Annotated in this window: 53 protein-coding genes (1 of these 53 cut by a window edge); 27 read left to right on the forward strand and 26 right to left on the reverse strand. The window is 62.3% G+C overall.

Going from position 1 to position 56035, the window contains the following annotated elements; genetic code table 11:
- Nucleotides 1-872: 872 nt before the first annotated feature.
- Nucleotides 873-1913, reverse strand: coding sequence for a dipeptidase (locus ACEXP3_RS18275; protein WP_377298528.1), 1041 nt, complete (start codon nt 1911-1913; stop codon nt 873-875).
- 323 nt (nt 1914-2236) lie between these two features.
- Here ACEXP3_RS18275 and ACEXP3_RS18280 point away from each other — a divergent pair, with 323 nt between their 5' ends.
- The 6 genes from ACEXP3_RS18280 (at nt 2237) to ACEXP3_RS18305 (ending at nt 11164) form a co-directional block, all read left to right on the forward strand.
- Nucleotides 2237-3067 carry an MBL fold metallo-hydrolase gene (locus ACEXP3_RS18280; protein WP_377298529.1) on the forward strand — a complete coding sequence of 277 codons (831 nt, stop codon included), beginning with the start codon at nt 2237-2239 and terminating at the stop codon, nt 3065-3067.
- Between the two features lie 156 nt (nt 3068-3223).
- Entirely contained in the window at nt 3224-4954 is a 1731-nt protein-coding gene (locus ACEXP3_RS18285) for an adenylate/guanylate cyclase domain-containing protein (RefSeq protein WP_377298530.1), read from the forward strand.
- A 49-nt stretch (nt 4955-5003) separates the two neighbouring features.
- Complete coding sequence (locus tag ACEXP3_RS18290) at nt 5004-6161, forward strand: DUF3095 domain-containing protein (protein ID WP_377298531.1); 1158 nt, start codon at nt 5004-5006, stop codon at nt 6159-6161.
- A gap of 271 nt (nt 6162-6432) precedes the next feature.
- Nucleotides 6433-7785, forward strand: a complete 1353-nt coding sequence (locus tag ACEXP3_RS18295) for an adenylate/guanylate cyclase domain-containing protein (protein WP_377298532.1) — start codon at nt 6433-6435, stop codon at nt 7783-7785.
- Nucleotides 7786-7952: 167 nt separating this feature from the next.
- On the forward strand, nt 7953-10664 hold the full coding sequence (locus ACEXP3_RS18300) for an ABC transporter transmembrane domain-containing protein (RefSeq protein WP_377298533.1): 2712 nt from the start codon (nt 7953-7955) through the stop codon (nt 10662-10664).
- A gap of 35 nt (nt 10665-10699) precedes the next feature.
- Nucleotides 10700-11164, forward strand: coding sequence for a Crp/Fnr family transcriptional regulator (locus tag ACEXP3_RS18305; RefSeq protein WP_210103892.1), 465 nt, complete (start codon nt 10700-10702; stop codon nt 11162-11164).
- Nucleotides 11165-11203: 39 nt separating this feature from the next.
- Here the strand turns inward: ACEXP3_RS18305 and ACEXP3_RS18310 are convergent, their stop codons facing one another.
- From ACEXP3_RS18310 to ACEXP3_RS18345, 8 genes are all read right to left on the reverse strand, one after another.
- Nucleotides 11204-11914 (reverse strand): phosphatase PAP2 family protein, encoded by a 711-nt coding sequence (locus ACEXP3_RS18310; RefSeq protein WP_377298534.1) that lies wholly within the window; start codon nt 11912-11914, stop codon nt 11204-11206.
- Nucleotides 11915-12011: 97 nt separating this feature from the next.
- Entirely contained in the window at nt 12012-12827 is an 816-nt protein-coding gene (locus ACEXP3_RS18315; protein WP_377298535.1) for a DUF1206 domain-containing protein, read from the reverse strand.
- Nucleotides 12828-13027: 200 nt separating this feature from the next.
- Nucleotides 13028-14038 carry a DUF3618 domain-containing protein gene (locus tag ACEXP3_RS18320; RefSeq protein WP_377298536.1) on the reverse strand — a complete coding sequence of 337 codons (1011 nt, stop codon included), beginning with the start codon at nt 14036-14038 and terminating at the stop codon, nt 13028-13030.
- Nucleotides 14038-14454, reverse strand: coding sequence for a phage holin family protein (locus ACEXP3_RS18325; protein WP_210103896.1), 417 nt, complete (start codon nt 14452-14454; stop codon nt 14038-14040). Before ACEXP3_RS18325 ends, ACEXP3_RS18320 begins: the two co-directional genes overlap by 1 nt.
- Entirely contained in the window at nt 14447-15139 is a 693-nt protein-coding gene (locus tag ACEXP3_RS18330) for a nutrient deprivation-induced protein (RefSeq protein ID WP_377298537.1), read from the reverse strand. The genes ACEXP3_RS18325 and ACEXP3_RS18330 overlap by 8 nt, the downstream gene beginning before the upstream one ends.
- Before the next feature lie 143 nt (nt 15140-15282).
- Nucleotides 15283-15687: a DUF2177 family protein gene (locus ACEXP3_RS18335; RefSeq protein ID WP_210103898.1), complete on the reverse strand. Its 405-nt coding sequence runs from the start codon at nt 15685-15687 to the stop codon at nt 15283-15285.
- 21 nt (nt 15688-15708) lie between these two features.
- Nucleotides 15709-16386, reverse strand: coding sequence for a ChrR family anti-sigma-E factor (locus ACEXP3_RS18340; RefSeq protein WP_377298538.1), 678 nt, complete (start codon nt 16384-16386; stop codon nt 15709-15711).
- Nucleotides 16383-17198 carry a sigma-70 family RNA polymerase sigma factor gene (locus tag ACEXP3_RS18345; protein WP_377298539.1) on the reverse strand — a complete coding sequence of 272 codons (816 nt, stop codon included), beginning with the start codon at nt 17196-17198 and terminating at the stop codon, nt 16383-16385. The genes ACEXP3_RS18340 and ACEXP3_RS18345 overlap by 4 nt, the downstream gene beginning before the upstream one ends.
- Here ACEXP3_RS18345 and ACEXP3_RS18350 point away from each other — a divergent pair.
- The 3 genes from ACEXP3_RS18350 to ACEXP3_RS18360 are packed head-to-tail and all read left to right on the forward strand — an operon-like array spanning nt 17175 to nt 20538.
- Nucleotides 17175-18521 carry an NAD(P)/FAD-dependent oxidoreductase gene (locus ACEXP3_RS18350; RefSeq protein ID WP_377298540.1) on the forward strand — a complete coding sequence of 449 codons (1347 nt, stop codon included), beginning with the start codon at nt 17175-17177 and terminating at the stop codon, nt 18519-18521. The genes ACEXP3_RS18345 and ACEXP3_RS18350 overlap by 24 nt on opposite strands.
- Nucleotides 18518-19318 carry a DUF1365 domain-containing protein gene (locus tag ACEXP3_RS18355; RefSeq protein WP_377298541.1) on the forward strand — a complete coding sequence of 267 codons (801 nt, stop codon included), beginning with the start codon at nt 18518-18520 and terminating at the stop codon, nt 19316-19318. The genes ACEXP3_RS18350 and ACEXP3_RS18355 overlap by 4 nt, the downstream gene beginning before the upstream one ends.
- The gene (locus ACEXP3_RS18360) at nt 19315-20538 is read left to right on the forward strand and encodes an SAM-dependent methyltransferase (RefSeq protein WP_210103902.1); all 1224 of its coding nucleotides are present in this window, start codon (nt 19315-19317) and stop codon (nt 20536-20538) included. Before ACEXP3_RS18355 ends, ACEXP3_RS18360 begins: the two co-directional genes overlap by 4 nt.
- Nucleotides 20539-20600: 62 nt before the next feature.
- Here ACEXP3_RS18360 and ACEXP3_RS18365 read toward each other — a convergent pair whose 3' ends face one another.
- Complete coding sequence (locus ACEXP3_RS18365) at nt 20601-21380, reverse strand: SDR family NAD(P)-dependent oxidoreductase (protein ID WP_377298542.1); 780 nt, start codon at nt 21378-21380, stop codon at nt 20601-20603.
- A gap of 145 nt (nt 21381-21525) precedes the next feature.
- Here ACEXP3_RS18365 and ACEXP3_RS18370 point away from each other — a divergent pair, with 145 nt between their 5' ends.
- The gene (locus tag ACEXP3_RS18370) at nt 21526-22473 is read left to right on the forward strand and encodes a nucleoside hydrolase (RefSeq protein ID WP_377298543.1); all 948 of its coding nucleotides are present in this window, start codon (nt 21526-21528) and stop codon (nt 22471-22473) included.
- An 18-nt stretch (nt 22474-22491) separates the two neighbouring features.
- Here the strand turns inward: ACEXP3_RS18370 and ACEXP3_RS18375 are convergent, their stop codons facing one another.
- The 4 genes from ACEXP3_RS18375 to ACEXP3_RS18390 all read right to left on the reverse strand — a co-directional run bounded on the left by ACEXP3_RS18375 (nt 22492) and on the right by ACEXP3_RS18390 (nt 25302).
- Entirely contained in the window at nt 22492-22869 is a 378-nt protein-coding gene (locus tag ACEXP3_RS18375) for a helix-turn-helix domain-containing protein (RefSeq protein WP_377298544.1), read from the reverse strand.
- Between the two features lie 14 nt (nt 22870-22883).
- A complete protein-coding gene (locus ACEXP3_RS18380; RefSeq protein WP_377298545.1) occupies nt 22884-23183 on the reverse strand; it encodes a type II toxin-antitoxin system HigB family toxin in 300 nt (99 codons plus the stop codon).
- Between the two features lie 69 nt (nt 23184-23252).
- On the reverse strand, nt 23253-24179 hold the full coding sequence (locus ACEXP3_RS18385) for a pseudouridine-5'-phosphate glycosidase (protein ID WP_377298546.1): 927 nt from the start codon (nt 24177-24179) through the stop codon (nt 23253-23255).
- A gap of 4 nt (nt 24180-24183) precedes the next feature.
- On the reverse strand, nt 24184-25302 hold the full coding sequence (locus tag ACEXP3_RS18390; RefSeq protein ID WP_377298547.1) for a carbohydrate kinase: 1119 nt from the start codon (nt 25300-25302) through the stop codon (nt 24184-24186).
- Nucleotides 25303-25510: 208 nt separating this feature from the next.
- Between ACEXP3_RS18390 and ACEXP3_RS18395 the strand changes: the two genes are divergently transcribed.
- Nucleotides 25511-25906 (forward strand): DUF1236 domain-containing protein, encoded by a 396-nt coding sequence (locus ACEXP3_RS18395; protein WP_210103909.1) that lies wholly within the window; start codon nt 25511-25513, stop codon nt 25904-25906.
- A 104-nt stretch (nt 25907-26010) separates the two neighbouring features.
- Here ACEXP3_RS18395 and pncB read toward each other — a convergent pair whose 3' ends face one another.
- The 8 genes from pncB to ACEXP3_RS18435 form a co-directional block, all read right to left on the reverse strand.
- Nucleotides 26011-27318, reverse strand: a complete 1308-nt coding sequence (pncB, locus tag ACEXP3_RS18400; RefSeq protein ID WP_377298548.1) for a nicotinate phosphoribosyltransferase — start codon at nt 27316-27318, stop codon at nt 26011-26013.
- Between the two features lie 250 nt (nt 27319-27568).
- Entirely contained in the window at nt 27569-27925 is a 357-nt protein-coding gene (locus ACEXP3_RS18405; RefSeq protein WP_377298549.1) for a hypothetical protein, read from the reverse strand.
- A 112-nt stretch (nt 27926-28037) separates the two neighbouring features.
- The gene (locus tag ACEXP3_RS18410) at nt 28038-29666 is read right to left on the reverse strand and encodes an ABC transporter ATP-binding protein (protein WP_377298550.1); all 1629 of its coding nucleotides are present in this window, start codon (nt 29664-29666) and stop codon (nt 28038-28040) included.
- Entirely contained in the window at nt 29663-30163 is a 501-nt protein-coding gene (locus tag ACEXP3_RS18415) for a type II toxin-antitoxin system VapC family toxin (RefSeq protein WP_377298551.1), read from the reverse strand. The genes ACEXP3_RS18410 and ACEXP3_RS18415 overlap by 4 nt, the downstream gene beginning before the upstream one ends.
- Entirely contained in the window at nt 30160-30471 is a 312-nt protein-coding gene (locus ACEXP3_RS18420) for a hypothetical protein (RefSeq protein ID WP_377298552.1), read from the reverse strand. The genes ACEXP3_RS18415 and ACEXP3_RS18420 overlap by 4 nt, the downstream gene beginning before the upstream one ends.
- 63 nt (nt 30472-30534) lie before the next feature.
- A complete protein-coding gene (locus ACEXP3_RS18425; RefSeq protein WP_377298553.1) occupies nt 30535-31689 on the reverse strand; it encodes an ABC transporter permease in 1155 nt (384 codons plus the stop codon).
- Nucleotides 31689-32768 (reverse strand): microcin C ABC transporter permease YejB, encoded by a 1080-nt coding sequence (locus ACEXP3_RS18430; RefSeq protein ID WP_377298554.1) that lies wholly within the window; start codon nt 32766-32768, stop codon nt 31689-31691. The genes ACEXP3_RS18425 and ACEXP3_RS18430 overlap by 1 nt, the downstream gene beginning before the upstream one ends.
- 141 nt (nt 32769-32909) lie before the next feature.
- A complete protein-coding gene (locus tag ACEXP3_RS18435) occupies nt 32910-34748 on the reverse strand; it encodes an extracellular solute-binding protein (protein WP_377298555.1) in 1839 nt (612 codons plus the stop codon).
- Nucleotides 34749-35021: 273 nt separating this feature from the next.
- On the opposite strand from ACEXP3_RS18435, the gene mepA reads away from it, so the two are divergent.
- The 10 genes from mepA to ACEXP3_RS18485 all read left to right on the forward strand — a co-directional run bounded on the left by mepA (nt 35022) and on the right by ACEXP3_RS18485 (nt 44205).
- Nucleotides 35022-35987, forward strand: coding sequence for a penicillin-insensitive murein endopeptidase (gene mepA / locus ACEXP3_RS18440; protein WP_377298670.1), 966 nt, complete (start codon nt 35022-35024; stop codon nt 35985-35987).
- Between the two features lie 111 nt (nt 35988-36098).
- Nucleotides 36099-36473 carry a methylglyoxal synthase gene (locus ACEXP3_RS18445; RefSeq protein ID WP_377298556.1) on the forward strand — a complete coding sequence of 125 codons (375 nt, stop codon included), beginning with the start codon at nt 36099-36101 and terminating at the stop codon, nt 36471-36473.
- Between the two features lie 31 nt (nt 36474-36504).
- Nucleotides 36505-37527, forward strand: coding sequence for a glucokinase (locus ACEXP3_RS18450; protein WP_377298557.1), 1023 nt, complete (start codon nt 36505-36507; stop codon nt 37525-37527).
- 213 nt (nt 37528-37740) lie between these two features.
- Complete coding sequence (locus ACEXP3_RS18455; RefSeq protein ID WP_210104162.1) at nt 37741-39525, forward strand: ABC transporter ATP-binding protein; 1785 nt, start codon at nt 37741-37743, stop codon at nt 39523-39525.
- 35 nt (nt 39526-39560) lie between these two features.
- Complete coding sequence (gene dapB, locus ACEXP3_RS18460) at nt 39561-40382, forward strand: 4-hydroxy-tetrahydrodipicolinate reductase (RefSeq protein WP_377298558.1); 822 nt, start codon at nt 39561-39563, stop codon at nt 40380-40382.
- A 23-nt stretch (nt 40383-40405) separates the two neighbouring features.
- Entirely contained in the window at nt 40406-41041 is a 636-nt protein-coding gene (locus tag ACEXP3_RS18465) for a 2,3-bisphosphoglycerate-dependent phosphoglycerate mutase (RefSeq protein WP_210103921.1), read from the forward strand.
- A gap of 348 nt (nt 41042-41389) precedes the next feature.
- Complete coding sequence (locus ACEXP3_RS18470; RefSeq protein WP_377298671.1) at nt 41390-42106, forward strand: DUF1045 domain-containing protein; 717 nt, start codon at nt 41390-41392, stop codon at nt 42104-42106.
- Nucleotides 42103-43242 (forward strand): alpha-D-ribose 1-methylphosphonate 5-triphosphate diphosphatase, encoded by a 1140-nt coding sequence (locus ACEXP3_RS18475; protein WP_377298559.1) that lies wholly within the window; start codon nt 42103-42105, stop codon nt 43240-43242. The genes ACEXP3_RS18470 and ACEXP3_RS18475 overlap by 4 nt, the downstream gene beginning before the upstream one ends.
- Before the next feature lie 44 nt (nt 43243-43286).
- The gene (phnN, locus tag ACEXP3_RS18480) at nt 43287-43844 is read left to right on the forward strand and encodes a phosphonate metabolism protein/1,5-bisphosphokinase (PRPP-forming) PhnN (protein WP_377298560.1); all 558 of its coding nucleotides are present in this window, start codon (nt 43287-43289) and stop codon (nt 43842-43844) included.
- Nucleotides 43845-43920: 76 nt separating this feature from the next.
- Nucleotides 43921-44205, forward strand: coding sequence for a hypothetical protein (locus ACEXP3_RS18485; RefSeq protein WP_377298561.1), 285 nt, complete (start codon nt 43921-43923; stop codon nt 44203-44205).
- Between the two features lie 65 nt (nt 44206-44270).
- Here the strand turns inward: ACEXP3_RS18485 and polA are convergent, their stop codons facing one another.
- Nucleotides 44271-47267: a DNA polymerase I gene (polA, locus tag ACEXP3_RS18490; protein WP_377298562.1), complete on the reverse strand. Its 2997-nt coding sequence runs from the start codon at nt 47265-47267 to the stop codon at nt 44271-44273.
- A 93-nt stretch (nt 47268-47360) separates the two neighbouring features.
- On the opposite strand from polA, the gene ACEXP3_RS18495 reads away from it, so the two are divergent.
- From ACEXP3_RS18495 to ACEXP3_RS18505, 3 genes are all read left to right on the forward strand, one after another.
- The gene (locus tag ACEXP3_RS18495) at nt 47361-47732 is read left to right on the forward strand and encodes a hypothetical protein (RefSeq protein WP_210103927.1); all 372 of its coding nucleotides are present in this window, start codon (nt 47361-47363) and stop codon (nt 47730-47732) included.
- A 365-nt stretch (nt 47733-48097) separates the two neighbouring features.
- Nucleotides 48098-48538 (forward strand): MarR family winged helix-turn-helix transcriptional regulator, encoded by a 441-nt coding sequence (locus tag ACEXP3_RS18500; protein ID WP_377298563.1) that lies wholly within the window; start codon nt 48098-48100, stop codon nt 48536-48538.
- Nucleotides 48539-48680: 142 nt separating this feature from the next.
- The gene (locus ACEXP3_RS18505) at nt 48681-50063 is read left to right on the forward strand and encodes a dipeptidase (protein ID WP_377298564.1); all 1383 of its coding nucleotides are present in this window, start codon (nt 48681-48683) and stop codon (nt 50061-50063) included.
- A gap of 379 nt (nt 50064-50442) precedes the next feature.
- On the opposite strand, the gene ACEXP3_RS18510 is transcribed toward ACEXP3_RS18505, so the two are convergent.
- Nucleotides 50443-50652, reverse strand: a complete 210-nt coding sequence (locus ACEXP3_RS18510) for a cold-shock protein (RefSeq protein ID WP_210103930.1) — start codon at nt 50650-50652, stop codon at nt 50443-50445.
- A gap of 504 nt (nt 50653-51156) precedes the next feature.
- On the opposite strand from ACEXP3_RS18510, the gene ACEXP3_RS18515 reads away from it, so the two are divergent.
- Nucleotides 51157-51630 carry a YbaK/EbsC family protein gene (locus ACEXP3_RS18515; RefSeq protein ID WP_377298565.1) on the forward strand — a complete coding sequence of 158 codons (474 nt, stop codon included), beginning with the start codon at nt 51157-51159 and terminating at the stop codon, nt 51628-51630.
- 115 nt (nt 51631-51745) lie between these two features.
- On the opposite strand, the gene ACEXP3_RS18520 is transcribed toward ACEXP3_RS18515, so the two are convergent.
- Together ACEXP3_RS18520 and ACEXP3_RS18525 are read right to left on the reverse strand one after the other, a co-directional pair.
- Nucleotides 51746-52096 carry a hypothetical protein gene (locus ACEXP3_RS18520; protein ID WP_377298566.1) on the reverse strand — a complete coding sequence of 117 codons (351 nt, stop codon included), beginning with the start codon at nt 52094-52096 and terminating at the stop codon, nt 51746-51748.
- A gap of 203 nt (nt 52097-52299) precedes the next feature.
- Complete coding sequence (locus ACEXP3_RS18525; protein ID WP_210103933.1) at nt 52300-52512, reverse strand: hypothetical protein; 213 nt, start codon at nt 52510-52512, stop codon at nt 52300-52302.
- Between the two features lie 533 nt (nt 52513-53045).
- Between ACEXP3_RS18525 and ACEXP3_RS18530 the strand changes: the two genes are divergently transcribed.
- Nucleotides 53046-55364 (forward strand): transglycosylase domain-containing protein, encoded by a 2319-nt coding sequence (locus ACEXP3_RS18530; protein ID WP_377298567.1) that lies wholly within the window; start codon nt 53046-53048, stop codon nt 55362-55364.
- 198 nt (nt 55365-55562) lie between these two features.
- A protein-coding gene (dnaK, locus tag ACEXP3_RS18535; protein WP_377298568.1) for a molecular chaperone DnaK crosses the window boundary here: on the forward strand, nt 55563-56035 show its 5' portion. The gene runs 1432 nt beyond the window's last position; 473 of the gene's 1905 nt are visible here — the first part of the coding sequence; its start codon is at nt 55563-55565; its stop codon lies beyond the right edge, outside the window.

The following is a 56035-nucleotide window of genomic DNA, read 5'->3' on the forward strand; positions in this document are numbered from 1 at the left end:
ACATCATCGCACTCTTCTCTGTCACTGAATGCCGAAACTTCTTCAAAGCCGCAGGATATGAGGCTGAATAAATGCGACATGCTTTTAGCTATTTTGATCGCGGCATAAATGATGAGCGGTCAGTCGGCGGCATCAACCTCGCGGAATGGCAACTTGGTGTTGCCGCCATAGACCGGAAAATTTGAGGAGAGATGGACACAGCCATCGCCGTGCTGTGACGGCGTGCCCACCGCCAGGAACACAACGCCTGATCCTGAGACCGACCCGGCCAAATCGGCCGTGAATGTCAGCCGCCCGTCTTGACATTGGCGTAGGCCAGCGCGTCCAGCCCTGGCACGCAGATCGAGATACTGCCTCGTTCAAGGCCGCGATCTTGGCCTTGTCCATGCATGACGTCACGGCCGAAATCGACGAAGCAGACACCCGCACAAGACCCACCTAACCTGGACCGCTCAATCTGACATTCAAGGAAAAATCTCTAAAAAAATTCTCAGACTCCATATTTCCGCATATCTATGTCAGTTTCGGCTACGATAATCTTGGCTGGAACTCGATATATCCTTGCTACAGAATGTAGAATATTTACGGCACCTTCAACAATCATGACCTCACCGCGCTCATTGCGCCAATTCGCGAGAGAAAGCGATAGTTTTTGCCTTTACCAAGCCAAAAAAGGATAGAGATTCAGCGGCAACAGTGAACAACTCCGATCGAAGCACGCCAAAGAGCAGTTGATCCACATCCCCCTCTGTCCGCCATCCCCCTCCTCGTCCAATCGTCAGAATGATGCGTCCGCCAGCGTCTCGCGTCTTGCCTGCGATACGGCGCGTGTTTTTGCGCCGTATCCAGATGTCTCGCACAAGGCTCGCAGATCAGTGCCCGAGCGTGCGCTCCAGAACCGAGAGCCAGTTGCGATGGGCGATGCGCTCGATGGCATCGCGGTCGAAACCGCGGGCTTCAAAGGCGGCAATGAGGCGCGGCAGGCCGCTTGCGTCAACCAATTCCTCCGGCACAGTCGTTCCGTCGAAATCGGAACCGAGGCCGACATGGTCGATGCCGGTGCGATCGGCGATGTAGGCGACATGATCGACGATGCGTTCAACCGGTGTCTGCGGGTTCTTCACCCCGTCGTCGCGCAGAAACAGCACGCCGAAATTGATGCCGACGAGGCCGCCGGTGTCGCGGATGGCGTCAAGCTGGCGATCGGTGAGATTGCGGCTGTGCGGGCAAAGCGCATGGGCGTTGGAATGGGAGGCAACGAGCGGCGCCTGGGAGAGCGCGGCGATATCCCAAAATCCCTTCTCGTTCATGTGCGACAGGTCGACCAGGATGTTGAGCGCATTGCAGGCGCGGATGAGGTCCTTGCCGACCTCCGTGAGGCCCGGCCCGATATCCGGCGAGGAGGGAAAGCGGAAGGGCACGCCATGGGCAAAAATGTTCGGCCGGCTCCAGACGGGCCCAAGGCTGCGAAGGCCCGCCTGGTGGAGCACATAAAGCGCATCGAGATCGTTCCCGACGGCTTCCAGGCCTTCGATATGGAGCACGGCGGCAAAGGCGCCCTTGTCCATCGAGGAACGGATATCGGCGGCCGAACGGCAGACCGATACGGCACCGTTCGAGCGAGCTTCGAGATCAAACAGCAGCCGCGCCATGGCCATCGTGTCATTGAGGGCCTGCGGCTGGGCGGGGGCCACGAAATCACCATTGGCATCCGGGCGCATGGTAGGCGAGGACACATAGACGGCGCAGAGGCCGCCCGCCAGGCCGCCCGCGTGGGCGCGCGGCAGGTCGATATGACCGCCTGCCTCACCCTCCAGGAAGCCGCCGACGGCATCGGCCTGGCCGGGGCGATACATCCGCGACAGCACATCGTTGTGGCCGTCAAATACGGGAACGGGCGAGAAAGGCGTCATGATAATGTCTCGATGTTGGATGCGGGAACTGCCGACAGAGGTAGGCGCGCGAGACGCCCGCGGCAATCTTTAAACTGCATCCCGGATCATCCTTCCTCCGATCAGGTGTCTCAATCTGTCTAAGATTTGCGCGACGGGACGGCATGTCACCTGCCGCGAGCGCCCGTTCAATCCGAAAAGTCGGACAATCTCGCCGGCGCCGCCCAATCTGCCCATTATTTCGGCTGAGGGGCCTTGCATTCGGGGGGAAAAGGCCATTGGCTAGGTGAACGGCAACACGTGCGAGATCCGGTGTCGAAGATCCGGGAAGTATCATAGGCAAAATGAAAGACGATGTGTTCCAGATCAAGATCTGGGGAGCACGGGGCAGTATCCCCGTCTCGGGCAAGGAGTTTGAAAAGTACGGCGGCAACACGCCGTGTATCGAAGTGCGCTGTGGCCCCCACCGGCTGATCTTCGACGCCGGGTCGGGCATCCACAATGCGGGCCTTGCAATGCTTGGCGACGGCACCTCCCAGGTCGACCTGTTCTTCACGCACTGTCATTACGATCACATCATCGGCCTGCCCTTCTTCAAGCCGATCTACCACCCCGCCATCGTGGTCAACCTGTGGTCCGGCCATCTGGCGGGCCGGATGACGACGGCCGAGATGGTCCGGCAATTCGTCAGCCCGCCCTATTTTCCGGTCAATCTCGACATCTGCAAGGCACGGCTGAATTTCTTCGATTTTCACGCCGGCGATGTTTTGACGCCGCGGCCGGGCATTTCAATCCGCACCTTCACGCTGAACCATCCGGGCGGCTGCATCGGCTATCGCGTCGAATGGGCAGGCCGGTCGCTGGCGCTGGTCTTCGACATCGAGCACCAGCCGGGCGTGCTCGACGAGACGGCGCTGAAACTGATGGAAGGGGCGGATCTTGCCGTCTATGACAGCGCCTTTACCGAATCCGAGATGGAGCGCTACCGCGGCTTTGGTCATTCCACCTGGGAACAGGGCGTGAAACTTGCAAAGGCCGCCGGCATCGGAAAGCTCATTCTGTTTCATCACTCGCCCTCGCGCACCGATGATGAAATGGGCCTGATCGAGCGTCTGGCGCAGGAGGAATTCCCCGCTTGTCTTGCCGCCCGCGACGGCATGGTAATCGACCTCTGATCCCTCTTTCCCTCAAGCGTCGGGGCAACGATTTTTTGAAGGAACGGTCACGGCCACTCGGCCAACGCAAGAGGCCTGCCGTCACCACGGTGATTTACAGACCGCGCTAAAACTGCGATCCATTGTTTTTGAAGACTTTACAAAGCATCGGATGCCATGGCTTCGGACGTGAAAGAGAGCCTGTTTTCGCCACGCCGGATCCGCATGGCGCGCCTTGCCTCCGGGCTGGTGATCTTCCTGTTCATGATCATGCACATGAGCAACCACACGGTGGGCCTCATTTCCGTCAATGCCGCAGACGATGCGCGTCGCATCTTCCTCTCGGTCTGGCGCAATCCGGTGGGATCGGCGCTGCTCTACGGCTCCTTCCTCGTTCACATCGCGCTGGTGTTGCAGTCGATTTACCGGCGGCGCAGTTTCATCATGCCGAAATCGGAAGCCGCGCAGATCATTTTCGGGCTGATGATCCCGCTTCTGATCATCGACCACATTGTCGGCACGCGCATCGCGTCGAGCCTGTTTCGCCTGCGCGACAACTACGAAAGCCTGGTCCACATCATGTGGACGACATCGCCCTTTGACGGGTTGCGCCAGTCGGTCGCCATCGTTGTTGTCTGGCTGCATGGCTGCATCGGCATCCATTTCTGGCTGCGCTCCCGCCTCTGGTATCGAAACGCCACGCCATTTCTGCTGACGGTTGCCATTCTTCTGCCGACGCTCGCCTTGCTGGGTTTTGCCCAGATGGGCCGCAATATCGCAAGCCCGGCCTTCATGCTGAGCGGTTTTCCCGGCGGCTATTATGATCCGACAGTCCTGTCCTCCTCGGCACAGGAGACGCTGAACAAGATAAGGATCGCGCTTTATGCCGGCTTCGGGTTGTCGCTGGCCGCAGCGCTTGGCCTTCGCGGCCTGCGCTGGCTGCGCGAGCGCGCGCATCTCGTCACCATAAGATATCCGAACGGCCAGATCATCAGCGTGCCGCGCGGCTTTACCGTTCTGGAAGCCAGCCGCATGGCCGGCAAACCGCATTATTCGGCCTGCGGCGGCAAGGGGCGCTGCTCCACCTGCCGCGTGCAGGTGATCGAGGGCGAGGAGGCACTGCCACCGGCAGAACCGCTGGAGCAGCGCACGCTGATCCGCATCAAGGCCGGCCCCGGCGTTCGGCTTGCCTGCCAGTTGCGCCCGAAGACCGATGTGACGCTTGCCCCGATCCTGATGGCGATGCCGGAAACGGACACCGAGGGAAACAATTACGAAGCCATGCCCGGGCGCGAGCAGGAGATTACCGTTCTCTTCTGCGACATCCGCAATTTTACCGCCCGAACCGAAACCCGGCTGCCCTTCGACATCGTCTTCCTGCTCAACCGCTATTTCGCGGTGGTCGGCCGTGCCGTCGAGGAGGCGGGCGGGCGCATGGACAAGTTCATCGGCGATGGCGCCATGGCTCTCTTCGGCGTCTCCGGCGATGCTGAGCTGTCAGGACGCCAGGCGCTCGAGGCCGCAGCAAAGATCATGATCGGCATCGAGGAGTTGAACCGGACGCTGGCCGAGGAACTGAGCATGCCGCTGAGGCTCGCCATCGGCATCCACACCGGGCCTGCCGTCGTCGGCACGCTTGGCTACGGCACCGTGCGCAATCTGACGGCGATCGGCGATACGGTGAATGTCGCAAGCCGGCTTGAAAGCGTGGCCAAGGAGTTTGACGCAACCCTGGTGATTTCCGAGCCGGTGGCGCGACTTGCCGGGCTTGACCTTGCGCGACACACCGCACGCGAAGTTCCGATCCGCGGCCGGGCCCTTCCCTTGCGCGTCTTCGTGCTGGATGAAAGCGTGGCCGAGGACCTCAAACAAGCCTTGCCCCCGGCAGAAGCGCAGGTGCAGAGTTAATGCCACAGGCCCGGATGCGCCGGGATACGCGCCATGCTACGGTCACTCCATGAACGCCATGACAGACGCTTTCTACCAGTCGCTGCCGATCTTCACCCGGTTCGAAGGGGTGGCGGACGCGCGCAATTACCAGCCGCTGCCTCAGGACTGGGTTCTGGCGGTCGCCGATATCGTCGGCTCCACCAAGGCGATCGCCGAGGGCCGCTACAAGCAGGTCAACATGGCCGGCGCCAGCGTCATCTCCGCCGTTCTCAATGCGCTTGGCCATGAGGATTATCCGTTCAGCTTTGGCGGCGATGGCGCGATGGTCGCACTTCCCGCACACCATGCCGAGGCCGCCCGGGCAGCCCTTGCCGCCGTTCGCGCCTGGGCCGGGCGCGAGCTTGCCCTCGACATGCGGGTGGCACTGGTTCCGATCGACGATATCCGCCAGGCGCGCCTGGATGTGGCTGTGGCCCGCTTTGCCGCAAGCCCGCTCGTCTCCTATGCGATGTTCACCGGCGGCGGTGCAAGCTGGGCCGAGCGACAGATGAAGGCGGGGCGCTACACCATCGAAGCCAAGACTGAGGCGCCGCCTGACCTTAGCGGCCTTTCCTGCCGCTGGAGCCCGATGCAGGCGCATAACGGCGAGATCGTCTCGATTATCGCCCAGCCGACCTCCCCGGCCACCATGGCTCAGTTCGAAGCGCTCGTGTCGGCCATCATCCAGGTGACGGCCGAACAGAGCCGAAACGGCCATCCGGTTCCCGAAGAGGGACCGCAGCTTGCCTTTTCAACGGACGGCATCAAAGCAGAAACCTTGGCCTTTGCGCCCAGGCAGCGGCTTTTACAGTCGTTGCGCATCCGTCTGCTGGTTGCGCTGACCGCTCTCCTCCATCGGCTGAACATTCCGCTTGGGCGTTTCGACACGCGACGCTACACGCGCGACGTCGCCGCCAACTCCGATTTTCGAAAGTTCGATGACGGGCTGAAAATGACGGTGGACGTGGACGAGCCGCACCGCCTGCGCATCGAAAAACTGTTAGCCGAGGCCGAGGAAACGGGCGTGTGCCGCTATGGCATCCACCGACAGGACAGCGCGCTGATGACCTGTTTCGTGCTGAGCCCGATGACGCGCAATCATATGCATTTTGTCGATGGCGGCGGCGGTGGCTATGCGATTGCCGCAAGCAAGCTCTCCGGCAAACGAAGTACCGATCCCGTGTGATGATCAAGGATTGTGGCCTCGCGGCTTACACCCTAAAAACAAAATCGGGCGCGGCCCTTGCAAGACTGTCGCATTGCACCGATCTCTCATAGAGCCGGGCATTGGCACGACGGTGTGTGCCCGCACGACAAGATCATCGCCAGCCAGTGGTCAATGCCCCGTTCCAGCGGGTCTGGAGCCACCCTCAAGCCGACGGTAAAGGGCAGGAACACCTTGCCCTTCGACCACGAACGGGCGCCCATCGGACGCCATCCATACGATAGGGCTCCACATGACGACCGCTTCTGGACAGGTATCCTCCATCCTGATGGATAAGGTGGCAGATTGGCTGACGCAGGCAGCGCTTTCCGGCAGCACGCTGGAAAATATCGTGCGGGGCCTGTGCGACCGCATTGCCGGAGCCGGCCTGCCGATTGCGCGCGTCCATCTGTCCTTTGCCATGCTGCATCCGCTTTATGATGCGCTGGGCTTTACATGGCGGCCGAAGGATGGCCTCACCGTGGAAGGCTATCGCCACGATGTCGGCAATCCCGAAGTGTTTCTGCGCAGTCCCTATTACCAGTTGCTCGCGCGCAATCTCGACCACATGCGCCGGCGCATTCCGGCCGAGGGTCCTGTGGAGTTTCCGGTGTTCGAGGACCTGCAGCGGGAAAAAATTACCGATTACATCGCCTTCATGCAGCCGTTCGGCGAACATACGGTTCAGGGCATGATGGGATCCTGGTCCACCGATGCGCCGAGCGGCTTCAGCGACGACATGATCGCAGCGCTCCTGCGCATCCAGAACTATCTCGCCGTGGCGGCCAAGATGGCCGTGCTCGACAAGCTTGCCAACAACATGCTGACCACCTATCTAGGCGGCGACGCGGGCAAGCGGGTTCTGAACGGCCAGATCCGCCGGGGCGATGGCGAAACGATCCGCGCAGCCCTTGTGGTGGGCGACATGCGCCAGTCCACCATCTTTGCCGAAAAGGAAGGCCGCCAGGCCTATATCGACACGCTGAACGAGTTCTTCGACGCGATCGCCTCCCCGTTCAACCGCGATGGGGGACAGATCCTGAGCTTTCTCGGCGACGGCTTTCTGGCGGTCTATCCGTGCGACCGCCACCGCGATCCGTCGCGGGACGCCTGCCGCGCCGCCATGGTGGCGGTCAACCATGCGCAGGCGCGGCTGTCTGCCCTTAACGCACGGCGGGCGGCAAAGAGCCTGCCGAGCATCGGGTACGGCATTGGCCTGCATGTCGGCAATGTGATGTTCGGCAATGTCGGCCTGCAGGAACGCCTGACGTTTTCGGCCTTCGGGTCGGCCGTCAACGAGGCGGTGCGCCTGCAATCGCTGACCAAGAAATACGGCTCCAACGTCGTCGCAAGCCAGGCTTTCGTCGGCTATAGCGGCGGCGAATGGGACAAGCTGGGCGAGGAAAAGCTGCGCGGCGTGCGCCAGCGGGTGACGCTCCTGCGGCCAAGACCGCGCCCCGACGAGGCCCTGGTGGACGAAACGCTGGCCGACATCGAACGTAAGGCGCTGTCGGAGGCCGAGCGCCTGATCCTGTTGCACCGGGATGCAACGGGCATTGCCGTGAAGCGCCGCACGGCACCTCTCCTCGACAAGCTGTTGCAATAAGGGCAACACCCTCCGGCAATCGCCAGAACGACGCTTTTTTGCAAGGTCATTGCCGCTCCCGTCCATTACATTGGATCATGCGTATTGCGTAATGGTAAGCTCGACGTGACGCCACCCGGCGCCGAACGAGCATGGGTTCGCAAGGGCAGCGGATTTCGCGGGGGATAATGGAAAAAAGTCTGGCGCGTTACATCTGGTCCAATACCTATCCGCAGCAGGTGTGGATCCTGCTGGTGGTTGCGGCTTCGATGGTTCCCTACTTCCTCGCCTTCGACCTGCCCAAGCGCATCGTCAATGGCCCGATCCAGGGTCAGGGGTTTGAAGATCCGGACGCCACGCAGCATTTCATGGCGATTGCCTTTGACCTGCCGTGGCTCGGCCATATCGAACTCTTCGAGGGCTTTCCGCTCGGCCGCGTCGGAACGCTGATGGCGCTGAGTTCCGTCTTCCTCGCCCTCGTCGTCCTCAACGGCCTGTTCAAGTTCTATATCAACACCTACAAGGGCCGGCTTGGGGAGCGCATGCTGCGGCGCATCCGCTTCAGCCTCGTCGATCGGGTGCTGCGCTTTCCGCCGATGCATTTCAAGCGGGTCAAATCGGCCGAAATCGCAACCATGATCAAGGACGAGGTGGAGCCGCTCGGCGGCTTTACCGGCGATGCCTTCGTGCAGCCGGCGCTTCTGGGCGGCCAGGCGCTGACGGCGCTCGGCTTCATCATCCTGCAGAATTTCTGGCTCGGCATGATTGCCGCGGCCATCGTTGCCCTGCAGGCGCTGATCATTCCGCGCATGCGCAAACGGCTTCTGGAACTGGGGCGCCAGCGCCAGATCACCGCGCGCCAGCTGTCCGGCCGCGTCAGCGAGATCGTCGACGGCATTCACACCATCCGCGGCCACGACGCCTCCAATCTCGAGCGCGCCGATATTGCCGACCGCCTCGGCACGATCTTCTTCATCCGCTACGACCTTTACCAGTGGAAGTTCATGGTAAAGTTCATCAACAATTTCCTCGCGCAGGTGACGCCCTTCCTGTTTTACGCGATCGGCGGCTATCTGGCGCTGCAGGGCCGTCTCGACATCGGCCAGTTGATTGCCGTGATCAGCGCCTACAAGGATCTGCCGGGGCCGCTCAAGGAGCTGATCGACTGGGACCAGGCGCGCCAGGACGTGCAGGTGAAATATGCCCAGGTGGTGGAGCAGTTCGACGTGGAAACGCTGGTCGGCCCGCACATCCAGACGCTAGTGACGACGCCCGTCGAAAGATTGTCGGACGCGCTGGTGGTGAGCAATCTCGTGCTGAGCGACGATAGCGGCGCCCCCCTCATCAACCGCCTGTCGCTGGAGATCGCGCCGGATGAGACTGTGGCCATTGTCGGGCGCAGCAACAGCGGCGCCGAGGCGCTGGCCGAAGCCTTCGGTCGCATTCTCTGGCCAACCTCCGGGCACATTTCCATCGGCGGCCGGGACATTCTCGACCTGCCGGAAAGCGTGACCGGGCGGCGCATCTCCTTCGTCTCCTCGGAAACCTACTTCTTTCACGCCACGCTACGCGACAACCTGCTTTACGGGTTGAAGCACGCGCCGCTGAAGACGATCGAATATGGCGGCAAGCACCAGCGTAAGTACAAGCGCAATCTCCTGGAGGCGCAACGTTCCGGCAATCCGGCGCTTGATCTCAACAGCGACTGGATCGACTACCGCTCGGCCGGTGCGAGCGGTCCCGACGATCTCCTGAAGGTCATCCGGCCGGTGCTCGATGCGGTGATGATTTCGCAGGACATTTTTGATCTGGCGCTGCGCTCGCAGGTGGATGTCATGGCCCATCATGCCCTGACCGACCGGATCGTCGAGATCCGCCAGGCCATGCGGCGCAGGCTGCGGGCCGACAATCTGGAAGACATCGTCGCGCCGTTCGAAGCGCATGCCTACAACCTGCAGGCGACGGTCGGCGAAAACCTGCTGTTCGGCACGATGCGGCAGGGCATGACCGGCCAGGCGCTGGCCGCCCACCGCTATTTCCGCAAGGTGATGGGAGAGACTGGCGTCTCGGCAGAGCTTTATCAGATGGGGCTTGCGATTGCCGAGAATGCCGTCGAGCTGTTCCGCGACCTGCCGCCGGACCACCCGTTCTTCCAGCAGCTGACCTTCATGACCGCCGACGATATCCCGGCCTATGAGGCCCTGCTGCAGAAGCTGCAAGGCACGCCCTTCGAGGAAGCCTCCGCCAGCGACCGCACGAGCATCATCCGGCTGAGCTTTTCCTATGTCGAACCGCGCCATCGTTTCGGTCTGCTGACGGAGGCGCTGATGACGCGCATCGTCGAGGCGCGCGAGGCCTTCTATGCCAATATTCCGGCCGATCTTGCCGAGCGCATCGAGCGTCACGACGCCGAGCAGTTTACCGCCTCGGTCTCGCTGATGGACAATGTCCTGTTCGGGCGGCTGTCGTTTCAGGAAGTGGACACGACGGAGCGCCTCCGCCAGACGATCCGCGACCTGTTCGAGGAACTCGGCCTTGCCGATCATGTCCTGTCGATCGGTCTCGATTTCGATGTCGGATCGCAAGGGCGGCGGCTGAACACGGTGCAGCGGCAGAAGCTGAACCTGGCGCGCGCCCTGCTCAAGCGCTCGGATTATTTCATCTTCAACCGGCCACTGTCGGCGCTCGATCAGCGGGCGCAGGACCGGATCGTCACCAATATCGTCAAGGACCTGCACGAGGAAGGACATCGCCCCGCCATCGTCTGGGTGCTGCCAAATGCGCAAATGGGTGAACTTTTTGGCCGGATTCTTGTTTTTGATAATGGAAATCTGGTCGAAAGCGGTTCTTTTGACGAACTTTCGGGCAAAAATGGGATGTTCAATCAACTGCTCTCATAATATCGTGTGAGTGTGGGACAGAAGGTGAAACACCGATGCTACTCAAGGACGAGGTTGACATGTTGCGGCGCGTGCCGCTGTTCTGCCAGATCGCGCCGGCAAAGCTGAAGCTGCTGGCGTTTGCCTCCGAGCGCATGACCTGTCGCGAAGGGCAGAACCTGTTTCGCCAGGGCGACATCGGCGATGCGGCCTATGTGATCCTGTCGGGCACCGCCGACGTGCTGGTCCAGTCGGAGGCGGGCGAGATCCGGGTGGCGGAAGTCGAAAAGAATTCGATCGTCGGCGAAATCGCCATTCTGTGCGATACGGCGCGAACGGCAACGGTGCGCGCCTCCTCGCGTCTGGAAGTGTTGAAGATCAGCAAGGAAAACTTTCTGGAGCTGATGAGCGATTTTCCAGACATGGCCGTGGAAATCATGCGCGTTCTGGCAAACCGCCTGAACCACACCACCAACGAACTGACCGAAGCCCGCAGCCACCAGCAGCGCGTGCCGAGCTGATATTTCAGGCGGCGCGCTTTTGGCGCCCGCCGCCGCCCGTCATGCGCGCGAGGCTCCGGCCGGCACGTAACGCCGCGCCACAAGCCAGCAGCCGACCGCCCAGCTTGCGCCGGCGCACCAGCCGCCGAGCACATCCGTCGGATAATGCACCCCGAGATAAATGCGGCTCAGCCCGATGATCAGCGTGAGGAACAGCGCCGTTCCGATCATGAACAGGCGCGTGGTGCGCGTCGGCTGCGTGCGCGAGAGAAGCGCGCCAAGCGTGAGATAGGTCACCGCCGACAGCATGGCGTGGCCGCTTGGAAAGCTCAAGTCCTGCACGTTGACGAGATGCGGCACGATTTCCGGCCGCGGCCGCGCGATGATCATCTTGAGCGCCGTGCTGGTGGCCCAGCCGCCCGCCACCGAAAACAGCATGAAGGCGGCAATTCTTCTGCGGCGGGCAAGCACGAGATAGAGCGTTGCGATAGCCGTCATGATGGAAAGCACCGTGATGCCGCCGAGGCTGGTGATATCGTCCATGGCATGCGACAGCCAGTATGGGCCGATGGGGGTGGCGAGGTCTCCCGTCTGGCGAAGAGCGAGCAGGATCGCCTCGTCCAGCGCATGCGTATCCCCCTCCAGAACTTCGCCTGTCAGCTGCGCAAACAGAAACAGGCCGCCGGCAAAAACCGCAAAGAACAGCAGCGTTGCCAGTTCCATGGCCTTTACACGGTCGATGAGGCGGCTTGCGATCCGGCGCGGCAGCATGGGGACCCTTTCAGGAACGGGATAAATCGTCAGGAGGGGACGGACGCGTCATCATGGCATGGGTAGCCGGTGACGCGGACCATATCTCCAAAAAACCTCAGACCGGCATCGCGCGGCGCGCTTCGGCAAGGCTTGGCGGCGTAACCTTGCGGTAACGCGCTTCGATGAAGCCATAGATGCCAAAGCAGAGCAAGCCAAGCCCCATGGCCAGATAGAGCGGGGCGCCGAAGGGCAATTGCCGGATGAAGGAGAGCGCATCGGCCATGCTGCCGGCTTCCTGCGGATCAACCGCATAGGCGGCGTAGAGGAAGAAGCAGCCGATGATGAGGAAGACGATTCCCTTGGCGACGAGGCCCGCCACGCAGAACAGATCGATCCAGCCGTGGCGCTTCGCATCGAAGGACAGATAGCGGTGATACCGCCGGCCAATGCCCTTGATGATGAGGGCGCTTCCAGCCCCGAGGATGGCAAGGCCGACGCAGCCGACCAGATAAGGGCCGAACGGCTGCTGCATGAGCCAGGCCGTCCAGGTTTGCGATCCACCGCCACCGGATCCCTCCCCCATCTGCAGGGCATGACTGGCCGCATAAAAGGCAAGACCAGTATAGGTCGCGGCACTCACCAGCATGCCGGCGCGCACCACATAGCCTTTCAGGTTGTCAGGATGGTTATCGGCATTGGCGAGTGCCTGCGAAACGCGCCAGGCGACGAAACCGATCAGCGCCACCGCGATGACGCCGAGCCAGATGCGTCCGAGCGGCTGGCCGAGCACCCATTGCAGCGCCGATTCCGAATCCGGACTGCCGCCGCCGACACTGCCTATGAGGACGAGGCCAGCGACCAGCACGTAAACAAGGCCCCGCGCCACATAGCCGGCCCGCGCAAGCCATTCGAGTTTACGTGTCGTGTCCATGGAAAAATCCCCGCAGTGATCTGTCAGACGAAAATGTGCCGCTCGGCGACGGGAGAAACCGCAAGACAGGCAAAAGGTTCAATCGCGATGTGACGGTGGGCGTGAAAATGCAAAAGCGCCCCTAAAACACCTAGGTCACAACGAAAAAAGCCCGCCAGCGCGCGGTGGCGCCGGCGGGTTCTCGTGTTGAAGTGTATCGATCACTGCGCGCGCGTGGCCGAATGGTCTCCCTCGCGATAGGCGCGGGTCTCTTCGACAATGCGCTCGCGGGCGGCATCATGAAGGTCTGCGGCCACTGCCGCTGCCTTGTGCGACACATCGGCTGCGACATGCTCTGCCCGGCCCATCGCTTCGGATGCGCGGCTTGCGACCTGTTCCTTAAGCTGGTCCGACATGTCGCCGACGAGCTCGTCCTCGCGCTCGGTGCGCGGCAGTGCTGCCCCGATGGCCGCGCCGACGGCAAAGGCCAGCGCCCCGCCCACCAGCGGCTGATCCTTGAACGTGCGCAGGATCGTTTCGTTGATCTGGGCGGACTGGTCCTTGAGGGAGGCACCCAGGTCCAGCGACGTGCGGCCGGCGGAACGACCGGCTTCCGAAACGGTGCGGGCCATCCGGCTTGCACTATGGCTCAGGCTGTCCCAGGTATCGGAGAGCCAGCCGGAAGCGTCATCGAAGATCTTGCCCGTCTCGTCGCGGACATCCTGCACCCGGCGCCCGGTGCTATCGGCAAAGCCGCGATAGGTCTTGCCGCTCTGGTCGATGAAGTGACCCGCACGGCGTCCCGATGCATCGGTGAGCGCCTTGAAGCGGCTGCCGCTGTCATCGGAAAAATGGCTGTAGCGGCCGGACGCATCATCTTCCACCGGGCCGACACGGCGCAGCGGACCGGAGACGGTCGCCAGCGGATAGTCCGGCTCCTTGTCGGCGACGCGGGACGTGTCGGAAGGCGTCCTGTTCTGGCTCGCCATCAGCCAGGCGAGGCTGACACCCATCAGCGCCATCGGCACCGGATTGGTTTTGACGGAGCCGGCCAGGTTGGAGAAGAACTCGCCGCCGCCGCTCGATTTGGCATAGGCAAGCGCCTCGTCCACCAATTGCCCGGGCGACATGCGGCTCTGGATTTCATCCAGTTTGGCGCTGATGCGCTCGCGATCCTGTTCGATTTCGCGCTCGATATCCTCCGGGCGCGTCGTATCGGTAGCATAAGCCATCACGTTCTCTCCTTGAGGACCTGCGCATCACGGCGAAGCGAGTTGGTGGTGCGATCGAGATTGAGATTGTTGCTGCGAAGAGCCGAAAGTCCCTTGGAAATCATGGCCCAGGCAATGAGGGCGACGATGACGCCAACGACCACCGACGAGATCGCATCGGCGTTGTGTTCGGCAAAGCCGCGCGCGACGAGAAAGGCGGTGAGGCCATTCACAACGGCCGCCAGGAGGACGCCAACGGCGGCGATGGCAAAGACCAGGCCTGCGGCAAGCGCTTCAACGCCGGTCAGGGCATGGGACATCTTTTCCGAGGCTTCCGCCTTGGCCAGATTGATTTCCTTGCGGAACAGGCCGGATATATCGCCGACGAGGCCGGTCACCAGTTCGGCAAGCGGGCGGTTTTCAGGTGTATTAGACATTGGACCCTCCCACTGGCGAGGACGTGCTGGTCATGGACGGCGATGTCGCCTTGGATGGGGCGGACGCAGCGACAGGCGCCGCGCGTCCGGTTTGGCCGGAGCCTGCGCGCGATGTCATTGCGGTCTGGCGGTGGGCCGATGCGCCGATAAAGCGGCTGGCGGCAAGACCGGCGATGGCGGCAATCCCTAAGAAGGCAAGCGGCTGGCGGCGGCCGAAGTCTTCGGCCATGCCGGCAATCTCGCCAAGGTCACGTCCCTTGATGTCTTCGGCAAACCGCTGCACGCTTTCGCCCATCTGGCGCGTCATGCGGCCAATCTCGGGCTCATCGCCTTCAAGTTCCGATCCGACCCTTTCGATGGCGCTGGCGACGCCGGCAACACGGTCTGCCGCATAGGTCTTCTGCTGATCGGCCGCCTGGCTGGCGGCCGCAGAAACCTTCGACATGCCATCCTCTGCCGCGTGGCGCACCAAGGCCACGTCATCGCGTGCCATCTGGCGCAGATCGCTTGTGGAAGCCTGTCGGGCATTCTTCTCGCCATCGGATTGCGCAGTTGAACTGCTGTCGCCCTCATAGAGGCTTGCGCCCGGCTCGGCTGCGGATACGTCCGCCGGCTGGACCGGCTGGTCTCGAAGAGGCGAATAGGTGGAACCGGTCCTGCCGCTTCCAATCTCGTTGTCTGCCATGGAACTCTCCCTTCATTGACGGGTGATCGGCTTTGCGAAGAGTTCGCTGCGATCAGGGTCCCAACAGAAGGTAGTCGTTATTGTTCCAGGCTGCCTGGCAAAGCTGGCAAACGTTCAGGCAGGAGGAGGGAGCGGGCTTGCGGTCAGCCGAGAAGCTTGCGGGTGACGAGAAGGCCGATGGCGGCAGACGTGCCCGTCAAGGCGGTACCCCAGGCCAGATCGACCAGCGTGACCGTGATCGGCCAGTTCTTGAGCGTGGCAAGGTTTGTCATGTCATAGGTGCCATAGGCGATGAGGCCGAGAATGGCGCCGGACAGCAACGCCTGCGTCCAGCTGCCACCCTGAAGGTTCGGCTGGACGGCGAAATAGACAATGCCTGCGACATAGACGAGATAGAAGGCCCCGGCTGCGGCAAAATCCGGCCGGTCGCGCATCATCTCGCCGAGCTGGCTGCGGTAAAAACCGGTCGCAACCTTGCCCAGCCAGAGAAAATCGAGGCCGAAGAAGACAAAGGCCGTCGACAGGTAAGCCACCGCATAGACGACCATGGGACTTCTCCGTTTTTGTCCTCAGATCTTGAGGATGGGCTGGATCATGCGCACGATCCAGCTGCTGAACTTGAGCGGCGCTTCGGTGACGGCAAGACAGATGCAATCCTCGCCTTCCGTTGCCGTCGGCGTGTGCAGGAGGCTGCCATCGGCCTCTTCCAGGTCACCGCGGGCAAACAGATCCTCGCCATCGCGGAAACTGCCGGCGAGAACCAGAGTCAGTTCGCGCCCTTCGTGGGTATGTTCCGGCACCGGCTTTCCGGCGGGAATCTTCAGGAGACGCACCTGCGTTGCCGGATCGGATGTCGGGATGCGGATCTGATAGGCGCCACGTCCGAGCGCCTGCCATTTCAGCGTCTCGACATCGCCGCCGAGATAGGAGCGCAGCGGCTCCGGAATGACGCCGGCAGACGTCCGGGCATGCGTGGAAGGCCTGGGCGTCGCCGCCGCCGGTTCCCGCGCAGTATCTGGGCCGGAAATGCGCGCCATCATGGCCTCCCAGTCCGAGGTCGTGACAGGGCGCTCGCTCACGACCTTGTCGAAAAGCGCACCGGCGGCGCCCTCCATGGCCGCAAGTGTGCGCCGACAGGAGGGGCAGAGCGCCAGATGGGTTGCAACGGCAAGGCTCCAGCCCTCCGACAGATTGCCGGATGCGTAATCGAGGAGCAGCGCATCGCTGATATGATGGTTGACACTCATCGCCGGCCCTCCAGCGTGGTGCGCAGTTTTTCAAACGCAAGTCGAATGCGCGATTTCACGGTACCCAATGGAATTCCCATGTCTTCTGCTATGGTGGAATGCGACGCTTCATCGAAGAAGGCGCGCTTGAGGACATCGAGCTGTTCCGGCGGCAGGCTTTCCATCGCCTTGCGCAACAGTTCGGCGTCCTGGCGTCCTTCCAGTTCGACATCGGCGAGAGGACCGTTGTCGGCGACGAACACCGGATCGTTTTCATCAAAGGCCGGCCGCTTGCGCCGGAAGGCATCGATGCGCTGGTTGCGCGCAATCGTAAAGATCCAGGCCGAAACATTGCCGCGGTCCGGATCGAACTGGGTGGCCTTATTCCAGACGGCGGCCATGGTTTCCTGCATCAGCTCTTCCGCAAGCTGTGCATCCCTTGTCTTCATCGCCATGAAGGAGCGCACGCGCGGCCCGTAATAACGGAAGATCGTCTCGAACGCTGCGACGCTGCGCTCGGTTCCGACCCGCCCCAGCAGGTCGCAAAGCTGTGCCGGCGAAAGATCCGGTTCGGGTAGGTTCCTGTCAGTCCGCTTCATCTTAAGGCCATGCTGAACGCGCGAAAGCGGGAAGACCCCCGCCTTTTTTTCGTTGTGACACGTCCTTGAGGATATTGAAATACTGGCGCTCATGGCAGCTGTTACGCCCGCCCCTGCAGGCCGGATCACCGGCAAAAAGAAATTTTGCGGGAAACCATTTGCGCCGAGCCTTCGTAGAAGGAAAACATAAACGAACAAAGCAGACGGGGTATGGTTGCAGTGAAAAGAGAACATCGTCGCATTGCCGTGATCGGCTCCGGCATCAGCGGTCTTTCAGCCGCCTGGCTGGCATCCAGGACCAATGACGTGGTGCTCTATGAGGCGGCAGACCGGCTCGGCGGTCATTCCAACACCGTCATGGTTCACACGGCCGACGCCGACATTCCCGTCGATACCGGCTTCATTGTCTTCAATGACAAGAACTATCCCAATCTCGTTGCGCTGTTTGACCATCTGGGCGTTGCCACCCAAGCCTCCGACATGTCCTTTGCCGCCTCCATCGAGGATGGCGCCTTTGAATATTCCGGCACTGGCCTGAGGGGTCTTCTCGGCCAGCGCCGCAATGCCGCCCGCCCCCGCTTCTGGCGCATGGTGTCGGACGTGCTGCGCTTCTACCGCGAGGCGGAAGGCCTGATGGGGCGCGCCGACCTGCAGGCACTGACGCTGGGCGACTATCTCGACCGCGAGGGCTATTCGAAAGCCTTCATCGACGATCACCTGCTGCCGATGGGCGCTGCCATCTGGTCGATGACGACGACGGACATGCGCGCCTATCCCTTGCAGGCCTTCATCCGCTTCTTCGTCCATCACGGCCTCATTCTTCTGTCGGGCCGGCCGCGCTGGCGCACCGTGACCGGCGGCAGCCGCGCCTATGTGAAACGCATCGCCGAAGATTTCAAAGGCGAGATCCGCCTCAATTGCGGCGTGGCGCGGATCGATCGGCTGGCATCCGGCGGCGTGACGGTGGCCGATGCGAAAGGCGGAACCGATCGCTTCGACGACGTGATCATCGCAACCCACGCCAATGACGCGCTCCAAATGCTGGGCGATGCCGACGCAATGGAGACGCGCATCCTCGGCGGCTTCCGCTATACCGACAATGTCGCCGTGCTGCATTCGGATGCACGCCTGATGCCGAAGCGGAAAGCCGTGTGGTCGAGCTGGAACTATATTGGCGGCAAACGCGAAAATGACAGCGCGCCGCTGTGCGTCACCTACTGGATGAACCGCCTGCAGAGCCTTCCGGAACATCATCCGCTGTTCGTGACGCTGAATGCCTGCCGGGAGATCCGGCAGGAGGCGGTGATCGGCACCTATCATTACACGCACCCGCTGTTTGATCTCTCCTCCATGGCCGCCCAACGCGAGGTCTGGGCGCTGCAGGGGCGGCGCAACACCTTCTTCTGCGGCGCCCATTTCGGCAGCGGCTTTCACGAAGACGGGTTGCAGGCGGGCCTTGCGGCAGCGGAAGCCGCAACCGGCCTCAAGCGCCCCTGGCAGGTGCCGGACGAATCCGGCCGCATCCATGCCGAGCCTCTTTTGGCGGCCGCCGAATGACGGGCGGTTCGGCCCTCTATCTCGGCACGGTGGTGCATGCGCGCCATCGCCCGAAAAAGCATGCGCTGACCTACCGTGTGTTTTCTTTGCTGGTCGATCTCGATGAACTGGAGAGCCTTGATCGGCGCCTGAAACTGTTCGGCTACAACCGCGCCGCCGTCTACAGTTTCCACGACCGCGACCATGGCAAGGGCGAGACGGGCGGCCTTCGCCGCTGGGTGGAAAATCATCTTTCGGATGCCGGCATCGCCCACGAGAATATCCGCATCCGGGTTCTCTGCTATCCGCGCCTGTTCGGCTATGTCTTCAACCCGCTGACCCTCTATTTCTGCAGCGATGCCCAAGGAAATCTGCTGGCCTTGCTCTATGAGGTCTGCAATACATTTCATGAACGGCATACATATATCATACCCGCGAAGGCAGACGGCCCGGGGCCGGTGCGCCACAGCTGCGCAAAGGCCATGTATGTCTCGCCTTTCGTTCCCATGGACTGCCAGTACGACTTCGACATCACCCCGCCGGGCGAGCGCGTGAAAATCGCGATCAACGAGCGGGATGCCGAAGGCGATCTTCTGTTTGCAAGCTTTGCCGGGCGCCGGCAGGCGCTGAGCGACAGAAGCCTTGCCCGTGCGCTGTTTTCATACCCGCTGATGACCATGAAGGTGATGGCGGGCATCCACATCGAGGCCTTGCGCCTGTGGCTGAAGGGGGTGCCGCTGTATCGCCACCGCCCGGCGGCAAACCGCATCGCAAGTTCCGTGGAAGTGGGTGAGTTACGTGGAGGACCTGACCGATGACGCATGCCGGAGAACGGGACAACAATCTTCTGGCCGATCCCGCGCCGCTGTGGGAACGCCTTCTCTGCCGCATGCTGAAGGGCACGCGCCACGGACGCCTGACGGTGATCTTTCCTGGCGAGCGTGAATATCATTTCGGCGAGGATCCGTCCGGCCCTTGTGCGACCATCCGCATTCACCGGTCGCGCATCCTGCGGCGGGTAACGGCCGGTGGCGGGCTGGGCTTTGCACGCTCCTACATGGATGGCGACTGGGAGACGCCGGACCTTGGGCAGGTGCTGGATCTCGCCATGGCTAACGAACACGGTTGGGCAAAGCTTGCCCGTCCGATGGCGCTGATCGCCCGGGTGGCACATCTTCGCCATCGCCTGCGGCGCAATTCCCGCGCTGGCAGCCGGCGCAACATCGCCTTCCACTACGATCTCGGCAACACCTTCTACAAGACCTGGCTCGACCGCTCGATGACCTATTCCTCGGCCATCTACGCGCGCCCGGATATGACCCTCGAAGCGGCCCAGCGGGAAAAATACGCCCGCATCATTCGCGAACTGGGCATTACCCACACCGACCATGTGCTTGAAATCGGCTGCGGCTGGGGCGGCTTCATGGAACAGGCGATCCGCGAGACGGGATGCCGCGTGACCGGGCTGACGCTGTCGCGCGAGCAGGCGGCCTATGCGACCGACCGGCTCGCACAGGCGGGGCTTGCCCAGAACGGCGAGATCCGCCTTCAGGACTACCGCGACTGCACGGGCCGGTTTTCCAAGATCGTCTCCATCGAAATGTTCGAGGCTGTCGGTGAGGAGCATTGGCCGATCTATTTCGACCAGGTGCGCGATCTCCTCGTGCCCGGCGGGCAGGCGATGATCCAGGTGATCACCATCGACGAAAGCCGCTTCGAACATTATCGTCGCCACGCGGATTTCATCCAGACCTATATCTTTCCGGGCGGCATGCTGCCGACCCTGTCGGGCTTCGGCGCCATTGCGGAAAAGGCAAGGCTGAAGGTGGAGGATTGCTTCCGCTTCGGGCGCGATTACGAGCGCACGCTGCTATCGTGGGATCGCACCTTCAGCGCGCACTGGCCAAAGATTGCGCCGCTCGGCTTTGACGAGCGCTTCTTCCGCACCTGGCATTATTATCTGCACTATTGCGCCACGGGGTTTCGCAAGGGCCGCATCGACGTGGCGCAGTTCCGGCTGCTGAACCCGGCCGGCTGACGGCTTTTCACCTGGGAAAGATTTGGGGCGCGCGCGTGCGTACCCCAAATCCTTAAGCTCGCCTATTTGCGCAGCATCTTGCGGGTGAGGCGAAACAGAAGCGCCTTCGGCAGCGCCGCCAGAAGCTTGATCGACACCGCCATCTTCCAGGGAAAGATGATCTCGTAGCGCCCCGTCTTCAGCCCGTCGACGATCGCATCGGCCGCCTTTTCCGACGAGATGAGGAAGGGCATCGGAAAATCGTTCTTCTGCGTGAGCGGTGTGTCGACAAAGCCTGGATTGATGATCCGAAGCCGCACCCCTTCCCGCTCCAGTTCCGGATAGAGCGCCTGGCAGAGATTGTTGAGTGCCGCCTTGCTGGCCCCGTAAAAGCCGCCACCCGGCAGGCCGACGAGACCGGCGACCGAGGCAACGACGGCAATCTCGCCCTGACGGCGCGCAATCATATCGGGAATGACCGCCTCCAGCGTATGCCCCGTTCCGATGACATTGAGGTTGAAGGTGTCGGCGAGATCCCGGCTGTCGAAGGCGCGCACGCTGTCGCGCCTGTAGGTGCCGGCGCAAAACAGCGCCAGATCGATCGGGCCATGGCTCTGGCGCACCGCATCGGCGGTGGCAAGGGCTTCGGCGCGATCGGTCACATCCAGCGGAAAGGCGAAGATCCGCTGAGGATCCTGCGCGGCAAGAGCCGAAAGCTTGTCGGCACTTCGGGCGCTGACGATGACGCGCCAGCCATCGCGGGCAAGCCTTAGCGCCACGGCGCGCCCGATGCCGGAACTTGCGCCGGTCACCCAGGCAAGCTTGCCGCTCTGCGCCGGGCTTGATGTCTCTTTGCTGTCCATGACTGCCTCCGTTTATCTCTCACTACGGATGGCGGCGCGTTTGGTTCTGTCGCGGATGCGAACGCGCGCCCCTTGCCGGGCCGGCCGTGTCATGGCACATCCTTTTGCGCAAAAAGACCGCCGTTCCGCAGAAAGAGATATTGTCATGCCCCAGAAGATCATTATCGATACCGACCCCGGCCAGGACGATGCGCTGGCCATTCTTCTGGCGCTGGCAAGCCCTGAACTGGAGGTTCTGGGGATCACGGCTGCCGCCGGCAACGTGCCGGTGGCGCTCACCTCGAAAAACATCCGCAAGGTCTGCGAACTCGCCGGCCGCCGCGACATCCGCGTCTTCGCCGGCTGCGAAGGCCCCATGCAGGGCAGCCTGTTCACCGCCGAATATGTGCATGGCGCAACCGGCATGGATGGCGCCGACCTTCCCGAACCGACCATGCCGCTTCAAGCCCAGCATGGCGTCGATTTCCTCATCGAGACACTGATGGCGCACGCGCCGGGCACGGTGACCGTCTGCACGCTTGGACCGATGACCAACCTTGCCACTGCGCTGTCCCGCGAACCCGCCCTTGCCGCACGCATCAAAAGCGTCGTGCTGATGGGCGGCGGCCTGTTCGAAGGCGGCAATGTGACGCCGGCTGCCGAGTTCAACATCTTCGTGGATCCCGAAGCTGCCCGCATCGTGCTGTCATGCGGCGCGCCGATCGTGATGATGCCGCTCGACGTCACCCACCAGGTGCTGACCACGGCCAAGCGCGTCGCCGCCATCAAGGCGCTCGGCACGCCGCTGGCCGACGCCGTCACCGGCTGGCTTGAATTCTTCGAGCGCTTCGACGAGGCAAAATACGGCACCGATGGCGGCCCGTTGCACGATCCGAACGTGATCGCCTACCTCCTGAAGCCCGAGCTTTACTCAGGACGCCTCTGCAATGTGGAGATCGAGACCACGTCGGAACTGACCAAGGGCATGACGGTTGCCGACTGGTGGGGCGTCACGCAGCGCCCGAAGAACGCGTTCTTCGTCCGCGACGTGGATGCCGACGGGTTTTACACCCTGCTGACCGAGCGCCTGGCCCGGCTGCCGGCGAAGCCTTGAGACATAGGGTCTAAGACATCAGGCAACGAGAGCGTAGGGCGCAATCAGACTATCGGCCGGAATATGCCAAGCCTGGCGGATACGGTTGATCATGTCGAGCGTCAGCGCCCTCTTGCGCCGGAGCACTTCGGATGCGCGCGGACGCGAGCCGAGAACCTCGGCTAGATCGGCCTGGCTGCGTCCGGTCGTCTGCATATAGAAGGTGAGGAGATCGATGGGATCGGCTGCGGGCAGATCCACCGTCCGGTTCTCGTAAGCCTCGATCAGGTCCGAAAGAATATCGAACCGATCTGCCTCCGGCGAATTCGGCTGAGGTGGATGATCGAAATAGGGCTCAACTTCGGCAAGCGCCCATTCAAGATCGTCCGGGGTTCTGATCGGCCTCACATCCTTCATGAGCCTCACATCCTTCATGAGATTGTCTCCACGTTGATCCTGTCATAATCCGCATGACTGCCAACGAATTTGATCAGCACGCGCTGATACGGATAAGCCACATGCACGACAAGCCGGTATTTGTTGCCGGCGATGTCGAAGATGATGCGATTGTCGCCCACGAAATCCACCGCCGCGCCAAACAGGGCTTTCACATCCGAAGGGGTTTCCCAGCGGGCCGCATTGACCAGCCGATACCATCCGGACAGAGGCTTTCGCGCCTGGGGATGCTTATCCCAAAAATCTCTCAGCCGGGATTTCGCGATGATCTGCATGACAGACACTATTCCCAAAATGGGAACAATTCAAGAGGAAGCGGCAGCGCCGCTTCCTCCCATTTCTCATCAATGGCTCTTCTTCAGCGCCGCATAGGCAACCGCCATGCGGGCGGCAAGCGCTGCGTTGTTTTTGACCAGCGCGATATTGGCCTTCAGGCTTTCGCCCTTGGAAAGCTCGTTGATACGGCCGAGCAGGAAGGGTGTCAGTTCCTTGCGGCCGATGCCGCGTTCTTCGGCCTCGCGCACGGCGTCGGCAATCGTGCCGTCGATGAAATCGGGCGACAGGGCGGCCGTTTCCGGGATCGGGTTGGCGATCAGCAAGCCCGTACCGGTGCCGAGGCGGTGATGGAGATGCATCGCCTGCGCAATCTCTTCGGCCGTATCGAGGCGGTGGTCGGCCTTGTAGCCGCTTTCGCGGGTGAAGAAGGCCGGAAACGCATCCGTGCCATAGGCAATGACCGGTACGCGCTGGGTTTCCAGATATTCGAGCGTCTTGGCGATATCGAGAATGGATTTTACGCCAGCGCAGACGACGGCGGTCTTGGTGCGCCCAAGTTCGGTGAGGTCGGCGGAAATGTCAAAAGTCTGCTCGGCGCCGCGATGCACGCCGCCGACGCCACCAGTGGCAAAGATATCGATGCCGGCAAGATCGGCAAGCAGCATGGTGGCCGAGACCGTGGTGCCGGCCGAGGCCTTACGCACCATGGCAACGGCAAGATCGCGCCCGGAGGCTTTGACCACGCCTTGCGCCTTCGCCAGCGATTCCAGTTCGGCATGCTCGAGGCCTGCCCGCAGCTCGCCATCGATGACGGCGATGGTGGCGGGCACCGCGCCGTTTTCACGCACCACGGCCTCGACGGCAAGCGCGGTCTCGAGATTGGCCGGATAGGGCATGCCATGGGTGATGATGGTGGATTCGAGCGCCACGACCGGGCCACCGGCGCGGACGGCTTCGGCAACCTCGTGGCTGAGTTTCGGCTGAAGAAGGGTCATGAGATTATCCTTTGTGCTCGGCAAGCCGGTGCAGGTTCGCTTCCAGGAAGCGCGGTGAAAGATCGGGATGAACGCTGGCGGCGCTCTCGGTGGTCAGCGCGCCCAGAAGCGCGCCGATGCGGGCGGCGGCAAAACTGTCCTGCCCGGCCATCAGACCGTGCAGGGTACCGGCAATCATGGCATCGCCGGCCCCGGTCATGTCGCGGGGATCTGCCGGCACGGCGGTGGCCGTGCGAACAGCATCCGTGCCTGCGACCGCAATGCCGCGCGCACCCATGGTGACAACGACTTCTCCGGCACCGGCATCGCGCAGCAGACGGGCCGCCTCTGCCGCATCCTGCAGGCTTGCGGCCCCGCGCCGCGAAAGGCGCGCATTGGCCTCGTCGATGTTCATGAACAACAGGTCGATGCCCGTCAGATCCTCGGGCAGGCGCACGACCTTGTGGGTGGACACCGCATCGATGGCGAGCCGGAACCGGGCGCTGCGGCGACGCTGGATCAGATGCTGCAGGGTTTCTGCCGGCAGGTTGCAATCGGCAAAGACGAGACTTGCCGAGGCCAGATGCGACCAGGCGCGGTCGATATGACCGGGCTGGAACAGGTCGAAAATTCCCATGTCGGCAAGCCCCACGACCAGATCGCCGGCCGGATCGAGGATCGCGGCATATTCGGCGGTCGGCTTTTCATCCGTCACCACCACCTGGCTCACATCGATGCCGCGATCGCGCAGATGCGCAAGCAGGGCAGCACCCGTCTCATCATTACCGATGATCGACATGAAGCTCGTCGGAGTGCCGAGAAGCGACAGGTTTTCCGCGACGTTTCTGGCAACGCCGCCGAAGCTGCGCATGCCATCCACCGGGTTGGAGGTTTCCAGAACGATGGCCTGTCGCGCCCGATACTTGCGATCGAACACGGCGCCACCGATCAGCACCGCGCGGCTTGGCTGCGGCAACATATAACCACGCCCCAGCAGATAGCCCTTCTGCACGAGCTGGGCGATGTGGGCCGCAACGGTGGAACGGGCAAGGCCAAGGGCGTCGGCGATCTCCTGCTGGCCGATGAAGGGGTTGTCCTTGATGAGGGCAAAGACGGCGGCTTCCTGCGCTCCCAATTCGTCCATGACATTTGCCTCCGCTTGCTTTCCTCCTCAATAAAACTTTTGACTACGGTGTCAACAATTGTTTTGGACGCGGCGTTTTTCGTCGGCACCCGGACCGCATCCCTCACGGCCTGTAACAGGTGTTTTTGGGCGGTGAATGCCAAAAGCGGAACGTTTTCAACGCTCGTGAATTATTGCACCACCAACATTACAGGAAGAGGAAACAACCATGCGCAAGTTCATTATCGCTTCGGCCACGCTTCTTGCAGCGGGCCTTGCCACCGCTGCCTCCGCCCAGGATGGCACGACGACGGGTGCCGCCGGTGGCGCCATCACCGGTGCGATTGTCGGTGGTCCGATCGGTGCTGCCGTGGGTGGCATTGCCGGTGCAGCCCTTGGCACCGCAATCGACCCGCCGCCGGCAGAAGTCGTTACCTATGTGCGCCAGCAGCCGGCGCCGGCCCCGGTGGTCGTCGAGCGCCAGGTCGTGGTGGGTGAACCTATCCCGGAAACGGTCGTCCTGACGCCGGTTCCCGAGCATCGCGAGTATTCCTATGCGATGGTCAACGATCGGCGCGTCATCGTCGATCCGAAGACGCACACCGTCGTACAGATCATCGAGTGATCCGCATAAAGGCCAACCGGCAAGAGCAGGCTCGCTGAAAAGCGGGCCTGTTTTTTTATTGGGTAAGCAGGAAGCTGCTCACCGACGGACACCTGAAGACAGTTTCAGACGAGGACCGCCTGGTCCACGCGGTCCTGTTGGCCAAAGAAGCGCAGGTAGCGCTGCACCTCGTCCGGCTCTCCCGTAGCCTTCTGCGGATTGTCCGACAGCTTCACGGCCGGCCGGCCATTGGCTTCGCTGACCTTGCAGACAACGGAGATCGGCTTCAGGCCGTCGATCTCGCTTGGCGCACAGCCGGCAAAGTCATTGGTGAGGTTGGTGCCCCAGCCAAAGCTCATGCGCACGCGCCCGGCGAAGTGACGGTGCGTATCGATGATGGCATCGACATCGAGGCCATCGGAAAAGATCAGCAGCTTCTGCTTGGGGTCGCGCCCCATCTTTTCCCACCAGGCAATGATCTTTTCGCCGCCTTCGATGGGCGGCGCGCTGTCGGGGCGAAACCCTGTCCAGTCCGCCACCCATTCCGGCGCATCGCGCAGGAATGCCGCCGTGCCGAAGGCATCTGGCAGCACGATAAGCAGGTTTCCACCATAGAGCCGGTTCCAGTCTTTCAGGACCTGATAGGGAGCGGCCCGCAGTTCCGCATCGGAATTAGCAAGCGCTGCCATCACCATCGGCAGTTCATGGGCATTGGTACCGACGGCTTCCAGATCGGAATCCATTGCCAGAAGAACGTTGCTGGTGCCGGTAAAGCCGGACCCGACGCCTTCCTTCAACGCCTCCACGCACCAGCGCTGCCACAGAAAGCTGTGGCGACGGCGCGTGCCGAAATCGGAGATGCGAAGCCCCGGCAGTGTGCGCAGCCGCTCGACCTTTTCCCACATCTTGGCCTTGGCGCGGGCATAGAGCACATCGAGCGTGAACGGACCGAGCGAGCGCATGGCGGCGCGCGAGCGAAGCTCGTTGATGATGGCAAGCGCTGGAATTTCCCAGAGCGTCGTATCCATCCAGCGACCATGAAAGGTCAGTTCATACTGTCCGTCGCGCTTCGACAGTTCATAGTCGGGCAGCCGATAATTGGCGAGCCAGGCCAGAAATTCAGGCTCGAAGATCTGCGCCTTGCCGTAAAAGCTGTTACCGGCAAGCCAGATCATTTCCTTCTTGGAGAGCTTCACTTCACGGGCATGATCGAGTTGCTCGCGCAGTTCCATCTCGTCGATTTCATCGGCAAGGCGCACCCGCTTGGTGCGATTGATGACGGAAAACGTCACATCCGTGGTCGGATAAAGTTTCCAGATCATCTGCAACATCAACAGCTTGTAGAAATCCGTATCAATGAGGCTGCGGATGATCGGGTCGAGCTTCCACGTGTGGTTATAGACACGCTTGGCGATATCGGTCTTCGTTGTCATGGCTGCCTCTGCCCAGCGCTCCTCCCGGGGAGCGGCTTGCATTGCTTCGAAGGGCGAAGGTATCCATCGAAACCTCCGGCGACGTTATCGAAAAAACACAAGGCAAAGTCCACTGCTATTGCGCAAACGCTCTCTCCGCGCAGAGAAAAGGCAGATGCGGCAGACTCGATAGAAGGCAAGGTTTCCGGCCCGGCGCCAAGCCGGCATTGGAAGCCGCAGCTTTCACTGCGGCTCCCGGCCGTGACTTATGTTACGGCGTGGAAGAAGGCTGCGTTGCCGGGTTGGCCGGCGTCGTATCGCCGGCGGGCGGCGTTGCCGTCTGCTCGGCCGGCGGTTCCATCGACTGACCCCACCATTCGGAGGCGCCCCAGGCGATCAAGGCCAGCACGAGGCCCGCGACCAGAACCATCAGCACCGGGCGCCCGGTATTTCCCTGTCGCGCTTCGGTGGGGCTCAGCGGACGTTCCGCCGCAGGCTGCCCCCCAAGGGGCGGTTCCACCGCACGTGTGGCGCTGCGGGTGAAATTCGGGTCCTGCAGATGCGCCGGCGGCGTGTCGGTTAGCGGATCGGAGCGGGTGTCGTTTAGCGGATCGAGGCGGTTGTTCATGCGCGTGGTCCTTTTCAGGTTCCGCAGGATGAAATCACCCTGGGGTTGTCATGAAAAGGCAACGGGTCGAAGCCGGCTTTGTTCCCGGGGGGGGGGGGGGGGCGCAGGGCGCCTATTGCTGGACATGCGCGGCTTCCACCGCCTTCAGATTAAAGGCGGCCGCCAGAAGCGCGCGGGTATAGGCATTCTGCGGCGCCTCGAAAATCTGCCGCGACGGCCCCTCCTCCATCACCTTGCCGGCGCGCATGACGATGACGTGGTTGGCAAGCGCCTTCACCACCTTCAGGTCATGGCTGATGAAGAGATAGGCGAGATCGTGTTTCTTCTGCAGGTCGCGCAACAGATCCACCACCTGCGCCTGCACCGTCATGTCGAGCGCCGATGTCGGCTCGTCCAGCATGACGAAGCGCGGCTTCAGCACCATGGCGCGCGCAATGGCGATGCGCTGCCGCTGGCCACCGGAAAATTCGTGCGGGTAGCGCCAGCGGGTGGCGGGATCGAGCCCGACTTCCTCCAGCGACCAGGACACCTGCCGGTCGCGCTCGCTCGCGGTCATGTTCGGCTGATGCACCGTCAGCCCCTCGGCGATAATGTCTCCGACCGACATACGCGGCGACAGCGAACCATAGGGATCCTGGAACACCACCTGCAGCTTGTCGCGCAGCGGTCGCATCTCCTTGAAGGAATAGGCACCGATATCGCTGCCGATGAAGCTGATCCTGCCCTGCGACGAGATAAGCCGGGCAAGCGCCAGCCCGAGCGTCGTCTTGCCGGAACCGCTCTCCCCGACAATGCCGACGGTCTCGCCGGCTCTAAGCGTCACGTCGATCCCATCGACGGCCTTCACATGGTCGACCACCCGGCGCAGAAAGCCGGCCTTGATGGGAAACCACACTTTTACATCCCGCCCTTCCATCACGACGGGACGGGTGGGATCGGCAAGCGGCGGTTCGCCGCGCGGTTCAGACGCCAGAAGATGGCGCGTATAGGCATGCTGGGGCCGTTCGAACACCTCTTCCACCGTGCCGCGCTCGACGATTTCGCCCTTCGTCATCACGCAGACCCGATCTGCAAAGCGCCGGACGATGCCGAGATCATGGGTGATGAACAGGATGGACATGCCATATTCCACCTGCAGACGCTTCAGAAGTTCGAGGATCTGCGCCTGCACGGTCACATCGAGCGCTGTGGTCGGCTCGTCGGCGATCAGAAGCTTTGGCCGGTTGGCAAGCGCCATGGCAATCATCACGCGCTGGCGCTGGCCGCCGGACAATTCGTGCGGATAGGCTTTCAACCGTTTTTCCGGCTCGCGGATGCCCACCTGGTTCAACAGGTCGAGCACGCGGGTGCGCGCGGCCGCCCCCGTCACCGCCTGGTGCAGTTCAAGAATTTCCGACACCTGCTGCTCGATCGTGTGCAGCGGGTTGAGCGAGGTCATCGGCTCCTGGAAGATCATGGTGATGTCGTTGCCGCGCACGGCCCGCAGCGCCTGTTCGGGCGCCTTCAGAAGATCACGTCCCTCAAACAGGATCTCCCCGGAGGGATGACTGGCGGACGGATAAGGCAGAAGCTTCAGCACCGAGCTTGCCGTCACCGACTTGCCGGAGCCGGATTCGCCCACCAGCGCCATCACCTCGCCCGGTGCGATATCGAAGGAGACACGATCAACGGCCAGTGACTGCGCGCCGCCCTGATGGAAGGCGACCGACAGGTCACGCACGGAAAGAAGCGGCTGTGTCATGCGGAAATGCTTTCAAGAAGGGTGAGGAGCGACGGCTCGTCGGGACGCAGGATGGTGAGGGGTTCCATGTCGACAGGCCCGAGAAACGGGTGTTCCAGCGCGGGAATATCCAGCAGTTCAAGATCCGCCGTCAGCAATCGTTCGCAGCGGAAGACAAGGGCCGAAGCGAGATGAATGGCATCGGGCAACTTAAGGCGCGGTCTTTGTGCCCTCAGCAGCGGCGCCAGTTCGAGAAGCGGTCCATCGACCTCGCAAACCGAAAGCCATGCGCTGGACATGGCCCAGGATGCGTAGATGGATGCCATCATGCGCTCCTTGTCGCGCAGAGGCTTTACCATCAATTCGGCAAAGGCCAGCCGGCTGGTCAGAAACAGCGGCGCCTGCGCATCGTCCTGCAACGCAAGGATCCGCGGTAAGAGACGTCCCACCGCGCTGCCCGCGTCCCCGAGACTGATCAGCACATTGGTATCGAGGTAGATGGGAGCGGTGCTCCTCATTCATCCGTCCATTCGTCACGAAGTTCGCGGATACGGGCAACCGCCTCTTCCTGCGAGACAGGCGGATAACCGGCAGTTCTGAGCAGCCGAAGCTGTTCCAGCAGGGCATCGGGCGATACCGGCACGCGCTCTTCAGGTTTCTGCGCCCAGAAGTCCCCGGACCATGCTTCAAGCTTTGCTTTCGCCGAAGCGGCGCTCTCTTCTTCCACCTCCAGCACCACGCGCACGGTGGCGCCGGCCTGAAGGCCTTCGCGCAGGTCTGCGGGCAGGTTTTCCACGGGGTAATGCTCACGCACGATCTTGTTCATGGCGTTCCTCTCACGTGCTTGCCTGGCCATCATGCCACAAAACCCCTTCAAACACGATGCGCTTCACCCAAAGGTCTTTCGCGGGTCAAACGCATCGCGCACGGCCTCGCCGATGAAGATCAGAAGCGACAGCATGATCGACATGGTGAAGAAGGCGGTAAGGCCGAGCCAGGGTGCCTGGAGGTTGTTCTTGCCCTGCGCGATCATTTCCCCAAGCGAGGGCGAGCCGGGCGGCATGCCGAAGCCTAAGAAATCGAGCGAAGTGAGCGTTGCAATCGAGCCGGACAGGATGAACGGCATGAAGGTGAGCGTTGCCACCATGGCATTCGGCAGAAGGTGGCGGAACATGATCGTCCAGTCACCGACGCCGAGTGCGCGGGCAGCGCGCACATATTCGAAATTGCGGGCTCTCAAGAATTCAGCGCGCACCACGCCGACAAAACCCACCCACTGGAACAGCAGCATGATGCCGAGCAGCACGAAGAAGCCGGGCGGCAGGATAGCGGCGATGATGAGGAGAATATAAAGGACCGGCATTGAGGACCAGATCTCGATGAAACGCTGTAGCAGAAGATCCGTCCAGCCGCCGAAAAAGCCCTGGATGGCGCCGGCCGTGACGCCGATCAGCGCCGAGCAGACGGTGAGCGCCAGTCCGAACAGAACAGAGATGCGGAAACCGTAGATCAGCCGCGCCGTCACATCGCGCGCCTGATCGTCGGTGCCCAGCCAATTGAGGTTGCCGAGCGTGCAATTGGGATCGGCAGCGCCTTGCGGATAGGCGCTGCAGCGCTCGTCCGCCCCCATCAGCCAGAAGGGTGCAGTGGGGGCGGAATGCGGAATTTCGGAATTCACCGTCTGGTAGGAATAGCGGATCGGCGGCCAGATCATCCAGCCATTGGCGTTGATCTCGTCCTGGATATAGGCGGAGCGGTAATCCGTGGTGGCCAGGAACCCGCCGAACTTTTCTTCCGGATAATTGACGACCACCGGAAACAGCATCTCTCCCTTGTAGGAGACGAGGATCGGCCGGTCATTAGCGACGAATTCGGCCGCAAGCGACAGGCCAAACAGCACCATGAAGATCCAGAACGACCAGTAGCCGCGGCGGTTGGCACGAAAATTCTGCAGGCGCCGCCGGTTGGTGGGCGTCAAAAAGGCCTTGCGCGGCGGCTTGTCCGTGGCAGGCACCAGCGGTGTGGACGTGGCGGGAGCGTTCATCACACCTCCCTCTTTTCAAAGTCGATGCGCGGATCGATCCAGGTGTAGATCAGATCGGAAATCAGGCCGACGACCAGGCCAAGCAGCGAGAAGATATAGAGCGTGCCGAACACGATCGGATAATCGCGGTTGACGATGGCGAGATAACCGAGACGGCCAAGGCCATCGAGAGAAAAGATGTTTTCGATGAGGAGCGAACCGGTGAAGAAGGCCGAGATGAACGAGGCGGGAAAGCCGGCAATCACGATCAGCATGGCATTGCGGAACACGTGGCCGTAAAGCACCCGCCGCTCCGGCAGGCCTTTTGCGCGGGCCGTCACCACATATTGTTTCTTGATCTCGTCGATGAAGGAATTTTTGGTCAGGAGCGTCGTCGTGGCAAAGGCCGATAGCGACAGCGCGATCAGCGGCAGCGTCAGGTGCCAGAAATAGTCGATGATCTTCTGCCACCACGAAAGCTCGGCAAAATTATCCGACACGAGGCCGCGCAGCGGAAACCAGTCGAAGAAGGAACCGCCGGCAAACACCACGATCAGCAGGATGCCGAAGAGGAAGCTTGGCACCGCATAGCCGACAATGATGACGCCGGAAGTCCAGACGTCGAAGGCGGACCCGTCCGTGACCGCCTTGCGGATGCCAAGAGGAATGGAGACGACATAGGAGGCGATGAGGATCCAGACGCCAAGAGAGATCGACACCGGCAGCTTGTCGATGATGAGATCGATGACCGGCGTGTTGCGAAAGAAGCTCTCGCCGAAATCAAACCGGATGTAATTCCACATCATCTCGAGGAAGCGTGTGAGCGGTGGCTTGTCGAAGCCGAACTGCTTTTCGAGCTTGGCTATGAGATCCGGATCGAGCCCCTGGGCGCCGCGATAACGCGATTCCTCGCCGCCGCCACTTTGCGTGAAATCGCCACCACCCGATAGCCGGTCACCGGAATCGGTGCCCTGGATCTGGGCGATCACCTGTTCCACCGGGCCGCCGGGCGCAAACTGCACGACCAGAAAGGAAATGCCCATGATCCCGACAATGGTCGGGATCATCAGGAGAAGACGGCGCAAGATATAGGCGCCCATCAGGCGTTTCCGCTTCGGCCGGCAAGGCGGCCTCTGGTGTCGATCAGCATCAAGGCGTTTGCATCCTTTGCATCTTCGAGATCATGAGAATCAGTGCATAAAAGCGCATTTGGACCCGGCGCATGCCCCGGCGCAAGGTTTTTACGGGGAAGCCTTGGACCACCAGATCGTCGGGAAGCCGATGCCGTATTCCGGCAGCTTGTCCGGATGGGTAATCCGGTTCCAGTAGGCGATCTTCGCCTCACCGGAATAAAACAGCGGCATGACGAAATGGTTGGCGAGCAGCACCCGGTCGAGTGCATGAACCGCCGCCACCTGTTCGGCGCGGTTGGGGGCCGTGTTGATGAGGCGGATCAGCTGGTCGATGGCGGGATCGGCGATGCCGGCGTAGTTGCGCGAGCCCGGCTGGTTGGCGGAGGTGGAGCCCCAGTAATTGGCCTGCTCGTTGCCGGGGTTCATGGTCTGCGCCCAGACCGCCCAGATCACGTCATAATCGAAGCTTCTGACGCGGTTGACATATTGCGAGGAGTCGACCGTGCGGATGGTGGCCTCCACGCCGATCTTCTTGAGGCTTGCCACATAGGGCAGCACGGAGCGCTCCTGCGAGGCGCTGCTGAGCAGGATCTCAAACACCATCGGCTGGCCGGTCTTTGCGTTCACCATCCGGTTGCCCTTCAGCTCCCAGCCGGCCTCCTTGAACAGGCTGATCGCCTTGCGGAAATTGTCGCGCACTTTTTGTGGATCGCCGCCGACAGGGTTGGTGAAGGGCGTGGTGAAGACGGAAGCCGGCACCTTGTCCTTCAATCCGTTCAGGATTTCCAGCTCGCGCCCCTCAGGCAGGCCCGAGGAGGCAAGGTCGGTGCCCCAGAAAAAGCTGTCGACGCGTTTCAAGCCGCCATAGGCGAGGTTCTTGTTGAGGTCCTCGAAATCAAATGCATAGTTCAGCGCCTCGCGCACCCGCGCATCCTTGAACTGGTCGCGGCGCATGTTGGGCACCATGGCCTGCATGATACCGGTGGCGCGGAAGGGATTGGACAGCGCCTCGCGGATCACCCGGCCGTCCTTGACGGCGGCAAAATCATAGCGGGTGGCCCAGCGGCTCGAACTGTTTTCCTGCTGGTAATCGATGGTGCCCGCACGGAACGCCTCGAACTCCACGTCACGATCGGCAAAATAGGTATAGTTGATCGTCCTGAAATTGTTCTGCCCGATATTGATCGGCAGATCCTTGCCCCAATAATCGTCGCGCCGCTCGTAGCGAATGGTCGAACCCGGTTGCACGGCGGCGATCTTGTAGGGGCCGGATCCCATCAGCGGTTCGAGCGTGGTGCGGGAGATGTCGCGCGGCTTGCCGGCGCTGTCCTTTCCTTCCCACCAATGCTTCGGCAGGATGGGGAAATCACCGACGATGGCGGGCAGTTCCTTGTTGTTCTTCTCGTCGAAGCGGAAGGTCACCTCGCGCTCGCCGGTCTTCTCTGCCGCCACCACATGGCGATAGTAGCTACCGAACAGGGTGCTGTTTTCCTTGGCCGCATTGAAGCTGAAGATCACGTCTTCCGGCGTTACCGGCTCGCCATCGGCCCATTTCGCCTCTGGCCGCAGCCGGAAGCTGACGGAAGACATGTCGTCGGGATAGGACAGCGCCTCCGCAAGCAGGCCGTAGCTCACCGACACTTCGTCTTCCGACTGCTTCATCAGCGTATCGAAGACGATTCCGATGCCAACCGCCGGATTGCCGCGGTCGACCAGCGGGTTGAGGCTGTCGAACGTGCCTTCCTCGGAAAGCCGCAGTTCGCCGGTCTTGGGCGCATCCACATTGACATACGGCAGTTGTTTGAAATCCGCCGGAAGCTTGGGCGCCTCCAGAACGGCGACCGCATGGCGCCAGACCGGTTCCTGCGCAAGCGCCAATCCCGGCTGGCCGGCGATGACGGCTGCCGCAAGCACGAAAAATCCGGTTTTCAGGCGTGCCAATCTCATGCGGTGATCCTTTGTCGTTGTTCTTGTGTGGCAATGATAGGCAAAACCCGGCCAAAATACAGCCTGCCACGCTCACAAGCTTTTTATCGGACCGCCATGCTTGCGCCCTCATCGTGATGCGACGGATTAACGGCTGGCGCAAATCAGTCTAGACTTGTGCCGAAAGCCCCGTTCCCTGCAGGTATTTGATCCTTCATGCTGACTGCCGATTTTGCCCGCTGCCGGGCTCTTCTTCTGACCAGCCTTGCCACGCTCGGCCTTGTGACCTCCGGGATGGACTTAAGTGCCAGAGCCGACCAGCCGGCAAAACAGGCGTTCGGCGCCGTGACGCTTCCGAGCGCCGGCGCGCCGCAGCCGATCGGGTCCTATGCCAAGGGCTGCATTTCCGGCGCGGTGGCGCTCGGCGACGACGGACCGCACTGGCAGGCCATGCGGATTTCCCGTAACCGTCACTGGGGCATGCCGCAGACGATCTCGCTTCTGGAACGCCTCTCGCAGGATGCGGTGCGCATCGGCTGGGGCAACGGCATCCTGATCGGCGACATGTCGCAGCCGCGGGGCGGGCCGATGGCATCCGGCCACGCCTCCCATCAGGTCGGCCTCGATGTCGACGTCTGGTTCACGCCGATGCCGGCCAAGCGGCTGACGCGGGAACAGCGCGAAACCATTCCTTTCACCTCCATGCTGGACAAGAGCCGCTTCCTCACGGTCAACGAACGCCGCTTCACCCCGACGGCCGCCCGCCTTGTGATGACGGCGGCAAGCTATCCGCAGGTGGAGCGCATTTTTGTCAATCCGGCCATCAAGAAGAAGCTCTGCGAGGCCTGGACCGGCGACCGTTCGGCGCTCGGCAAGGTGCGCCCGATGTACGGCCATGACGAGCATTTCCACATTCGCCTTGCCTGCCCGCCGGGTCTTGCCAGCTGCAAGCCGCAGGCGCCGGTGGCCGCCGGCGACGGCTGCGACAAGTCGCTGGCCTGGTGGTTCACGCCCGAACCCTGGGCAAAGCCGAAGCCCGATCCCAACCGCAAGCCGCCACCGCCGCCCCGGCCGGTCATGGTCTCGGACCTGCCCAAAGCCTGTGCGGCCCTTCTGACGGCGCCGGCCTCCACGGCGGCGGCCGCTTACCAGGCTGCTCCGCCCGCGGCCGCTCCTTATCCTGCCGGCGAGGATGCGTCGGACGCCGCCGGCGTGCCGGATGACATGGAGGCGGTTCCGCTGCCACGGGCACGCCCTTGAGGATTGCCGCCAGATCTGGCTTTGCAACGATATAAACGGTTTAATCCCTTCCCTTCGGGCCGGTCTTCGGTATAGAAATCGCGGCCCGATGGAAATCCGAGGAACGCATCCGTGCCGGAAAAGCCCTGCATCGCCCTGATCGCGCATGATCAGAAAAAGGATGAGATGGCGCAGTTTGCCAAGCGCCATGAGCAGGCGCTTTTAAAGTTTCGCATCGTGGCGACCGGCACCACCGGCGGGCGCGTTCTGGAAGCGGCCCCCAGCCTTGACGTGACCCGGCTGAAAAGCGGTCCCCTTGGCGGCGACCAGCAGATCGGCGCGCTGATTGCGACCGGCGAAGTTTCCATGCTGATCTTCTTCACCGACCCGCTGACGCCCCTGCCGCACGATGTCGACGTCAAGGCGCTGACACGGCTTGCCACGGTCTACGACATTCCGATGGCGCTCAACCGGGCGACCGCCGAAAAGCTGATCGACTTCCAGTAAGACCCGCCCACCCGGACGACGGAGCCCTTTGATGGCAAGACCTCAGGACAGTGACAAGCCCGCCTTCCCGATCCTGATCGGCGATATCGGCGGCACCAATGCGCGCTTCTGGATCCTGACGGATGTGTTTGGCGAACCGCAGCAGTTTCCCAACATCCACACCGCCGATTACGACACCATCGATGCCGCCATTCAGGCCGAAGTGCTGGACAAGACCGCACAGCGGCCGAAATCGGCCATTCTGGCCATTGCCGGCCCGATTGAAGGCGACGAGATTCCGCTCACCAATTGCGACTGGGTAGTGCGCCCGAAGCAGCTGATCGATGATCTCGGCTTTTCCGACGTGCTGGTGATCAATGATTTCGAAGCGCAGGCGCTGGCCGTTGCCTCGCTGCCGGAACACTACCGCGATCCGATCGGCCCGGTCACCACGGCGCCTGTGTTTTCGCGCGTCGTGCTCGGCCCCGGCACCGGGCTTGGCGTGGCAGGCCTTGTGCATGCGCAGGAAACCTGGTTTCCGGTGCCCGGCGAAGGGGGCCATGTGGATCTCGGCCCGCGCAGCGACCGCGATTACCAGGTCTTCCCGCATATCGAGCGCATCGAGGGCCGGGTGTCGGCGGAACAGATCCTCTGCGGCCGCGGCCTCGTCAATCTTTACCGCGCCATCTGCATGGCCGACGGCATCGAGCCCGTCCTGTCCATTCCGGCCGACGTGACCGCGCACGGCCTTGCCGACAGCAATGCCCAGGCCGCGGAAACGCTGCGCCTCTTCGTCACCTATCTCGGCCGCCTTGCCGGCGACATGGCGCTGGTGATGATGGCAAAGGGCGGCGTCTATCTGGCGGGCGGCATTTCTCAAAAAATCCTGCCGGCGCTGAAGCGACCGGAATTCAGGGCAGGCTTTGAAGACAAGGCGCCGCATTCAGCGCTGATGAAGCACATCCCAACCTTCGTCGTGACCCACCCGCAGGCCGCCCTTGCCGGCCTTGCCTCCTTTGCCCGCACGCCGCAGCATTTCGGCATTGCCACTGAAGGCCGGCGCTGGCGCCGCTGATGCCGGGTGCTGCCGGGAAAGACCGGAATGCAACAGGCGCCGGGAATCGTGGCCGGGCGCTAGCCAAGAATGCCGTGACTGGTTAAGACCGCCACAGGTTATGACCCGGGCGCGGCATGAAGCTGCGCCTCAATCTCTTCGATTTACGCAAGTCCGGATACAAAGCCGCTCACGCACTTTTGGCTCGGACATGCTCTGGATGGGAACGTCTTGTTGGAAGCAGTCGATACAGCCACGCAACGCAAGCCCCATGTCGATTCCGGCACCGTCACCAGCGTGCTTCGGCGCATCATTGCGGAAAACGGTCGTGAGCATGTGCGCGGTTATGCCTTTGCAATCCTGTGCCTGGTGGTCGTCGCACTGTCGACGGCCTTTACCGCCTGGATCATGGAATCCGTCGTCAACGAGGCCTTCGCCAACAAGCGCGCCGATCTCGTCTGGATGATCTGCGGTGCCATCTTCATCGCCTTCGTGCTGCGCGGCCTTGCCACCTACGGGCAGGCGGTCACCCTGTCGAAGATCGGCAACAATATCGTCGCCGAATACCAGAAGCGCCTCTATACGCATCTCATGAAGCTGTCGGTGGGCTTCTTCAGCGAATCCCGTTCGGCGCATCTGGCCGCCCAGATCAGCCAGAACGTCAACGGCATCCGCGACGTGCTGAACCTCACCGTCACCTCCACCGCGCGTGATTTCCTGACGCTGATCTCGCTGATCGGCGTGATGGTCAGCAAGGATCCGGTGCTGTCGCTGATCGTCTTCGGCGTTGCCCCGCCGCTTCTTTATGCGCTGCGCTATGTGTCGAAGCGCCTGCGCAGCGCCACCCGCGAATCGGTAGAGCTGAACAGCCATGTCGTGGGCGCCATGCAGGAGACGATCCAGGGCATTTCCATCGTCAAGGCGTTCACGATGGAAGCCCAGTTGAGCAACAAGGTAAACGGCATCATCGGCGACGCGGAAAACCGCGCCAACCGCATTGCCCGCCTGTCGGAGCGCACCTCGCCGCTGACCGAAACCTTTGCCGGGCTCGCGATCTCGAGTGTTCTCGCCTATGCGGCCTTCCGCTCGATCTATGACGGCGTGCCGCCGGGCGCCTTCTTTGCCTTCGTGGCCGCACTTTTGATGGCCTATGATCCGGCCCGCCGGCTTGCCAAGCTGCAGGTGCAGATGGAGCGCGCCGTCGTCAATGCCCGCATGATCTACACGATCCTCGACCTGCAGCCGCAGCAGCGCGAACGCCCTGGCGCCAAGGATCTCGTCGTCACGAACGCGACGATCGAACTGAAGGGCGTCAGCTTCCGCTATGGCAATGGCGACAACATCCTGAAAACGGTCGATATTGTTGCCGAAGGCGGCAAGACGACGGCGCTTGTCGGCCCCTCCGGCGCCGGCAAATCGACGATCATCTCGCTCATCCCGCGCTTCTATGATCCGGCCGAGGGGGCGATCCTGATCGACGGGCAGGACATATCGCACGTCACCAAGGCGTCGCTGCGCCATCACCTCGCCTATGTCTCGCAGCAGCCCTACCTCTTCGAAGGCACCATCCGCGACAACATCCGCTACGGCCGCCCGGAAGCGACGGATGCGGATGTGGAAGAGGCGGCGCGCCTGGCCTATGCCCATGATTTCATCCTTGCCCAGCCGCAAGGCTATGACACCCCGGTCGGCGAAAACGGCGTGACGCTGTCCGGCGGCCAGCGCCAGCGCCTGTCGATTGCCCGCGCGCTGGTGCGCAACGCCCCCATCCTTCTCCTCGACGAGGCAACCTCGGCGCTCGACAACGAATCGGAAGCCGCGGTCCAGAAGGCACTCGACACCGCCATGAACGGCCGCACCGTCGTCGTCGTCGCCCACCGCCTGTCCACGGTCGTCAAGGCCGACAAGATCGTCGTGATGGCGGAAGGCCGCGTGGTGGAAGAGGGCGATCATGAAAGCCTTGCGCGACGTCCGGACGGGCTTTACGCTCGCCTCAACAACCTTCACACGCCCATCTGACGGGCACCCCACACACAACGGAGCCGAATTTCCGCATGAGCGAGCATGACATGAAACTGGTGGTCGTGGGCGCGGCCGGACGTATGGGCCAGACCATCATCCGCGTCATCCAGGACATGCCGGGGGTCAAACTGCATGCGGCCGTGGAGCGGGACGCTTCGCCCTTCATCGGCAAGGACGCCGGCGAACTGGCCGGCGCCGGCTTTCTCGGCATTCCGGTCACATCCGATCCGCTGGCCGCCTTTCTTCATGCAGACGGCGTCATCGATTTCACCTCTCCGGCAGGAAGCGTGGAGTTTGCGGGCCTTGCCGCCCAGGCGCGCATCGTCCACGTCATCGGCACCACGGGTTGCTCCGAGGCCGATGAGGAAAAATTTGCCGCCGCCGCCCGTCATGCCCGTGTCGTCAAATCCGGCAATATGAGCCTTGGCGTCAATCTTCTGGGCGTCCTGGTGGAAAAGGCGGCAAAGGCGCTGCCGGCTGCCGGCTGGGATATCGAGGTGCTCGAAATGCATCACAAGCACAAGGTGGATGCGCCCTCCGGCACGGCCCTTCTTCTGGGCCAGGCGGCGGCCAAGGGGCGCGACATCGACCTCAAGACGCAGTCCGTTCGGGTGCGCGATGGCCATACCGGCGCACGCGAAACCGGCACGATCGGCTTTGCGACACTGCGCGGCGGTTCGGTGATCGGCGAGCATTCCGTCATCCTCGCCGGCGAAGGCGAACTGGTGACACTCTCCCATTCGGCGCTCGACCGGTCGATCTTTGCCCGTGGCGCCGTGTCGGCGGCCCTTTGGGCCCGGGCTCAAAAACCCGGCTTCTATTCCATGCTCGACGTTCTCGGGCTTTCTGACTGATCTCAACATTCCTGGAGGATTACATGAGCGGAACACTCGTCCTTGTTCGTCACGGCCAGAGCGACTGGAACCTCAAGAACCTGTTTACCGGCTGGAAGGACCCGGAACTGACAGAGCTTGGCGTGGAAGAGGCCACCACCGGCGGCAAGGCGCTGGCCGATACCGGCATCAAGTTCGATATCGCCTTCACCTCGGTTCTGAAGCGCGCGCAGGAAACCTGCCGCATCGTTCTCGACAAGGTCGGTCAGCCCGATCTTCAGACCATCCGCGACCAGGCGCTCAACGAGCGTGATTACGGCGATCTTTCCGGTCTCAACAAGGATGATGCGCGCGCCAAGTGGGGTGAGGAGCAGGTGCATATCTGGCGCCGGTCCTACGACATCCCGCCGCCCGGCGGCGAAAGCCTGCGCGACACCGGCGCACGCGTCTGGCCCTACTACCTCACCGAAATCCTGCCCCGCGTGCTGCGCGGCGAAAAGGTTCTGGTGGCCGCACACGGCAATTCGCTGCGCTCGCTGGTGATGGTTCTTGACCGTCTTTCGAAGGAAGAAATCCTGAAGCTCAACCTCGCGACCGGCGTGCCGATGGTCTACACGCTGAACGCCGATTCGACCGTGGCGTCGAAGGTTGTTCTGGGCGACATGTCCGGCGCCCACTGAGCCGCCCGGTTCCGACATTTCGAAGCGCTGCCGGCCTCCGGCGGCGCTTTATTTTTTCCCAAGACTTACTTGGCGTACCAGTAGGCGCTCAAAAGACCGCTTGCGGCAAAAACCGAGAGGAAAGTGGTGATGAGAATGCTCGTTTCCATTGACCTGTCTCCTGTCTTTCAAGGTTGTCCTGTCTTCTTCTTGCAAGGTGAACGCGCCAAAAGCGAATTTGGTTGCGAGGTCGCGGCACGGCGAGAGCAAAGGCGCGCTCATTGACATGCTTGCGTCACAGCTTTCCGCTAGCAGCAGGCACGCGATCCGTTAGACTTCCCCGCAGCAACAGAAGTGATTCCCCCGCCCGTGCGTTACGCCGTCTATTTCACGCCTCCCCAGGATGACCCGCTGACCCGCGCCGCCGTTGCATGGCTTGGGCGCGATGCTTTTGCCGGCGCCGCGATGACACCGCCTTCCGATGCAGGCATGGCGCTTTCCGACTGGGAAGCGCTGACGGCCGATCCGCGCCGCTATGGCTTTCATGCGACGCTGAAAGCGCCCTTCACGCTCGCCGAAGGCTGCAGCCCGGCAGACCTTGAGGCAGCCTTCGAACGTTTTTGCGCGCAAGCGGCGCCGGTCGTCATCCCGAAGCTGGTGCTTGCGCAACTTGGCCTCTTCTTTGCCCTGGTGCCCGGGATCGGATCGTCAGAGGGCGTGGATAGCCTCTGCGCGGCCGTGGTCGAGGCGTTCGAGCCGTTTCGCGCAGCGCTGTCGCCGGAAGACATTGCACGGCGTCGCCCCGAGCGACTGACGGAGCGGCAGCGCGCCCATCTCGATCGCTGGGGCTATCCGTATGTCTTTGATGAATTCCGCTTTCACATGACGCTGACCGGCCCCGTTGCCGAAGCAGATCAACCGCGCATGCGCGATCTCCTCACAGAACGTTTTTCAGCCTTCACCGACCGCCCCCTGCCCGTTTCCCATCTCGGCCTGTCGGTCGAACCGGAACGCGGCGCCGCCTTTGCCATTGCGCGCCTTGCGCCGCTGTCCGGCAAGGCGAACACCGGAGAGACCATCGCATGAGCCACGAACTGATCCTGACCAATGCCCGCGTGGTGCTTGAAGACCAGATGCTGGACGGCAGCGTTCAGGTCAAAGACGGCCTGATTGCCGATATCAGCGAAGGCCGCACGACAACCGGCGAGGACATGGATGGCGACTACCTGATCCCGGGTCTGGTGGAACTCCATACCGACCATCTGGAGACCCATTATTCGCCCCGTCCCGGCGTGCGTTGGGACACGACCTCGGCCATCCAGTCGCATGACGCGCAGATCGCGACCTCCGGCATTACCACGGTGCTCGACTGCCTGCGGCTGGGCTCGGACGAGGACAGCGGTTTTGCGCGCGGCGACATGCGCGCCCTGGCCGACGCCATTGCAGCCGCCGACGCGGCCGGACGCTTGCGGGCCGACCACCTGATCCACCTGCGCTGCGAGGTTCCCTGCGCCGACGTGCTGGAACAGTTTTCCGATTTCGAGGGTGATCCCCGGGTCCGGCTTGCCTCCCTGATGGATCATGCGCCTGGCCAGCGGCAGTTCCAGTCGCTCGACCAGTATATCTTCTTCTACAAGAAGAAGCGCGGCATGACGGACGAGGCCTTTGATGCCTTTATCGAACGGCGCATGGCCGCATCGGCGCAATATTCCGCGCCCCACCGCGATGCGATTGCCGCCCGCTGTGCGGCGCTTGGCATTACCGTTGCAAGCCATGACGACGCGACGCTTGCGCATGTGGCCGAAGCAGAAGGCCACGGTGTGCGCCTTGCAGAATTTCCGACAAGCGAAGCCGCGGCCAAGGCCTCGCATGCGGCCGGCATGAGCGTGCTGATGGGCGCGCCGAATGTGGTGCGCGGACAGTCGCATTCCGGAAATATCGCCGCGCGCGATCTGGCGGAGCTTGGCGTTCTCGATGTCCTGTCGTCTGATTATGTGCCGTTCAGCCTGCTGCACGCGCCCTTTATCCTTGCCGACACGGTGGATGGGCTTAGCCTGCCGCAGGCGATTGCCATGGTGAGCGCGACGCCGGCCAGAACCGTCAACCTCAACGATCGCGGCCGAATCGCGGCCGGACTTCGGGCAGATCTCGTGCGCGTGCATCGCAGCCATGGCGTGCCGATCACCCGCGCCGTGTGGCGCAGCGGCCGGCGGGTTGCCTGATGCAACAGCCACCCGCGAGAGAGACCGCGACAGCTGGGGGCACGATGGCGGTGGTCGTCGGCCCGAGCGGCGCCGGCAAGGACACGCTGATCGGCTATGCCGCGGCCTATTTTACGCGTGATCCGCGCGTGTCCTTCGTGCGCCGGTGCATTACCCGCGATGCCTCCGCCGGCGGCGAAGACCATGAGGGGATGACGCCCGAGGTCTTTCTCGCCGCAGAGCAGGCCGGCGAATTTGCCGTGTCCTGGCATGCGCACGGCCTTCATTACGGCATTCCGCGCCGCACGAAGGAGGCGCTTGCGGCCGGCCAGCTTCTGGTTGCCAACGGCTCGCGCTCGGCGCTGCCGCTATTTCAGGCGGCCTATGACCAGCTTCTGGTGATCAACATCACGGCTCGCCCGGACATTCTGGCCGAACGGCTGATGGCGCGCGGGCGCGAAACCCGCGACGACATCCTCGCCCGGCTGCAGCGCGCAACGCTGCCGCTTTCCGGAGATTACCGGGTCGCCACGATCGACAACAGCGACAGCGTCGAAAAGGCCGGCGCGGAACTGGTGGGAATTCTGACGGAAAACCTGACAGCCCCTCGAATCAGCCAGTAGAAGTGGTCGAGGCTTCGCCTTAAAGTATTAAGAATGCTTCTGTGCGCCTTTTGGTGTATACGCGAAGGGAAGCGGCATGACCACGATCAGTGCTGTCGACGATCCCTCCTACGACCCTTTGGCCGCGCTTGAAGCACGGATGGTGGTGCTCGAGATCGTTACAATGTCGGCGCTTGCGATGGCGCTCGACACGTCGGATCCCGTGCAGGCCAGCAGCCTCGCCGACCTCATCCTGGAAACCGTTGACCAGCGCTGCGGCGAACTGCGTCTTTCGCAGGAAAGTCGCAACACTGCGGCAAACTATGCGCGCGCGCTTCTGGCGACGGCGCTGGCATCGCTTTACCCTGCCCAGCCCCACTGACAGCACTGAAAGCCCTCCCCGCAGGGCGGCGGAGCGCCCTCACCCCCGGCGAGCAGGGGTCATATTCAGTGTGCCTCGTCCCAGTTGAGGGCCGCGCGCGCGTCCACCTTCAGCGGCACGCGCATGTCAAGCGCCGGGAGCGCCGCATGCTCCATGGTGCGAACGATGAGCGGCATGGCCTCATCGATCGCCTCGTCCTCGACCTCGAAGATCAGTTCGTCATGCACCTGCAGCAGCATGCGCACCTTCTCGCCAAGGCCCGCCTTCTGCAGCACCGGCTCCACCTGGATCATGGCCCGGCGGATGACATCGGCGGCCGATCCCTGGATCGGCGCATTGATGGCCGCACGCTCGTTGAAGGCGCGCACCGACGGATTGGAGGACTTGATTTCCGGATAATGCGCCCGGCGCCCGAAAATGGTTTCCACATAGCCATGCTCGCGGGCAAAGGCCTTCGTCTGATCCATGTAATCGCGGATGCCGGGGAAGCGCTCGAAATATTTCTTGATGTATTCGCCCGCTTCCGAACGCTCGATCGACAGCTGGTTGGCAAGGCCGAAGGCGGAAATGCCGTAGATGATGCCGAAATTGATCGCTTTGGCCCGGCGCCGAATGTCCGATGGCATGCCGTCCACCGGCACACCGAACATTTCCGAGGCCGTCATGGCATGGATGTCGATGCCGTCGGCAAAGGCCTGGCGCAGCTGCGGAATATCGGCGACATGGGCCAGCACGCGCAATTCGATCTGGCTGTAATCGGCAGACAGAAGCTTGTGGCCGGGCGTCGAGATGAAGGCCGTGCGGATCTTGCGGCCTTCGGCATTGCGCACCGGAATATTCTGCAGGTTCGGCTCCGAGGAGGACAGCCGTCCCGTGGAGGTTGCCGCCATGGAATAGCCGGTATGCACCCGCTTCGTTTCGGGATGCACATAGCCCGGAAGCGCGTCCGTATAGGTGGATTTGAGCTTGGTCAGCTGGCGCCAGTCGACAATTTTGCGCGGCAGGTCGAGGCCCTGGGCTGCCAGATCCTCCAGCACCTGCGCCGACGTGGACCATTGGCCGGTCTTGGTCTTGGCGCCACCCGGCAGGTTCATCTTGCCGAACAGGATATCGCCGAGCTGCTTGGGCGAGCCGATGTTGAAGCGCTCACCGGCCAGCTCATAGATCTCGTCCTCGAAAGCCGCGGCCTTCTGCGCAAGCTCGCCGGAGAGGCGCGACAGGATCTGCCGGTCGATGGTGATGCCGCGCTCTTCCATATGGGCAAGCACCGGCACCAGCGGCCGCTCCAGGCGCTCATAGACGCGCGTCAGCCCATCGGCGGCAAGCCGCGGCTTCAGCACGAGCCAGAGCCGCAGCGTCACGTCGGCATCTTCAGCCGCATAGGCGGTTGCCTTGTCGATCTCCACCCGGTCGAAGCTGACAGAGGATTTGCCCGACCCCGTGACATCCTTGTAGGCGATCGGCGTGTGGCCGAGCCAGCGCTCCGACAGGCTGTCCATGCCGTGATTGCCCTGGCCCGCTTCCAGCACATAGGAGATCAGCATCGTATCGTCGAAGCCGGACAGCGTGATGCCGTGCCGCTTCATGACGAGATAATCATATTTGAGGTTCTGCGCGACCTTCAGCACGGACGGATCTTCCAGCAGATCCTTCAGAAGCGCCAGCGCCTCGCCCATGGGGATCTGGCCATCGACGAGCTTCAGCCCCTCGCTGAACAGATCCTCGCCGCCGCTGCGGTGGCCAAGCGGCACATAAGCGGCACGGATGACGGCAGACGCGGGCGACGCGCGATTGTCCTGCACGGCAAGCGACACGCCGACCAGCTCGGCCCGCATCGGGTCAAGCGAGGTGGTTTCCGTATCGAAGGCCACCACGCCGGTTTCGCGCGCACTGGCAATCCAGGTTTTCAGCGTCTCGACATCGCGGATGGCGACATAGGTGGAATGGTCGATCTTGGCGGCTGAAAACGCCTCGTGGCGGGACGCGGCAATCTCGGCTGCCCGAGTGCCATCGCCTGCCGCCTCGCTCAAGGCAGACTGCGGGGCGGATGTCGCTGCACTTCCATCGGCAAGAAGGTCCTGCGAATGCTCGGCACCGGGATCAAGATCCGGGCCGTGGGCGGCCGGCCCCCATTCCACCTGGATTTCGGAGGGCTCGATCGCGCCTGCATCGCAGTCGCAGGCATCGGCAACGCGCCGCGTCAGCGTGCCGAATTCCATCGCCTTGAGGAAACCGACGAGTTTTGGCCCGTCCTGCTTTTCCAGAACCAGCGCATCGAGCGGCAGATCGAGCGGCACATCGGTGCGCAGTTCCACCAGCCGGCGCGAGAGGCGGGCAAGCTCCGCATTCGCCACGATATTCTCGCGCCGCTTGACCTGCTTGATTTCGGAGGCTCGAGCAAGAAGCGTTTCCAGATCGCCGAACTCTTCCAGAAGCTGAGCCGCCGTCTTCGGGCCGATGCCGGGAATGCCCGGTACATTGTCCACCGAATCGCCCACCAGCGCCTGCAGGTCGATCATCTTGTCCGGGGTAACACCCCATTTCTCGATGACATCGGGAATGCCGATCTGCTTGTCCTTCATGCTGTCGTACATATGGACGTTCGGCGTCACCAGCTGCATCAGATCCTTGTCGGAGGAGATGATGGTCACATCGGCGCCGATGGCTTCGGCGGCGCGGGCATAGGTGGCTATGATATCGTCGGCCTCAAAACCTTCCGTCTCGATGCAGGGCAGGTTGAAGGCGCGTGTCGCCTGGCGGATCAGGCCGAACTGCGGCACCAGCTCTTCCGGCGGCGCCGAACGATTGGCCTTGTAGTCCGCATAGAGATCCTTGCGGAAGGTCTTCGACGAATAGTCGAAGATCACGGCGAAATGCGTCGGCGTCACACCCACATTGGTGTCGCGCGCATTGGTCAGAAGCTTCCACAGCATGTTGCAGAAACCGGACACGGCCCCGACCGGCAGTCCGTCGGTCTTGCGCGTCAGCGGCGGCAAAGCGTGAAAGGCCCGGAAGATGAAGCCGGAGCCGTCGACAAGGAAGAGATGATCGCCTTTTTTCATGGCCGATGGATAGCGCGATGCGGTGCAAAGGTCCATTGCGGGCAGGCCGGGGCCTCTATAAAAGTAGCCATCCTTTTGCCGGAACACAGTCCCATGACATCACGCGATATCGTTTCTGCCTACGCGGCGCCTGCGGGCCTTGCTGTCTTCGTCGGCCTCCTGTGCCGGCTCGAGGGGGCTCCGCCGGCCATGACGTTCCACAAGATCCTGATCGCCCTTCTACTGCCCATGGCCTGGCGCGGCCTGCGGGGCTTCTTTCCGCCGGAAAAGGATGCCACGCGCAGCTGGCCGGCGGAGGTGGAATTCCAGCTTCTCTCAGCCTGCGTCACCGGCGCCTTCTTCGTTCTCATCGCCACGCCCGAAATGGGCCACAACGTGGTGCGCCAGATCCTGATGTTTGCCCTGTTCGTTCTGATCGCCCTGCCGCTGCAGCTGTTTTTCAGCTGGCGCAAACGCCGCTCCTGAACACGAAGCCTTCACCGGAACGTGACCTCGCCCTTTCCGGGGCCGCCCTTGAAAAGGGGCCGGACCGCGGCCATTTCCTGTTCACCGGCACTGATCATGCCGCAGTCTGGCAGCCGGCTTGTCCCCCAGCCGCACCAGACCGGACAAAGGCCTTATCCCCCTCTCCGGGCCTTTGTCCCTCTCTCTGACCGCCACGGCTTCCCCTCCCGGCCGTGGCGGTTTTACTTTGCTGGCCTCGGCCGTTGCTGTTGCAAGACTGTCCATCGAAGGATATCGTGCTATTGATCATGCCGTTGCAGTCGCTCGGCACACGTTCATTTGCACGCATGTGCTTGTCATTGAAGCGCAGAGGGTTCTGAGCGCATATGAGCTTCGAGCGCACGAATTCCGCTCTCTACCTCAGCAGCCAGCTGGCAAAAGGCCTGGGGCGCGCGCTGCACAAGCGCGCGGCAGCGCTCGGATTCTCTCCCGGCCAGTTTCCGGTTCTGCTCGTGCTCTGGCATGAGGACGGCCTCACCCAGCGCCAGCTCCTCGACCGGATGGAGGTGGAGCAGGCAACGCTTGCCAATACGCTCGCCCGCATGGAGCGCGACGGACTGATCGTGCGCTCGCCGCATCCTTGCGACCGACGCGCGCAGATCGTGACGCTGACGGCGCGCGGGCGCGAACTGGAACGTTTTGCCACGGAGGCGGCAACCCTTGCCGATGACGAGATCTTTGCCGGCTTTCGCACCTTCGAGCGCGAACTGCTGATGGAATACATGCGCATGGCGCTTGCCAATGCGCGCAACCTGCAACGGGACTGATTGACCACCGCAGCCCATCCCCTCGCCTGCTCTGCCGGCTTCGATAAGGCTATCCACATTCCTTGGCTGAACCGGTTCCCTCCCGCGCGGGAAGGGTCTAACGTGGCCGCCTTAGACCCGATGACCCCCGCAAGGCTCTCCCATGACAGAACTTTCCCCGATCCTCGCCCAAGCCGACAGCAATCTCACCGCAAGCCTCGAGCGACTGTTTGATCTGGTGCGCATTCCCTCCATTTCCACCGATCCGGCCTACAAGCCCGATTGCCGCAAGGCGGCCGAATGGCTGGTGGTGGCTCTTTCGGAGCTTGGCTTTGAAGCCTCGCTGCGCGACACGCCCGGCCATCCGATGGTGGTTGCCCACCACGCCGCCGGCCGCGCCGACGCTCCGCATGTGCTGTTTTACGGCCATTATGACGTGCAGCCGGTCGATCCTCTCGAGCTTTGGGAAAGCGATCCTTTCGATCCGAAGGTGAAGGACCTGGGGAATGGCCGGCAGGTGCTGACGGGCCGCGGCACGTCCGACGACAAGGGCCAGCTGATGACCTTCGTCGAAGCCTGCCGCGCCTACAAGGAAACCGTCGGCGCGCTGCCGGTGCGAATCACCATTCTCTTCGAAGGCGAGGAGGAATCCGGCTCGCCGTCGCTGAAGCCGTTCCTGGAAGCCAATGCGGACGAGTTGAAGGCCGACTATGCGCTGGTCTGCGACACCAGCATGTGGGATGGCGAAACGCCGGCCATTGCCGCCACGCTGCGCGGCCTCGTGGGCGAGGAGCTGACCGTAACCGCCGCCGACCGCGATCTGCATTCGGGCCTTTTCGGCGGTGCTGCCGCCAACCCGATCCACATTCTGGCAGAAGTGCTGGCCGGGCTTCGCGACGAGACCGGACGCGTGACGCTGGACGGCTTTTACGACGGCGTGGAAGAAACGCCGGAAAACATCAAGGCGAGCTGGAGCACGCTTGGCCGCGATGCCCAAAGCTTCCTCGGCGAAGTGGGGCTTTCAGAACCCTCCGGCGAAAAGGGGCGTTCGGTCTTGGAATTGACCTGGGCGCGGCCGACCTGCGAGGTGAACGGCATCTGGGGTGGTTATACGGGCGAAGGCTTCAAGACGGTGATTGCCGCCAAGGCATCCGCCAAGGTCTCGTTCCGCCTCGTCGGCACGCAGGACCCGGCAAAGATCCGCGACAGTTTTCGCGCCTATGTCCGCTCCCGGATCCCGGCCGATTGCAGCGTCGCGTTTCACGAGCACGGCGCCTCGCCCGCCATTCACCTGTCCTATGATTCGCCGGTGCTCACCAAGGCAAAGTCGGCCCTCTCCGACGAATGGCCGAAGCCGGCCGTCGTCGTCGGGATGGGCGGCTCTATCCCGATCGTCGGGGATTTCCAGACCTATCTCGGCATGGATTCGCTGCTGGTCGGCTATGGCCTGATCGATGACCGGATCCATTCCCCGAACGAGAAATACGACCTCGTCTCGTTCCACAAGGGCATCCGTTCCTGGATCCGCATCCTCGCGGCGCTCTGATCGCCGCCGTCGCTGCTCCTCATCCCTGCGGTGAGGAGCAAGGTCTCCGCCTTGAAAAGGCTTAAAAAACAAAAAGGCCGGGACAAGCCCGACCTTTCATTCCCGTCTCAGTCCCTGCCAGTACATCCGTGGTCAAACACGAAACGGGGTTGGCATTTCGATGGCTTCGGTTCATCACCGCCGCCTGTACCTTCATCATCTCCCACGAAGGTAAACATCGGGTTAAGATATTCACTCTTCCTGATAGACGGCGCGATCACGATCGACCGCCGGCACACACTCGTCCTGCCGCTTGATCCTGAAATGGGAATGGCGCCCCGCGATTGCAAGGGCGCCATTCGATTTTCGTCTGATTTTAAAGTCAGAAGCCTCTAAAGGCTCAGGCTGCGCGCAGGTTGTCTGCGGACATGCGGCCCGAACGCTTGTCGGAAACCAGTTCGTAGGAGATCTTCTGGCCGTCGTTGAGGCCGGACAGGCCAGCGCGCTCAACAGCAGAGATGTGGACGAACACGTCCTGTGCGCCGTCATCCGGCTGGATGAAACCAAAACCCTTGGTGGCGTTGAACCATTTTACAGTACCGGTAGCCATTACGATTCCTTTCGTTCGCAACGTTGACTCTGTTCCGCGCCGCGGGCGGCGGGGAACGCGGATTTCGTATTTGAAGAAAGGTCGTCGTCAGCGCTTTTGACGCTGTAGTGCCACTTGTCAAACAAATATCGATGCGGGTGAGGTAGCCCCGGATGGGGCCTTCTGTCAAGGCGGAGATGACATTCCGCGTGCAGGCACCTTGCCGCACACCCTGCAGGCGGAAGCAAAAAACCTAGACAAATCAACCGGATGAAATGGCACCAAAACGAAAGAAGCCCGGTGCGGGAGGAGGTGCACCGGGCTTCTAAAACTGACCAGCAACCGGGAGGAGGAGGTGTTGCCAGTCCCATCGTTCGGCGCTGGGAGGAGGAGTGCGCCGTTCGATGATTTGACTATACAGCGGTCTCGCCCAAAAAACAGCCAGACTTTTGCAGTGCAGCAATGCAAAAACGGCATATCTCGCCGTGTCTTGCGCTTCGGCACCCCCTTGGCTAGGCTGGCGTCATGAGCCTTACATCCGTCAAGACCTTCTTTGCCACCCACGCGCCCGACATTGCGGTGATCGAAACGGAAGCGAGCTCCGCAACCGTGACGCTCGCGGCCGAAGCCCATGGCGTGGATCCCGATCAGATCGCCAAGACCATCTGCCTGCGGGCGGGTGATGCGGTGATTCTCGTCGTTGCGTCAGGCACCAGCCGGCTCGACAACCGAAAATTCCGCGACCGATTTTCCGCCAAGCCACGCATGCTGGGTGCCGAAGAGGTGGTGGAGCAGACAAGCCATCCGGTGGGCGGCGTCTGCCCGTTTGGCCTGCCGCAGCCGCTCGCGGTTTATCTCGACGTGTCGTTGAAGCGCTATGCCGAGGTAGTTCCCGCAGCCGGCGCCATCAACGCGGCCGTCCGCATTTCGCCGGAGCGCATGGCAGAGCTGGTGTCAGGCGAATGGGTGGATGTCTGCCAGGCGACCGCAAACGCCTGACGCTTTCGGCCCGGAAAAATAGACCCGGCTTGGCGCCGCCACGCCTTGGAAGGCGAAGGGCGCTGCCGGGTTTTTTGTCTTGCTGAAGCGCTGCGATGATCGCTGCCTTAGACTATCAGGAATAGTAGCGACGATACCAGGCCTGCTTCTGTTCGAAGGAGGTCGACGCCACCAGATAGCCGATGGCAAAGCCGATGCCGGCCACCAGAGTCATCAGGGTCGTGGCGGTGGCCGGATGCTGGCGGATGGCGCCGGCGACCGAGCTTGCCTCGTCCTGCACGTAGGCGGCAGCGCTGCCGGCGCTGCGCGCGACGCTTTCATAGGCCTCGCCGCTGAATTCGGTCAGCTTTTCGCGGATGCTGGCAATCTCGGCGCGCAGCGCGGAAATCTCCGAGCGCACGGCAGCATTTGCATCTTCGCCGGCACGCTGCTGTGCAATGCCCATGCCTGTTTCGGGGTTTTCCATGCGGATCTCCTTGGCTGGCGGCCCGTCAATCAGGCCGATGATGGTCAGGAGCCGGGTCAACTTGCGAAGCGCCGATAGGTTCCAGGCGTTTTTACCCGCACGGGCACCATTGAAAAATCGCTGTTACGCGTGGACAGGGCCTGACTGCGACACCATGTGGGACGGCCGGGATTTGAGGAAAGCGTGCGATCAGCGCCCTTGGTTCAGCGTCCTTGGGCAAGTGCTTCGGCAAGCGAGGCCAGCGCCTCTTTCTCGCTCATGCCCTTCTGCAGGGAGTTGACCAGGATCAGCGCCAGAGCCTCGCCATCCGGGCTTGCCTTGCTGATCTGGTGCTGCGCGCAGGCGGCATCGAAAACCTGCTGAAGCAAGCTCAGCTGGTCGGGATGGACAGGGCGTCTAACAACCGGTGCGCGCATCAAAACCTCCTTTTGTGGCAGCCGCAGCGCCTTTATCTCGCATCCATTCCTTGAGTGTGTTCATCAACGGCGCTGGCGTTGCGTCCGTTGGACGAATGCTCCCGGACATCCGGCTTCCCTCTTGCCGAATATCCCGTATTCCCGCCGATCTACCGCCCATTATAGAAGGACGCAGAAGGTTGGATTTCTCAAGTTGTATGTCACTTCTCCGAAATGGCAACTCTCATTATTGGTAGGTAAGTTAGTATATCTTCATCTTGGCATCTTTTGGACCATCGGCCTTGCGACGCCGATATTTTTGATCTGGCGGGCCATGACTGGCATCACGGATGCCCGCGCGACAGGACTGCAGCCGCCCTTCCTTAACCTCCCCTTAAATCGCCGCATTTAAGGTGCAGCGAGCGTCTCTGGACCGGTTGCATCCGTGCCGGGGCAGCCTTGAGATCCATTTCCGCCTTAAAGTGAGATCGTGCTGCCCTTCGCTTCGGGATCACGGATCGCATGCACGCAGATGGGGAGCACAGCCTCAATTCATGGCATCGTGGAAGAAATCGCGCCACCGCGTCGACCCATCGTTTGACGAAGACGAGGCCGAAGATGACGTGCACATCGATGCCGACGAGCGGATCATAGGCAACGGCGCGCGAAAACCTGCGCAAAAATCTTACGCCAGACAGGAACGCAGCGGGCGGAAGAAACGCCGGGACGAGCCGCGCCGCGGCCTCTTCGGCACGCTGCGCGCGCTCATCTACTGGTGCATCGTCCTTGGCATCTGGGGCGCCATCGGGGTGGGCGGGCTGGTGGTCTATTATGCCGCGCAGATGCCGAGCGCCGGCTCCTGGGCCATTCCCGACCGACCGCCCAATGTGAAGATCACCGCCCTTGACGGCACCCTGATTGCCAATCGCGGCGTGACCGGCGGCGAGGCGCTGGCGCTTGAGGAAATGTCGCCCTTTCTTCCCCAGGCGGTGATGGCGATCGAAGACCGGCGCTTCTACTCGCATTTCGGCGTCGACCCGCTCGGCCTGGCGCGTGCCTTCGTCAACAATCTCACCGGCCAGAGCATCCAGGGCGGCTCGACGCTGACCCAGCAGCTGGCCAAGAACCTCTTCCTGTCGCCCGATCGCACCTTCGAGCGCAAGATCCAGGAAGTGATGCTCGCCTTTTGGCTGGAGCACAAGTTCACCAAGGACCAGATCCTGGCGATGTATCTCAACCGCATGTTCTTCGGCTCCAGTGCCTACGGGGTGGAAGCGGCTTCGCGGCGCTATTTCAACAAGTCGGCGCGCGATGTGAGCCTCGGCGAAGCAGCCCTTCTGGCGGGCCTCCTGAAGGCGCCGACGCGGCTTTCGCCGGCGCGGGATCCGCAGGCCGCCGAGGCGCGGGCGCAAGTCGTGCTCGGCGCCATGCGCGAAGAGGGCTACATTACCGAGGAAGAGGCAAAGACGGCCATGTCGCAACCGCCGACCAAGGCGCGCAGCTACTGGTCCGGTGCCGAGCATTATGCCGCCGACACGGTGATGGACGAGGTGAAATCGCTGATCGGCGAGGTGAAGACCGATATCACGGTGGAAACCACCCTCGACATGCGGCTGGAAAAGGACGCCGAAAAAGCCCTGGATGACCTGTTGGCGAGCGATGGCGGCAAGCTCAACGCCTCGCAGGCAGCGCTCGTCTCGGTGGATGCGACCGGTGCGGTGCGCGCGCTGGTCGGCGGGCGGGATTACGCCGCAAGCCAATTCAACCGCGCCGTACGCGCCAAGCGCCAGCCGGGCTCCGCCTTCAAGCCCTTCGTCTATACCACAGCGCTCGAAGCAGGCTTTACCCCGGATACCGTGATGACCGATGGGCCGGTGAAGATCGGCAACTGGACACCGGAAAATTATGACCAGAAGTATCGCGGCAATGTCACGCTTGCAACGGCGCTTGCCAATTCGCTGAACACCATTGCCGCCCAGCTCGTCATGCAGGTGGGGCCGGAGAAGGTGGTCAGCACGGCGCATCGGCTGGGCATCGAATCGGAACTTCAGCCCAATGCCTCGATTGCGCTCGGAACATCGGAAGTCTCGTTGCTGGAGCTGACATCCGCCTATGCGCCCTTCATGAATGGCGGCTTCAAGGCAACGCCGCACACCGTCACCCGCATCCTCGATGCCGATGGCAAGGTGCTGTACGAGGCCGATTACTCCAATCCGCCGAAAGTGTTGAGCGATACGGTGGTGGCCACCATGAACGGCATGCTGAACCGGGTGATGGTAGAGGGCACCGGCAAGGCGGCGCGGCTTGCCAACTGGGAGGCCGCCGGAAAATCCGGCACGACGCAATCATTCCGCGACGCCCTGTTTGTCGGCTATACCAGCACGCTGACCACCGGCGTCTGGTTCGGCAATGACGACGGCACCTCGATGAAGAAGGTGACCGGCGGCGGCCTTCCGGCGCGCGCCTGGAAGAACTATATGACGGCCGCGCTCAAAGGATATCGCCCGACGCCGCTTTACGGTGTCGGCATTCAGCCAGCCCTGCCGCAGGCGCCGGACTCCGGTTCCTTGTCGATCGGCGACATCATTTCCGGCGTTCTGCCGGGCCAAGCCAGCAAGGACGCCTATGCACCTGCAGCGCCCGCCGCGCAAAATCGCCCCTTGCCGCCTGTTGACCACAGCGAAAGGCCGGCGCTTCCCGCCTCCCCGGATGAGCCGGTGCGGGACTACCGCCAATACCGCGGCCCCTTCGATCAACCGGTGCCGCCGGGCAATGTGGGAGAAGGGCCGGTACCACCGGGTGACGTCGGCGGCGGCAGGCATGAGGCAAGGCCGCACCAGACGACACTTTTCGACCTCATCATGGGGCAGTAACCCGTCTTCCGCTGCCCGCATCAACGACTTGTTTTTTTGCTGATCTGCACGGTGTTTCCCGCCTTGCAGTCGGAAAAACCGGTCCTTATATACGCCGCATGACAGCAGACCACTGCTGAAAAGTTATCCCAGTCGAGGAACTGTCAGCGGAATGCCTTTGAGGGGGTTCCGACGGTTCGCTTAAAGGAGAGAGAAGAAATGGCAAAAGTAATTGGCATCGACCTTGGCACAACCAATTCCTGCGTCGCCGTCATGGACGGCAAGGACGCAAAGGTAATCGAGAATGCCGAAGGCGCGCGCACGACGCCCTCCATGGTTGCCTTCTCGGATGACGGCGAGCGTCTGGTTGGCCAGCCGGCGAAGCGCCAGGCGGTCACCAACCCGACCAACACGCTGTTTGCCGTCAAGCGCCTGATCGGCCGCCGCTACGAAGACCCGACGGTTGAAAAGGACAAGGGCCTGGTTCCCTTCGAAATTTCGCGCGGCGACAACGGCGATGCCTGGGTCACCGCCAACGGCAAGGGCTACTCCCCGTCGCAGATCTCCGCCATGATCCTTCAGAAGATGAAGGAAACGGCGGAAGCCTATCTCGGCGAAAAGGTCGAAAAGGCCGTCATCACGGTTCCCGCCTACTTCAACGACGCCCAGCGCCAGGCCACCAAGGATGCTGG

This window comes from Neorhizobium fuzhouense (assembly GCF_042611105.1).
GTDB lineage: Bacteria > Pseudomonadota > Alphaproteobacteria > Rhizobiales > Rhizobiaceae > Neorhizobium > Neorhizobium galegae_A.

What these genes read in the sequence shown, in the direction of transcription:
- ACEXP3_RS18510 (WP_210103930.1), bottom strand. Translation starts at nt 50,652, where the DNA reads ATGGCTACCGGTACTGTAAAATGGTTCAACGCCACCAAGGGTTTTGGT.
- ACEXP3_RS18365 (WP_377298542.1), bottom strand. Translation starts at nt 21,380, where the DNA reads ATGGACAGCAAAGAGACATCAAGCCCGGCGCAGAGCGGCAAGCTTGCC.
- ACEXP3_RS18465 (WP_210103921.1), top strand. Translation starts at nt 40,406, where the DNA reads ATGAGCGGAACACTCGTCCTTGTTCGTCACGGCCAGAGCGACTGGAAC.
- ACEXP3_RS18475 (WP_377298559.1), top strand. Translation starts at nt 42,103, where the DNA reads ATGAGCCACGAACTGATCCTGACCAATGCCCGCGTGGTGCTTGAAGAC.
- ACEXP3_RS18340 (WP_377298538.1), bottom strand. Translation starts at nt 16,386, where the DNA reads ATGAGTGTCAACCATCATATCAGCGATGCGCTGCTCCTCGATTACGCA.
- ACEXP3_RS18505 (WP_377298564.1), top strand. Translation starts at nt 48,681, where the DNA reads ATGACAGAACTTTCCCCGATCCTCGCCCAAGCCGACAGCAATCTCACC.
- mepA (WP_377298670.1), top strand. Translation starts at nt 35,022, where the DNA reads ATGGACTTAAGTGCCAGAGCCGACCAGCCGGCAAAACAGGCGTTCGGC.
- ACEXP3_RS18345 (WP_377298539.1), bottom strand. Translation starts at nt 17,198, where the DNA reads ATGTTCTCTTTTCACTGCAACCATACCCCGTCTGCTTTGTTCGTTTAT.
- ACEXP3_RS18380 (WP_377298545.1), bottom strand. Translation starts at nt 23,183, where the DNA reads ATGCAGATCATCGCGAAATCCCGGCTGAGAGATTTTTGGGATAAGCAT.
- ACEXP3_RS18310 (WP_377298534.1), bottom strand. Translation starts at nt 11,914, where the DNA reads ATGCTGCCGCGCCGGATCGCAAGCCGCCTCATCGACCGTGTAAAGGCC.
- ACEXP3_RS18415 (WP_377298551.1), bottom strand. Translation starts at nt 30,163, where the DNA reads ATGAGGAGCACCGCTCCCATCTACCTCGATACCAATGTGCTGATCAGT.
- ACEXP3_RS18375 (WP_377298544.1), bottom strand. Translation starts at nt 22,869, where the DNA reads ATGAAGGATGTGAGGCCGATCAGAACCCCGGACGATCTTGAATGGGCG.
- ACEXP3_RS18280 (WP_377298529.1), top strand. Translation starts at nt 2,237, where the DNA reads ATGAAAGACGATGTGTTCCAGATCAAGATCTGGGGAGCACGGGGCAGT.
- ACEXP3_RS18425 (WP_377298553.1), bottom strand. Translation starts at nt 31,689, where the DNA reads ATGAACGCTCCCGCCACGTCCACACCGCTGGTGCCTGCCACGGACAAG.
- ACEXP3_RS18305 (WP_210103892.1), top strand. Translation starts at nt 10,700, where the DNA reads ATGCTACTCAAGGACGAGGTTGACATGTTGCGGCGCGTGCCGCTGTTC.
- ACEXP3_RS18420 (WP_377298552.1), bottom strand. Translation starts at nt 30,471, where the DNA reads ATGAACAAGATCGTGCGTGAGCATTACCCCGTGGAAAACCTGCCCGCA.
- ACEXP3_RS18370 (WP_377298543.1), top strand. Translation starts at nt 21,526, where the DNA reads ATGCCCCAGAAGATCATTATCGATACCGACCCCGGCCAGGACGATGCG.
- ACEXP3_RS18275 (WP_377298528.1), bottom strand. Translation starts at nt 1,913, where the DNA reads ATGACGCCTTTCTCGCCCGTTCCCGTATTTGACGGCCACAACGATGTG.
- ACEXP3_RS18395 (WP_210103909.1), top strand. Translation starts at nt 25,511, where the DNA reads ATGCGCAAGTTCATTATCGCTTCGGCCACGCTTCTTGCAGCGGGCCTT.
- ACEXP3_RS18300 (WP_377298533.1), top strand. Translation starts at nt 7,953, where the DNA reads ATGGAAAAAAGTCTGGCGCGTTACATCTGGTCCAATACCTATCCGCAG.
- pncB (WP_377298548.1), bottom strand. Translation starts at nt 27,318, where the DNA reads ATGACAACGAAGACCGATATCGCCAAGCGTGTCTATAACCACACGTGG.
- ACEXP3_RS18450 (WP_377298557.1), top strand. Translation starts at nt 36,505, where the DNA reads ATGGCAAGACCTCAGGACAGTGACAAGCCCGCCTTCCCGATCCTGATC.
- ACEXP3_RS18360 (WP_210103902.1), top strand. Translation starts at nt 19,315, where the DNA reads ATGACGCATGCCGGAGAACGGGACAACAATCTTCTGGCCGATCCCGCG.
- ACEXP3_RS18495 (WP_210103927.1), top strand. Translation starts at nt 47,361, where the DNA reads ATGACATCACGCGATATCGTTTCTGCCTACGCGGCGCCTGCGGGCCTT.
- ACEXP3_RS18485 (WP_377298561.1), top strand. Translation starts at nt 43,921, where the DNA reads ATGACCACGATCAGTGCTGTCGACGATCCCTCCTACGACCCTTTGGCC.
- ACEXP3_RS18500 (WP_377298563.1), top strand. Translation starts at nt 48,098, where the DNA reads ATGAGCTTCGAGCGCACGAATTCCGCTCTCTACCTCAGCAGCCAGCTG.
- phnN (WP_377298560.1), top strand. Translation starts at nt 43,287, where the DNA reads ATGGCGGTGGTCGTCGGCCCGAGCGGCGCCGGCAAGGACACGCTGATC.
- ACEXP3_RS18315 (WP_377298535.1), bottom strand. Translation starts at nt 12,827, where the DNA reads ATGGACACGACACGTAAACTCGAATGGCTTGCGCGGGCCGGCTATGTG.
- ACEXP3_RS18320 (WP_377298536.1), bottom strand. Translation starts at nt 14,038, where the DNA reads ATGGCTTATGCTACCGATACGACGCGCCCGGAGGATATCGAGCGCGAA.
- ACEXP3_RS18335 (WP_210103898.1), bottom strand. Translation starts at nt 15,687, where the DNA reads ATGGTCGTCTATGCGGTGGCTTACCTGTCGACGGCCTTTGTCTTCTTC.
- ACEXP3_RS18385 (WP_377298546.1), bottom strand. Translation starts at nt 24,179, where the DNA reads ATGACCCTTCTTCAGCCGAAACTCAGCCACGAGGTTGCCGAAGCCGTC.
- ACEXP3_RS18390 (WP_377298547.1), bottom strand. Translation starts at nt 25,302, where the DNA reads ATGGACGAATTGGGAGCGCAGGAAGCCGCCGTCTTTGCCCTCATCAAG.
- ACEXP3_RS18290 (WP_377298531.1), top strand. Translation starts at nt 5,004, where the DNA reads ATGAACGCCATGACAGACGCTTTCTACCAGTCGCTGCCGATCTTCACC.
- ACEXP3_RS18435 (WP_377298555.1), bottom strand. Translation starts at nt 34,748, where the DNA reads ATGAGATTGGCACGCCTGAAAACCGGATTTTTCGTGCTTGCGGCAGCC.
- ACEXP3_RS18330 (WP_377298537.1), bottom strand. Translation starts at nt 15,139, where the DNA reads ATGGCAGACAACGAGATTGGAAGCGGCAGGACCGGTTCCACCTATTCG.
- ACEXP3_RS18405 (WP_377298549.1), bottom strand. Translation starts at nt 27,925, where the DNA reads ATGAACAACCGCCTCGATCCGCTAAACGACACCCGCTCCGATCCGCTA.
- ACEXP3_RS18530 (WP_377298567.1), top strand. Translation starts at nt 53,046, where the DNA reads ATGGCATCGTGGAAGAAATCGCGCCACCGCGTCGACCCATCGTTTGAC.
- ACEXP3_RS18525 (WP_210103933.1), bottom strand. Translation starts at nt 52,512, where the DNA reads ATGCGCGCACCGGTTGTTAGACGCCCTGTCCATCCCGACCAGCTGAGC.
- ACEXP3_RS18515 (WP_377298565.1), top strand. Translation starts at nt 51,157, where the DNA reads ATGAGCCTTACATCCGTCAAGACCTTCTTTGCCACCCACGCGCCCGAC.
- ACEXP3_RS18520 (WP_377298566.1), bottom strand. Translation starts at nt 52,096, where the DNA reads ATGGAAAACCCCGAAACAGGCATGGGCATTGCACAGCAGCGTGCCGGC.
- ACEXP3_RS18430 (WP_377298554.1), bottom strand. Translation starts at nt 32,768, where the DNA reads ATGGGCGCCTATATCTTGCGCCGTCTTCTCCTGATGATCCCGACCATT.
- dapB (WP_377298558.1), top strand. Translation starts at nt 39,561, where the DNA reads ATGAGCGAGCATGACATGAAACTGGTGGTCGTGGGCGCGGCCGGACGT.
- ACEXP3_RS18325 (WP_210103896.1), bottom strand. Translation starts at nt 14,454, where the DNA reads ATGTCTAATACACCTGAAAACCGCCCGCTTGCCGAACTGGTGACCGGC.
- polA (WP_377298562.1), bottom strand. Translation starts at nt 47,267, where the DNA reads ATGAAAAAAGGCGATCATCTCTTCCTTGTCGACGGCTCCGGCTTCATC.
- ACEXP3_RS18285 (WP_377298530.1), top strand. Translation starts at nt 3,224, where the DNA reads ATGGCTTCGGACGTGAAAGAGAGCCTGTTTTCGCCACGCCGGATCCGC.
- ACEXP3_RS18410 (WP_377298550.1), bottom strand. Translation starts at nt 29,666, where the DNA reads ATGACACAGCCGCTTCTTTCCGTGCGTGACCTGTCGGTCGCCTTCCAT.
- ACEXP3_RS18295 (WP_377298532.1), top strand. Translation starts at nt 6,433, where the DNA reads ATGACGACCGCTTCTGGACAGGTATCCTCCATCCTGATGGATAAGGTG.
- ACEXP3_RS18355 (WP_377298541.1), top strand. Translation starts at nt 18,518, where the DNA reads ATGACGGGCGGTTCGGCCCTCTATCTCGGCACGGTGGTGCATGCGCGC.
- ACEXP3_RS18350 (WP_377298540.1), top strand. Translation starts at nt 17,175, where the DNA reads ATGGTTGCAGTGAAAAGAGAACATCGTCGCATTGCCGTGATCGGCTCC.